Source organism: Chitinophaga sp. 9-1-y (assembly GCF_059511905.2).
In genome coordinates this window covers 517,682-575,352 of record NZ_CM197955.1, presented here as the reverse complement: position 1 = coordinate 575,352, position 57,671 = coordinate 517,682, and the positions used below count along the sequence as shown (strand labels likewise).

The window sequence follows — 57,671 nt, the reverse complement described above, 5'->3', positions numbered from 1 at the left end:
TGATATACTGTTGATGCTTTTTATGAATAAGGTCTATTTTAATCAGCGTATTATACTCGCCTGCCCAAAATCCGCCGGTTCTGTCTTCTGCAATCGTCAGCAGGTCAATCAGTTTATCATCAAATAATTCAAAGGTATTTTTTTGCCGGTTAAAGCGGTACAGACTACCAGGATCAAAGGTAGATGCCCATATTTGCTGTTGTTTATCTTTATACAACCGCCATACATTCCTTTCTTCTTTATTGGTAACGGGATTTAAACAGGCGAATTTTTCGAATGCCCCGGTGACCGGGTTAAAGCGATTAATACCGTTATTCCAGAACGACATCCACACCCGTCCATCTGTATCATTTATTACCGTGGTGACCAGGTCGCCGGAAGGTGTGCGTGGATTTCCTTTTTCATGCTGATAATTAATAAAACGGTTTGTTTCCCTGATCCAATAACTCAATCCACCGCCATCTGTGGCGATCCATAAGTTATGGCTACTATCCTCACTAAAACTGGAAGCGAAATTATCAACAAGGCTGTTTTTATTCAGCGGATCCTGCCGGATGATTTTAAAGCGGGCTTTCACAGGGTCTATCACGTTGATACCTCCTCTTAAGGTACCAATCCAGGTACGGTTATCTTTATCCTGGTAGATATCATATACTGCAGGGCTCGAGATCACCGGTTGTCCTTCCGTTCCATTGAATGGCGTTATTTTCCCGCTTGCTGCATGCAGGATGAATATACCTCCTCCATCGGTGGCTATCCACAGGTCCCTGTTTTTCAAAAAGGTGAAATGAACAACGTTATCTGCAGTAGGCAGAATGCTTAAAAGCGTATTTGTATTTTTTTGCAGTTCAAAAACGCCGTTGCCGGCGCCCACAAAAATATTCCCATTACCATCCGCTTTCAGGCAAAGCCCATTCCGAACCGTATTATTTACCATCTGGATGGTATTGGTAGCAAAGTCATACCGGCACAATCCTTCATTGCGGATAAACAGCCAGAGTTGCTGCTGTTCGTCAAACTCAAGCGCAGCAACATCATAGCGGGACAGCTTACCATAAGGTATTTGTGCAGCCGCAGTAGCACCTTTCCGATACACCAGCAATCCCAGGTTATTGGTGGCAACAAATATGTTTCCCTGTTTATCTGATTTAATGGCATTAATTCTTTCCCCCAGGTTGCTGGGTTGACTGCCGCCTACAGGTATATAACGCAAGGCAGTAAATTCGGAGGTAACCGCATTGTAAATGCTCAACCCACCCAATGTCCCGATCCATAAATTACATCGGGTATCTTCTTCGATAGACGTGATCCGGTTAAACAACAAAGAGTTTTTATTGCCCGGTTGCTTCCTGAATACAGTAAATTCATACCCATCATACCTGTTCAGCCCATCGTAAGTACCAAACCACATAAATCCTTTATGGTCCTGAAAAATGCAGGTAACGGAATTATTAGAAAGCCCTTGTTCAATGCCTAAATAAGATACTCCCGGAAAATCATTTGCTCTCGTGGAACTATTAAAAACAATCAGGGTAACAATCGTCCAAAAAATATTTTTGACTACCATCTACAACGATTGAAGTTAATGGTAATATACGTATTTAATTGGTTGCTAATACCCATGAGTCTGACTTTTCTCCTGCCGGAAAAATTGAACATACCCCACATAACAAAAGCAAATATTCATTTCCTAAAAAGAGAAAGGAATAGACTGGTATCTATTCCTCTCTCTCTTTTAAATATTCGCAATATCTGTATATTATATTTCTTCCTTCATTTCCACATGAGCAATATAGCGTCTGCCTTCTACGTCCCGTTCTCTGCCCCGCTCCGTTCTGACGTAGCTCGCCATCCGTAAACGTTTTGGGAAAGTAGCGGTGTGCGCGCAGGAAGTTGTTTTACCCGGATAATTTTCACCCGCGCGAGGCACAATTTCGAACGGTGTATTCTCCGGTGTTTGGGATTCCCTGGTAGGATAAAACCTGTATGCAGGATAAAGATGAATGTCTATCGCCATATTGTCTGCATACTCAATTTCATAGGTACCCTGGCGTGTAATATGCCGAACATATATGGTGCCATTCCGATTCGTATCTTTTACCGGTGCACCCAATACTCCTTTGATATATTCCGGCGACTGATGAAATAAAGAGGCCAATGGAATCTTATTTTTGGCGAAGGATGTGATAGGTTCGAACCAGGATTTACCTGCCGGAATCTTTAACAGGTAGGCGGCAAACATTTTACCTGCTTTTTCAGCAACGCTATATCCCCCACTACTTACATAATTGGTGCCTTCCTGTTCAACCGTATAGGTAAACTTACTAAGCTCTCTTCCACGCATATCTGTTATGATGGAATCCGGGATATCGAAGGCCAGTACAAATCCTTTGATGGTAGAAGATGGCTGCAATTTAGCACGCTGCAGGCGAACAAAGTCTTCGTCTAACCAGGAACCGCGGGCATTCTTACGGGAAATATCTATCTCCAGATCCACATAGTTGGCGGCTGAATCATCCAGGTAAGCCTTATAATTATTTGCCTGATGTGCATACAGGAGTATGTTTGTTTTTACACCTCCTTCCTGGCGAACCCCAAAAGCGATCAAAAGATCGTCGGCGCTGCTCTCCCGAAATGCAACAAAGGGCGTTGTTTGTGTGTAGCCGTTTCCCCGGATAGTGATGGGTGGCGTAGGTGTTTGGGCGTTTACAACGATGCTGGCGGTTGTTAATGCCAACACCGGAAGTACATACTTAAGCATAGTCAGAATATATATATAAATATGCAATGTATATATTCTATACTAATAAGACTATGAAGGTGGAACTTTCATTCAGGCAGATACACCTAAACTCTCCTCAGGGGCTTACCCCGGTGCCAATACACACCACTCGCCGCTAAATAAAATCCCGCACAGACTTTCCATGATATAAATATGGAACAAAATCCGGGGGATAACCATTCAATACATCAACAACAGCTATTATAAAAATGAGCATCGAAAATCAACGTATAATATTCCAATGACCTCCCTTATCTGGCCCAACACGTTCCAGTTTATTTTCCTGCTGCAGCTTTTGAAGATTTCTTTCTATAGATCTTTCAGATATATTGATTCTTGCTGCCAATTCCTGTATGGTAACGTGCGAGTTTGTTCTAACAATTGCCAGGATTTTCTCCGACACAATATTGGGTGCATTTTCCCTGTAAGGAACGGATGGGTGTTTACGAGTTAAACGTTCTACCGTCCAATGATCTGGCAACTGCCCGGAATTCCAGAAAATAATTTTATCCTCATACACACTTATTTGGACTGGTACTCCACTGTGCCTCCTTTGCGTTTGCAAAACCACATATCCATTGAAGGTACTCGTCACGCCAGGATTGCTTCCACTCTATATTTTGGCTCTCCCTGTTCATATATTACTGCTTATAAAATAAATCCTGACTGTACCCTAAGATTGGAAATTTTCAGCAGCAGGTAATCATTTCACTATATAAATCCAGCATTTTCTGATGATATAAAATATATCTCCCATCCTCCATTCTTCCAACTAAAAAAAATACACCGGTATAAGACTATACCGGTGAGTATTTAACCTACAACTGTTACACTGTAACACATAACTTCAGGAGCATGGCTTCTATCAAGCCTTTCATGCCTCATTCAATATCCAGATTATATTTATACAATAGCCCGGCAAGATTCATAGCAGAAAATTTTGCTTTCTTTATCTTGTTACCATCCGGATCTATCGAAAAGTTCAGCGCAGTTCTAAAATCTACCTTTTCCAGGTTGGTTTGTAAAAACCTGGTAGCCGTTAAATCACAATTGGTAAACACGGAAGCCGTCAGGTCAACTTCCGAGAAATCTACTTCTTTCAGGGAGCAATCCAGGAAGGTTGTCTTCCTTAACTTAGTACCAAAAAATGTGGAATAATCCAGCAGGCATTCATGAAAGGTAAAGGAGAACATGAACTGGTTACACCGGCTAAAATTAACCCCTAAAATTTTGCATCCGGTAAATTGCGCATCTCTAAAGCCAGCGCCATCTAATGTTACCATGGAGAAATTACATTGCCTGAAATGACAATCCACAAAATCATTCCCCCGGAGATCACTCCTGGAGAAATCACAACCTACAAACTCACACTTAATAAATTCTCTGTTGATCAAACGTTTTTCTGTGTAATCCACATCAGAAAACGTCTTATGCTCATGTACAACGGGGCCGTTTGAATGACTCATATACTACTATTGCTGGCGCAGGAAATACTAGGGTTTCAAATACTTCAATATCTGTTGCTTTCTTTTATCGTCTGCCACGGAGAAGCCAAAACCTTCCGAGTACCAGATACCATCCGCTACCAGCAAGGTGATCAGGCTTTGCGTACTCAATGCTTTACCATCCGGCGGCATAATATTTTCACGATACCAGTTTTCCCACATCTCCTTATACTGGGGATGCACCAGGATCGCTTTAATCACCACCCCCATCAGTTGCTTATACTTCGCATCATTACCTTTATCGATCACAAACTTCAGGTAAGCCAACGCTTTGTCTGTATTCCCAGGCTCCTTCATGTGCGTCTGCATCCATTCTGTTAACCCTCCCAAACTCTGTTTCATCAACTCATCCAGTAACTCTTCCTTGCTCCTGAAATGATGAATAATCCCACCTTTACTCAGGCCGGTTTTGTCAGCAATTGCCTGGAAGGTAACCTGGTGCCAGTCGCCCGCCGACCCTATTTCAGCCGCTGCATCCAAAATCAGCTGCTTATTCAGTTCCGGCTCCTTTTTCCTTTTATAAGCATTCTCCATCTTTCAAAGATACCGAATATACGGTTTGTTTCAAAAAAAAATTAAAGCTGATTCAAGATAAGCCAGGCGGCAGGCGTAACTCTTCGTTTACACCTGCCAGTTAGCTACCTCAAACCAGCTTTCTATCATTTCTTCTCCCCTTACTCCCTTGAAATAATACTCATTTACGGCAGGGTCATAGATGTAATCCTGCCGCCATTCCGCAGCATGGGCAATCGTCAGCTCAATAGCATCCATGATAAAATGAATAGCTGTATTTGTCATGGTAGGATGAACCGATAACCTCACCCATCCCGGCTTGCCCGATAAATCGCCGGCCAGCAACGCGGCTCTGATGGCATAAGAATGCTGTTTATCCACCCCCAACAACCAATGCCCGTAAGTACCGGCACAGGAACAACCACCTCTCATCTGAACACCGAATTTGTCATTAAGCAACTTTACAAATAACTGGTAAGGTACCTGATCCACGGTAAACGACACTACGCCGGCCCTCTGTATAACACCGGGTTCCAGTATGTGCAACGCCGGTATAGCAGCCATTCTCTTAAAAACAATCTCCAACAATTCCGCTTCCCGTTGCAGGATATTCATTACACCCATTTCCTCCTTTAAACGTATGCACATCGCCGCTTTGATACCCTGCAAAAACGGTGGTGTACCACCATCTTCCCGTTGTTCAATATCTGTTGTATACTCACGGCCACCCCAGGGATTACTGTAAACCACCGTGCCTCCGCCCGGATGATCCGGTATCACATTCGTATACATCTTCTTATTAAAAATTAAAATACCCGGGGTACCAGGCCCACCAAGAAATTTATGCGGAGAAAAATAAATCGCATCCAGCCAGGCATCTTTCGCTGCCGGATGCATATCGATGGTACAATAAGGTGCAGCGCAGGCAAAATCTACAAAGCAACGTCCTCCATACTGATGAATGAGCGCAGCTATTTCGTGATAAGGCGTGTAAATACCTGTCACATTGGAACAAGCCGTTACCGCCGCAATTTTATTCCTACGGTGCTTAAACTGCTCCAACAAAGAACGGAAATGATCCAGGCTCACCCGGCCGTTTTCATCTGCTGCTATAATTTCCACCGTAGCATTGGTTTCCAGCCAGCTCAAATGATTGCTATGATGCTCCATATGTGTAACAAAAACTACCGGCTTTTCTATTACTTCACCACCAGCACGCAGACCCAATATCCGCTGCAGTTTATTAACAGCGCTGGTCATGCCGCTACCACAAAAAAGCAGGACATCATTTTCACCGGCATTCACGTGCGATTTAATAATGCGCTTCGCCGCCTCATAAGCAACAGACATACGTGTACCCGTTACCGTAGTAGATGTATGTGTATTGCCCACGAAAGGTAAAATCTCCCGCTGTATATATTCCTCAATAGGCCCATAAGCACGACCACTGGCGGTCCAGTCGGCATACAGGATGGTTTGTTCCCCATAGGGTGAATAAAAACGTTGTTGGTTTCCGACGATATTTTTCCGGTAGACAGCAAAGTAATCTTCCAGGCTGCTGCCACAAGTAGGGGACAATGGCAACATACTTACCTGGATTTAACGGTTTTAAATAAATCATGCGGCGGCTTACTGAACGGCTTTTGTAACACACGTGGCGACAAAGCAACCAGCACTATAAATAAAAGCAACACCATACATTGTACCCATGAAATTTTTTGAACAGGCTGTCTAAACCGGGTATCACAGATCTCCCCCGGGCAGTACTGTACTTTACTTTTATAAAAAAGAGGGTATACCAAACAACCTAAACAGATACCAAACGCGGCTTCAAAAAACAGGAATACCAGGCATATCAGGCAACCGATACCTGTAATAAGACTATAGGCATTTACGATAACCAGGAAAGTAAACATCACCCCGGACAACACAATACCAATACTCCAGGCAAAGCGCTTTTGCCTGGCGCCTACATATTCCGGTGTTTGATTCCGTACCATGAACCGCCCGATGATCAAGGCAGGAGAATACCGGGGATTAATAAATACCCGTATCAATAAATCAAGAAAGAAGATGGGAATAAAATACTTTACCAGTATAAAATTGCCATCAAAAAGGATAAACATTAAAGAGGTATAGGTAAGGAAAAACAGGATGCCCGCTGCGGCCCTGATTTCTCTTTCATTCAGCACCGGGATATCATACCCGTCTACTATTTCGCCGAACTGTATTAGCTTGTTCATGTTTTATTAAATTTGGGTTGCTTTGGTTGTTTGCGATACAAGGTTAGTACATCAGCGGCACTGCCATAGCGCGTTGTCAACGAACAACGGATATGAGTAAACAAACAACAGGTTATCGTCTATTGTGGAGAGAGATTAGGAGGATGTGAAATATTTATCGACATTTATCCCAGCAAACATACACATGAAGAAGCTGTCGGACATCAGGCAATTTAAGTTATACGTATGGTTAATACCTGCTTTCCTGCTAATAAATTTGGTGGGAGATGCGATAGAAGATACCAGCGACTTTCCGCAAAAGGCAGTGAACGAAACATGGCTGGTCATCTATTTGTCGGTGGCTAACTACCAGTTATTTGAACATACGCTGTCGAAGCTCAGCTGGGAAAAATTTATCCGTTCCTTCTTTTCATTGTTACTATATGCCTTCATTTTTTCACTGGGATTCTTCCTATGGAGAACCCTGGGAGTTACCCTGCATATCTACACGCCCCTGGGAAAACCGATGTCCATAGAAGACAGAATTGGTGCGCTCACCGGGTATGGCATAGGTTCCGTGATATTTTTTGGGGTTATCCGGCACATTTATAATTACATAAGACTGAAGCAAACGGCCCAGCAACTACGCATCGAAAGTCAACAGGCCGAGCTGAACTATCTTAAATCCCAAACGAATCCACATTTTTTATTCAATACCCTGAACAATATTTATTCCCTGGCGAGAGATAAGTCGGATTTGGCGCCGGAGTCTATCCTGCGGTTATCCAAGATACTACGGTATATGCTATACGAAACCAGCGGCCCATACATTGCAGTGGAACAGGATCTCAAAATTATCGACGACTACATCGCCCTGGAAAAATTACGATACGATGATTCGCTGCGCATCAACTTCAACTACGACCTCGACGACCAGAAACAATCATTGCCTCCCCTGCTGTTGATGCCACTGGTAGAAAATGCCTTCAAGCATGGCGTATCGGAAACGAGGGAACATCCTTTTGTGGATATCCATCTCTCCATCAAAAACAAACAGTTGCTGTTCATCGTAAAAAATTCCACCGGCGACCCTGCGGGTGATCAACCCATCAAAGAGAATATTGGCCTCGCTAACCTGCGGCGACAGCTGCAGCTCATGTATACCAACTATCAACTCGACATTTTACCGGGTGACTTTATATTCACGGCTACGCTGAAAATAAATCTTGCTAATCATGCCTAAAATAAAGTGTATTATCATAGAAGACGAGCCGCTGGCAGCAAAAGTACTCTGCGACTATATCTCAGACGTACCCTTCCTGGAATTGCAAAAAGTATTTAAAGATGCGATTCTCGCGGCCGAATTTCTTTTACATCATACCACCGACCTCATTTTCTTAGATATCCATCTCCCTAAACTAAAGGGCATGGCTTTCCTGAAAACATTGGCCAATCCACCGGCGGTGATTGTCACCACCGCCTATCATCAATACGCCGTGGAAGGCTTTAACCTGAATGTCACCGACTACCTGTTGAAGCCGATTGAATTTGAGCGGTTTTTAACGGCCGTAAACAAAGTGAATACCATGCAGCCAAAAGCCCCCGACGAAGCCAGGGACTTTATTTTCGTGAATGTACAAAAGCGGAAAGTAAAGGTATTGTTCTCAGAAATATTATACATTGAAAGCCAGCGCGAATATGTAAAAATTGTTACCCTCAAAAATGAGTATCTCTCTAAAATGAGTACCCATGAAATTGAAGCGCTGTTACCCGCCCAGGCTTTCAAACGTATACACCGGTCTTTCATAGTGGCCATTCATAAAATTGACTCCTATACGGCAGAAATGGTAGAACTAAACGGTATCCAGATTCCGATAGGTCGGGGATATAAAGATGTGGTAGACAACCTTTAATCTGCCATCTTTCCAAAATACCGGTTAATCACCACCACCACTATCACCAGAACCGGTGCCCCCAGGAAAGTGCTGTACAACAGGGTAGCAGCTCCCCTCGCGCCAGCCAGGCCACCCGGCACCGTCATACCGCCGGCATTCGTAAGCAAGCCCGCCAATGCCGCCCCAAAGGTCATAGCAATCAACTGCACCGTAGTAATAGAAGCGGAGGTCAGCTCTACCTCTCCCGCAGGCGCCCAGGAAAATACATGTACTACCAGGTGCGGCCAACATATACCAATACCCGCGCCCACCAATAACAAGCTGATACACAGCAACACGAGGTGAACGAGATTATTGTCCTTTGTCGTCAGGTAAGTAAGGCCGAGTAATCCCATTATAATCAACACCGCACCAGACAGCGTTAATGCTCTCAGCCATCTAACGGGTATACCAGAAAAAATCAGGGAAGCAGAAGTCCAGCCCATCGCCACTAAAATAGTAACATAGCCCGCTTCCAATGGGGTAAATCCCTGAATCGTCTGCGCAAAATAAGGGATAAATATTTCTATCGCAGCTACGATAGAAAGGAAGATCATCACCACGTAGATGGCACCCAATGGTGAAAAGAAGCGATAGGCTCCTGTAGGCAATAAGCGGATATTGCCCCTGCGGTCCGTTAATACCAGTATCCCCATAAAAACCAAGGCGCCGGCCACTCCCGCCATATTTGCCCCAACACTTTCCATCACGCTGCCAACAGACACGGATAACACCGCCAGTAACAACCATACTAATTTCAGGTAGGGCACAGGTGCGGGTGTACTGCCCTCATGCTGCGCTGGCAACGCCGACTCGATGATCAGCAGCAAAATAATTCCAATGAGTAAGATAGCCGCAAAGGCCAGCCGCCAGTGACCATACTGTGCAAAGATGCCTCCAATCAAGGGTCCGGTAAAAGCGCCAATTCCCCACATGCCCGATACCAGGGCCATTCCCCTGACCCATAATGGCGGTTCAAAAACAATTCTTATCATGGCATAAGAAAGCGCAAATAGTAGCCCGCCACCTATTCCTTGTATAAATCGTCCTATTAGCATTACATACATGGTAGGAGAAAACAGGCAGATCAACGTGCCAATACCGAAGAAAATTATGGCCTGCCGATAGGATTTACGGGGCCCCAAACGCGCCAGGCCATGCGCCGAAATAACCGATCCGATAATAGAGGCCACTACAAACGCCGTGGTATTCCATGCGTAATACGCCAACCCGCCAATCTCGCTCACAATAGAGGGCATAATGGTGGCAGATAAATAAATGTTGGTAACGTGCAATACTACTCCCAGCGCCAATCCAATAGCTTTGTATTTATTACGTCCCGCAAACAATTCCGCCCAACCAGCCTTTTGAACAATGTCCGGTGCTATACTTGTATCCATATGTTGTAATTATTTGGATACAAAATTCGCAGGACCAGCCCGCAGCAGCAATTCCTATACTTCGGAAACAATCACCATTTTTACGGATTCTCCCGGTATTGACCAGGTGTAATGCCTGTTTTGGATTTAAAAAAACGACTGAAATGAGAAGGGCTGTCAAATTGAAGATTGTACCCGATTTCCTTTACCGACAAATCGGAATGTTTCAACAGGTATTGAATTTCCAGCAATAATCGTTCGTGGATAACTTCCAGTGCTGTTTTTCCCGTTTCTTCTTTTACCGTTTCGCTCAGGTGTTTTGAGGTAACGCCCAGCGAATCAGCATACGCGGTGATACCGCGTTTTTGCGTAAACTCCGTTTCCACCAGTTGCTTAAACTGGTAAGTAAGCTGATACTGCCGGTTCATATTTTTTGTAAACCGAAGCAAACATTTCTCGCAGGCTCGGTTGTAATCATACAACAGCTCCATCAAAATAAGCCGGATAATATTGAAATGAAAGGGGCCTTCTCTTTTCTTTTCTTTCGCTATAGCATTGAATTTCGACTGCATACACCGGAAGGCATCCGGCTCCAGGGGATATACCGGCGGAAAGTCGGGATTTAAATGCAGTAACTCGTCAATAATGTTTTCCCGGATATGTGTTTTGTATAAAAATCCTTTCGTAAAAACTATCTGTAACGCCTGGAAGTTTTTGGTAATCCGGTCTGCCGCGTAGATCACATGCGGAGAAATAATAGCTACATGCGAAGCAGATACCGTGAAATTATGATACCCAACCGTCATATCCGCCCGTCCGGACAATACAATCAGCATGGTAAAATAATCATTCATTACCGGGTGACCGGCTTGCAGGGTTTCATTTCCTTTAAAGAAAGCAAATTCTGTATCATTGGATCCCGGAATATTTCTAACGGGCAAGCGAGGATTTTTCATGCTGCATCAGATAAGCAAAGTATCCAAAAAAATACGGATTTTATCTTACCTCCGTCATTATCGTTGAGGTAACGATGTTTGCGTTACCTTTCTTTTTTCAGAAAAACGAGCGGCTTAACATTCCTGTAACATAGCCGGCTTATATTTATATCCGGATCATGTTACAACCTCGAACTATGTCTGATAGCCCGCCTAAAGCACTTTTTGAAAAAATTTTTGAGGAGAACAATGCAAAAGTTTACCGGTTTGCATTCAAGCTGACCAATGATCCTTCCAGAGCACAGGAAATCACCCAGTTATGTTTTGTTCGTTTGTGGGAAAACATAGACCAGGTGAAAAAAGACCAGGACATTTTTCCCTTATTGTTTGTGTATGTGAAACATTTGGTCATAGATGAAAGCCGCAAACTGTACAGGGAAAGAAAGGCGCTCTCACAGGCAGCGCAGGATCAGCAACACAGCACCGGTAGTGGTGAAAATGTATTTCTTCAAAAAGAATTCAGTTCTCAGTTGATTAAGCTGGTAGAAAAAATGCCGGAACAACGCCGTCATGTATATACCTTAAGTCGCGACTACGGCTATAGCCATAAACAAATAGGCGAGGAATTATCCATTTCTCCTGCTACGGTAAAAAATCACCTGACCGCTGCCCTCCAATATATCCGGAAAGAGTTAAGCCACCGTTTTTATTTGGATGTAGAAAGACGAAAATAGCCCTGCCACTATTGCCATTAAATTTTAAACATGAGATATCCTGCTGTATTGTTTGCATTTTGCCTGTCAATCCTGCTCGCCGCCTGCAGTAAAAAAGATGATTCCCCCGCCGTCCCTACCGGTCCTGTTACCCAATCGGAAATCAATCAATGGATATTGGATAGCATGCGCTTATTTTACCTGTGGAGCGATCAGCTCCCCCAGCAAGCGGATGCTACCCTGCCCACCCAATCCTTTTTCGATCGCATCAAAAGCCCGGAAGATAAATTTTCCCTTATCTATAATCCCGTAGAACCAGCTACCATCAAAAGTGACATGCTGTATAAATACGGGATAGACTTTAGTATCATCAACTGGCCATCAGCACCGGGTGGTGTAATGGGTGTGATTAAGCTGGTGATACCCGGCTCTCATGCTGCCGCAAACGGACTTAAAAGAGGCACCTGGTTTACGCGCATCAATGAAACAATATTGACAACCGCCAACAGTGCCACACTCAGCGAACAACTACGTACCGCTACTTCCGGTACGGTGACGCCTGCTGTCATCAATAACAATGTAATTACAGAAAGTCCCCTTGTACTGCTACAAGCTGGCAGGCAAACAGAGAACCCGGTATATACTTCTCTTGTTATTAACAACAATACCAAAAAAGTAGGGTACCTTTTTTACAATGCTTTTGTTGACGGCTACAACAACTACCTGCTGGCCGCCTTCCAGGATTTTAAAAACAAAGGCATTAACGAACTGGTAATTGACCTGCGTTATAATGTGGGCGGTAGTCTTACAGCCGCTGCTATGATCACTGCCATGACAGCCCCCAACATAACTGCGGCCAGCACCTTTGTGAAATACAGCGGTAATGGACGCATGGGTAGCCGTACACTCGATTTTGCTACCACCTTGTCAGTACCGGAAACTGGCGACCCTATTGCGTTTAACAGTCTTGCCAGCGCACAACTCCAGTTACCCCGTGTATTTATTCTCAGTGGTCATCAAACGGTATCTGCTGCGGAGCTACTCATTAACAACCTCAAACCTTATACACAAGTAATACAGATTGGAGAAACCACTGTGGGAAAAGACAAAGGCGCTGTGGTGGTATATGATATGCGTACCCCTAAACGCATTCCCTGGATCATGCATCCGCTTACTTACCGACTGAGTAATGCCAGTGGAAACGGCAACTATACCGCAGGCATTGCGCCACAATACGCGATAGATGAAATGAGCCGGCAACCCTTGCTCCCCTTGGGTAATACAGAGGATCCATTACTGGCAAAAGCGCTGGCGGTGATCAGCGGAAATGGCAGGGTAGCACCGGAAAGCCACTCCCCTGTACGTATCAACGTGCATGATGCGCGGCATCAGGCAGCCTTAAATAGTGTGATCATCTTACCAAAATAAAAAGGAAAAAAAGGGCTAACAACAACGGCGTATGCGTAAAGCGTAAATAGGGTTTCCGCATTACTTGTGTTTCTTAATGCAACCTGGCAGACTTCAATACCGGCTGCTTCACAGGTAAGGGTGTTAATGTAATATGTTCAACTGCTGTGCGGCTCCCGGTCCCCAGCAGCAATAAGCCACCAAGAAATCCGGTTCCGGCAATATGGTAGTAGTTAATATGCAGATGTTTGAGTATACCGGAGCTATCGTCCGGCTCTTTGCCACCATAGCCCAGGTGAGTGAGCGAGGGGGCATCGGGATTATCCAGTATCATATGTTTCTTTTCCATCGCCGCTTTTCCCAGCACAATGATGCCGGAAGCACCGTTGTGGGTCGTCTTCGCCACATTTACCTGGATGGGCTGGTCAGTGGTACCTGGCGCACAGATATGGGCGCCGCGGGTGATAATCAATCCACCGCTGCCACTGCCATCTTTCTTATTAATAGCTGAAGGCAATACATGTATAGTAGTTCCTGCTTCCACCCGCAAGGTGGCCTCATTGGTCACATACACCCAACCGTCAATATACCAGGGATGGTTGGCGGTAAGTAACGTATTGGTGGCAATTACATGCCGGAGGGTATCGGAAACAGGGATCATTTCCATTTTGATGTCGGGAGAAGAAGGAGGCTTGACGTCTTCGCTTTTTTTGCAGCCGGCCGCTATAACGGATAAGCTGCCCATTCCATACAGGAGGTACGGAAGTAAACGGGTTATATGTTTTTTAGCGGGGTGCATAGTGTTATCAGAGATCTATTTCGTTAACCGAGATGGTTCCTGTTGCATCGTCATTCACCGTTGTAATTCTTGTTTTCCCACCGGGATTGTCGGCTGTTATTGAAACAAAAAACATCGCATCATCCGGTTGTGGTACCACTTCACCGGTAGCAGGATCTCTCAGTTGGGCAATGTAGGTATAAGCAGCACCATTATCTGCGACTACTTTCATTCGCAATGCCGGAGATAATTGTTTCCGTCTCCAACCTTTCACCACCACATCAGATGGAACGATTCCGCCGGAAACAGGATCCAAATATAGAAAGGACAAATCGTATACCTCCAGAGGATAGAAGGTAGGATTCAAATTATTAAACCATCGTACATCTATTGAATCTGTTGGTACTGTAGCGCTGTTCCCTCCTGCTACAAACCCTTTTAACCCGAATAAGGTACTGTACGCAAATTTCAGTTGCTGTTTTCCATTAGGCTCAATTGCAATGATGGTATCCGCCAGCCACTCTTTGCTATGCGCGTCAAAAGCGGATAATTTCCCCTTTTCTCCGGCAGCAAGATCAAAAGACGTTCCTCCATTAGGATTGATAGTATCCAATTGTTTTCCATTGAAATACATCATTACAGTAGGGGTATTGGGAAGATTCATTAAATCAACATGTACCTTGCCTAAATAGTGTACTTCCGGTAAATCCCCCTTTCGACAGGAAATGGCTACTACCAAAACAAAAAAAACGAGCGTCAGATTTTTAATCGCAGCAAATGTCATTTTATTCACGTGTACGTTGTTTTACAAAATTTATTAGATATAATAACGTATAGGGGTATCCCCCTATACGTTATCAGGAAAAAAGATCTTACAACACTGTCCAACCATTAGCCCAGGTAGTAGCACCTACAGGAAATGCTCCGGATGCAGAAGCAGGAGAAAGTCCGTTAGGAACATAGTTGCTGAAAGCACGAGGAGAACCAAATGGATTTGCTAACTGAATGCTGGCATTAGGATTTGCATTCACATAAGCTTTATTGGTAGTACCCAATGGAGTGATACCGATGAATACGCCGGCACCTTCCTTAGCATATGCATTTGTATAAGCATGTACATAGTTGGTAGTCAGAGTAGAAACACCAGATAAGTATTTAGATAAAGTATTAGCCGCAGGCGCTGCTGGCAAAGTTGAATCCAGAACGATACCATTGTTGAAACCCAGGAAAATAGAGTTGTTAATGGCAAATTCAGCATTTCTTCTCAGGTGAGCAGCACGACCATATTTACCTGTACCGGAAGGCAGACCATTGGTGATGGAAGCTGCAGCTTGTGTAGGCTGACCAATGATAGTAATGAATTTGTAAGTAGGATGTGTGTATGGAGTCCATGCAGCACCGGTAGCGTTGTTATCGCTTTCGAAACCGTTAGACTGGCTCTTATCAGCACGGTTTGGATCAGATACACCTATAGCATAAGTGATAGAACCAGCAAAACCATTGTCTGTATCGAACATATCATCCAGTGCATCGATAGCTACCAGGTGTTTAGCAGCAACAGTACCACCAAAGAATTCAAATGCATCATCTTTAGATTTGTACACTTCGATGAAATCCAGTTCAGTACCGCTACCAACACCTGCCAGGGTTAAACCATTCAGTTCGTTGTCTGTAGACAGCTCATAACCAGCATACTCAATTCTTACATACACCAGCTTACCGGAGTTATCGCCAGGGATGTTGTTGGTTGGTCCGCCATAATAAGCACTGGCTGGAGTTGCACCACCAATACCTTCTACTAATACAGAATCAGGATGGTTGGTAGGTGCTTTACCTAACAATACGATACCACCCCAGTCACCTGATGCAGGTGCTACTTCGTTGGATGTAAAAATGATAGGATCAGTAGCAGTACCTACAGCGATTAATTTAGCGCCACGGGTAACGATTAATCCACCACCAGGAGTGCCGGTAGCACCTTTAATACCTTTGATCACAGTACCTGCTTCAACGGTTACAGTTGCACCGCTGGCTACATATACCAGACCACTTAATTTGTAAACTTTACAGCTTTTCAGCGTAATGTTGCTGGTGATTACACCAGTAATAGTACTGTCACCGCAAGTGCCGGATGCACCTGAAGGGCCACCAGCCAATACTGGACGATCATTTACTACGTTGTGTTCTTTCTTGCAGGAAGTACCTAACATCATGCCCAGCACAGTTGCTGCGGACAGGAGGGTTACCACCAAGGGCTTCTTGTTCATGGGATTTCGCTTTTTTTAAGTTTAAACAAATCAATAAATAATGAAGGATAACAATACCTGATCAGGATATATTTTTGATTACGCGTAAAAAATTTGATATGGCCATTTGGTTACGGCATGATTAAAATTCGTAACTAAAAGTGGCGCTATAAGTACGTCCGGGTGTTAGTTTATAACTCCTCAAATCTTTCCCTTCCTGGTAATTCAACTGAGATTTAGTAGGCGTTTTTGTTCCCTCTTTGAATGCTTTATATTCTTCTTCCGTAAAATCATTCTGATAAATGACAGAGAAATTATTCAGAATATTTGCCACATTCAATTTCACTAACGCTTTGTTCTTCAATAACCGCACACCAATCTGGGCATCCAATGCTTCCAGCGGCTTTTCCATAGTCGACAAATAATAAACTACATTCGGTATAAAAACACGGTTGGTTACTTTATTGTAAACAAGACTAAAAGTAACCGGCTTCATATCATAAAAGAACCCGGCATTTATCATATAATTACTGGCTCCCATTTGCGGACGTCTTACTTCATCCCCAACCGACTCTATTACTTTTACTTTAAAAGGATTAGCCGGATCACTCAACTTCGTGTCTACCGCCATTGGCTTTACTTTAGCATCCAGGTAAGTAAAATTTCCGTATAACGTAATGTTGCGGATAACCGGCACCTTCAAAAAAGCCAATGATTTTCTTACTTCCAGCTCAAAACCATAATTCTTTGCCTGCTTGCTATTTCTCAGTTGAAAAATATTATTATCCATCTTAAATATTTCCAGCGGGTAAGCAAGATCTTTATAGAATAAGGAAGCTGAAATAATTTCTCCAGGCCCGGGATACCACTCGTAACGGAAGTCATAGTGTTTAATAGTGGTAGACCTTATCAGCCCCCCTGTATACTGGCCACCTAATTCAAAATCATACTCTTTGAACTCCGATAACTCCCTCAAATCAGGACGTATAATACTTGTTGAATATGCGGCACGTATATTCATTGAAGGCGTCAACGAGTAAGTGATATTAGCTGAAGGGAAGAAACGCCAGTTGGGCTCCCGGTTCAACAATTCTGTATAGTCCAATTCCTGACCAGGTGGGCGGTTATAACTACGAAAATTAGAGTCCAATACATCATTCACCCGGTTGAGATTATAATACTCTGCTCTTACACCCCATACCAGTCTTAACTTGTTACCTATTTTATGATCGAACATCGCATACAAGGCATGTAAAGCAGCCGACTTCCGCTTAAAATTATCGCCGAACTGATTCACGGTCGACGCTACATTATTCTCTGCACTAAACGCAGTAGACAGCGGATAATAAGTCTCATTCTTGTTCTCAAACTTAGAGGCCGTATTCAGTACAAAAAATAATCTGTCTTTTACCCAACCGGCATACCCACCCTTAAATGTATTTTCAACAGCCACTTTACCGGCATTCCACTTAAACGGAACGGATACCGCCGCATCCCAGTTATAATTATTTTCCAGAGCCCGGCTCCACCAGCGTAAAACACCTTCAGAAAGATTGCTGACAGGATTTCTAATGTTATATTCATTTAACCCGGCGCCATCTACTTGCTTGTATTCCGCCAACAACTGATGGTTGTCTGGCTTCTGTCTGTCCAATTTCAAATAGCTACCCGTCCATTTCAGCTTTACGCCGTGACTGCCCAATGAATGCTCTCCCTTCAATAGATTCTGCCACAAACTGGTCTGCATGGTATTGTCGAAATACCCTAAAGTAGGCCGTCCCGGGAAATGCTCGTTAGTGGCCGCTGTTCCCACCACAAGCTGTTGATCAAGGGTACGCAGGTACAACGACTGAAAACCAACCCGGCTCTTTTCCGTACGGAAACCAATACCTAACATGCCTCCCAGGTTAGTGGTAAATCCATAGCGCTGACCCTTGAATATCCCGGTTCCCACACTATCCGTATTAATAAAGGAAAAGCCCTCCCTACCTAATATCGCATCCTGTGTAGCTATCGTATTCCGGTAGCTGACCGATGCCACTACTCCCCATTGCTGACCTCCACCACCACGAAATACATGTCCTATTGATCCCTGAAAATTTGGCGATACCGGCGCTTTGAATTTTGTAAGCCCCCAGTTATTACTCAACGGCAACGAGGTTTTTCCTGATTCCTGAAATTTCTTAATAATATCATCCCGGTCTTTCCAGTCAAGCGTACCTAATAACTTGCGACTATCATTTACGCTCCCACGGTACTCACTTCCACTCAATGGTAAAGACAAAAAATCCTTCCCCACCGTTTTGTCATTATAACTACCTCCTACCGATACATTCAAAAAATTAGTAGTGGGAATATCCAGTGTATTTACTTCTATCAATCCTCCTCCAAATTCCGCACTACGGTCAGGTGTAATCGTTTTCACCACCGTTACATTTTCCACAATATTGGAAGGAATAATATCAAAGCTGAAATTCTTCCTGTTCAACTCTGTGCTGGGCATTACCTGTCCATTCAGTACGGCCTGGTTATAGCGTTCGCTCAGTCCGCGTACTACTACATACTTGTTATCCATAGTAGCTAATCCGCTTACACGCTTCAACACCTCTCCAATGTTTTTATCCGGCGTACGGGCAATCTGCTCTGCACTGATCCCATCGGTGATCGCCGCATTGTTTTTCTGTATAGCATACAATCCCTCAATAGAAACCTTGCGGTAGTTACCGGTAACGGTCACCTCTTTCAGGCGCGAACCATTGCTTTTCAGTATGATATTCAGCGGGGTGGCACCGTTTTCTTTCACAGCGATTTCTGTTACCTTCCGCGTTTCAAAAGAAATATAGCTAAACGTAAGACTGTACACTCCGGCGGGCAATGCAATGTCATAGGTACCGTCTACATTCGTCACCGCACCTTGTCCGCCTTGCACGGCGACTGTTACGCCTGGCAGTGGCTCATTCTTATTATCCACTACCTTCCCGGTGATGCGGCCGCCATTTCTGTTGGCTGCTTTGTTACTGCTTCCTTTGCGAAGCGTAATGGCATTATCTTTCGTTAATTCAATATCGATCGGTGCATTATTGTCTATATAGTTCAATACTTCTCCCAGAGGTGTTCCGGAAAATCTAACGTCGTTTAATTCGCACTGCTGCAGGTATTCCGGATCATAGATAAAAGTATAATGGGTTTGTTGCTGTAACGATTTCACCACCTTGGCAGCATTCGTTCTGGCTAATTGTAATTGTACTTTGTCGGTAAGCGATTTATATGACTGCGCCACGCTTTTCAATGGCTGCAGGCTGGTAAATAAAACTAACAGAAAGATCACATGACAAGACACACTTCTTCCTGTACAAAATCCATTCGTAGATTTTTGCATAAGGCTGTACTTTATTTTTATGTTGATTTAAATGATGATCGCTACTTTTTGCTACGTGCGTGGAAGGTGCTATCATCTACCCGGACAAATGAAATGTTATGCACATACTCCAGGGTGGATAATATTCTTTCCAATGACATATCCCGGCTGAATTCACCAGAGATTTTCTTTTTAGCTAACTGTTTTTCTTCCAGTACAATGCTGCAACCATAGCGCTGTTGTAACTTCGCCAGCGCATCGGCTAACAGGGTATTATCGAAATAGATTTTTCCTTTCTTCCAATCCAATACTTCATTATCTGCAAATGTGAGCAGCTGCGGGTCTTTCCCATGCACATACTGTAACATTTGTCCGGGCAACAATATTTTATCCGTACTATCCGGCAGGCTAACAGCTACTTTTCCTTCCACTAAACTCACTTGTATGCTACCATCTGCTTTGTTGGCAGTAGCAATATTAAAAGAGGTACCAAGTACCCTGGTGGTAATATTACCGGTATGCACCAGGAAGGGACGATGGTCATCTTTCACTACTTTGAAATAAGCCTCCCCATTCAACCACAGCTCCCGCCGCGTTTTATTATATGACTGTTCACAAATAACAGCAGAGTGAGCATTCAGCCATATTTCGCTACCATCTGTCATGGTAAACAATTGTATGTTGTTGGTTTTATTACTGAGGGTATCCCATTTTACGGCAACCGGGCGAGGGGCCGCACGTTGCTGCCAGAAAAATGTAGCCAGGGCAATGGTTCCCAATACGGCAGCCGCCGCTGCTCCATACCAACGCCGGTATATCCTGGGCTTCATCACCACGGTGTCATTGGCAGCTTTCCATTGCTCCATCATAAACTCGTCCAGTAACGGAGTATCGCCTCCGCCCAGCCAGCCTTCTACCGTAGCGGCTTCCTGTTCGGTACAATCTCCTTTAAAATACTTTTCAAGTAACTGTTTGTCCATATCCCTGCTTTGGGTGTTTACAGAGAGAGTACGTTCATGAATTAAAATATTCCTAGTCGGTTTTACGGGTTAACAATTTGGTAATAATGGCCACCAGGACATATAAAAAAGAACGGCATTCCGCATAAAGGTTTTTATCTTCACAGGAACACCTAACACTTCGGCGATATGACAACAGCAAGCAGCACGATATATGATGTGATTATTATAGGAGGCGGTCAAACCGCGCTGTCGGCAGCTTATTACCTCCGTAGAACTTCTTTCAACTATCTCCTCCTCGACAATGAAACGCAGCCTGGTGGTGCGTGGCAACATTGCTGGGCCTCCCTGGCTTTATTTTCGCCAGCGCAATGGAGTTCCCTTCCCGGCGTGTTAATGCCCGGTGGACAACATTATTACCCCACCCGCGCAGAATTTCTGCAATACCTGCAATCGTATGAAACCCGCTACCAATTCCCGGTAGTCAGACCCGTAAAAGTAACAGCGGTACATAAAGATGCAGACATTTTTGTGCTGACGACTACCACAGGGAATTATTTTGCCAAAGCGGTGATCAGCGCAACCGGCATTTATACCAATCCCTATACGCCGGAGATACCGGGCATGGACATTTTCCAGGGTGCATTAATACATGCATCGCAATACCAGGAACCGGCGCCTTTCACCGGCTTACGGGTAGCCATTGTAGGCGAAGGCAATTCCGGTGCACAGATCCTGGCAGAAATTTCACAGGTAGCCCATACCGTATGGATAACCCGCAAACCACCTGAGTTCCTGCCGGATAATATCGATGGCAAAGACTTGTTTGATGCCGCCACCCAACAATACGAAGCCCAGAAACAGGGCAAAGATTATCAGCCACTCTCCATTGGTAAAATTGTAATGGTGCCCGCTGTAAAAGAAGCACGTGCAAGAGGAATATATGAAAATGCACTTCCTCCTTTCGATCATTTTTACGATGCCGGATTAGGCTGGAATACCGGCTGGCAGGAGGCGGTTGATGCGGTTATTTTTTGTACCGGCTATAAGCCCGCCCTCTCGCACCTGGCGCCATTGGGTATTACACAAACAGATGGAAAAATTCATACACAGGGTACCCGCGCTACTGCCATTAGTGGCCTGTGGCTAATGGGATACGGCTCCTGGACCGGCTTTGCTTCTGCCACTATTATCGGAGTAGGCCGTACCGCCCGTCAAACCATTACGGAAGTAACCGACTTCTTACAATAACTAAAAAAAATAACGGTTCCCTGTCCAGTTTTTAATAGTTCAGTCCTTATAAGGATGTAACAATTAAAAACACATACACAATGGATACCTTTCTGTCTCCCATAGAAAAGCCCGCAGGGCTGATGATGAAAATCGCTTATTTCTTTACCCGTAAGCAATTTGGTAAAGTACTGATGCCGCTGAAAGTACACTCAGCCAGGCTGCCCACCGCTTTTGGTATGTTTTACGGGAAAGTATCCCAGTTAGATAAAAAGCTGATATTACCCCGGGAAACGGTGATGCTGATACGGGAACAGGTAGCCCGCCTGAACATCTGCCTGTTTTGCATGGATGCCGCCAGGCTAAGCGTTATACAGGAGTCGATGAATGAAGCCAAATTTGATGCGTTGCAACACTATGCTACCAGCCCGCTTTTCTCTGCCGCCGAACGGGCTGTGCTGGATTATGTAACACTCCTTACCCGTGAGAAAAAAATGGATCCGGATACTTTTGCTCAACTGTCTGCATATTATTCAGAAAGGGAAATTTGTGAGATTGTATGGCTGGTAGGCAGTGAGCATCTATATAACCTGACCAACATTGCACTCAACATCCATTCAGATATGCTTTGCGATATCCGTAAAAAATAATCCAGTCCCCTGTTTTGCAGCCCCCACACTTTGCGGTGGGGGCTTTTCTTTGACCAGATAAAACGATACGGTTAATACATTCCCTCACTATGCACCCGTAACCGGATGATAATTCCGGATTAAGGTTTTATATTTAGCCTCCGAAAGTATAACGGGTACAATTATCAACCAGTTTTGAACTAATTTGTCGTTTTTCCTAAATTTATCAAAAACAGTTTCATAAAGATTGGCTATAACGTCTGTTCATAATGAATCAATATTGCTGGCGCAGGTAGCCGGGGGAGATGAAAAAGCATTTACCACGCTATTTAATGCTTACCATCAACCTTTGGGAACGTTTGTAATGACCCTGACGGAATCCACGGAAATGACGGCAGAGATAGTGCAGGATGTTTTTATCAAAATCTGGATGAACCGGCAGGAACTATCCGCAGTAGAAAAGTTTACCGCCTATCTTTTTATACTTACCCGCAATTATACGCTTAACTGTTTGCGTAAATCAGCCAACGACCGTAAAAAGCAGGTCCAGTATGGACAATACGTAAGCACGGCCACATCGCCTGTCACTGAAATCTCGCCTCCCGATACCGATTACTTTTCCCTGATCGACAGTGCGGTGGCACAACTACCTCCCCAGCAGCAGCAGGTATACCTGTTAAGCCGCAAGGAAGGGCTTAAACATGCCGAAATTGCCAGGCAAATGGGCATTTCAAAAGAAACGGTCAAGAAATATGTACAGCTCTCTGTAAAAGCAATTGCCAACTTCATTAAAATCAATGCTCCCCTGCTGGCACCCGTTTTTTTATGCTTCCATCATAAATTATAAAAAAAAATTTCGGGGCAATACCCCCTTTTTTTAATTCGCTGTGTCTTTAGATTAAACACGGCAGCTAATTCACGTAGCATGAACGACAAAAGGCTTATCGCATTATTTCATCGGTATATCGACAAAACGGCTACCCTGGCTGAAAAGCAGGAGCTGATGGAACTGATTGCGCAGCCGGAAAACGATGCCCTCGTAAAAGAGCTGATGAATGAAACCTGGGAAGAGTTACAGCCAGACACTCCTCACTTCAGCGAAGCGGAGAGTGCGGTCATGTTACAACAGGTATTGGCTACCAACGCCATAGAAGTGGCGATCCGGAAACGGCCGCGTCGTACCGGCCTGATGGTAGCGGCAATTACCACAGGAGTATTATTGCTGGCTGCCGGCACCTGGTGGTGGAAAACCAACCATACGCCCGCCCCCGCAAAATTTGCCGGCAAAAGCCAGGTAAAAAACGACATCGCCCCCGGCATTACCAAAGCCACCTTACAACTGGCGGATGGCTCCCGGATTACACTGGATAGCAGCCGTAGTGGCATGCTGGCCCAACAGGGAAATATCAAAATCATGCAAACAGACAGCGGACAGCTGGCTTACAGTGGCATCGCTGCTGCCAATGCTACCGTACAATATAATGTGCTAACTACCCCCCGTGGAGGTGAATACCAGGTAACCCTGCCTGATGGTACCAAAGCATGGCTAAACGCCGCCAGTTCCCTGAAATATCCTACGGCCTTCGTGGGTAACACCAGGACAGTGGAGCTTTCGGGAGAAGCCTACTTTGAAGTGGCTGCCAACGCTGCCAAACCGTTTACCGTACACACTAATAAGTCAACCATAGAAGTACTGGGTACTCATTTCAATATCAATGCTTATGCTGATGAGAAAGCGACCCTGACAACACTCCTGGAAGGAGCCGTAAAAGTGAGCAACAACAATGGACAAACTATTTTATCACCCGGCCAGCAAGCCAACATCAACGCCAGCAGCGGAGCCTTGCAGGTAAAAAACGTAGACACAGAAGAAACCATTGCCTGGAAAAATGACCAGTTCGCCTTCCGTGATATGGACCTGCCTACTATTATGCGCCAGATAGCCAGATGGTATGATGTGGAAATTGTATATGCCGGTACGCCCTCTGCAGATGAAATCAGCGGTAAAATTTCCCGCAATTACAACATCTCACAGGTATTAAAAATGCTGGAATATACCGCCGGCATCAAATATTCGGTGGATGGACATAAAGTAACTATTTATAACTAAGTATCAGGGTAACAAACGCGTTCAAAGCATTCCCCACCAGGAATCTTATATAATATCAGTCAACCAAAGATATACCTCCGTCAAACCCGGAGGGTCAACGATATGTACAACCAAAAGCTATTATTCATCCTTAAAAACATGTGCCGAATAAACAGTATCCAACAGTAACTTTTGCCGAATAAAAAAACCGGCGATGTTAGCGCATCTCCGGTTGTACAGGCAATTAAATATCGTCGCGAAACACATATTTCCTTACCTAAAATCAAATGTATGATTTTTACCGCTTGGTGCCAAAACAAGTGCGGCACCGCATTTTTACACTCTAAAACATGGATGGTTGTGAAATTGTCTGTAATACTTTTGCTGGTAGGCGCCATGCACGTGAGTGCAACCGCCTTTTCCCAAAAGGTTACTTTAACCGGTCAACGCCTCTCCCTGCAACAAGCCTTTAAAAAAATTGAACAGCAAACGGGCTACCTTTTCCTGTACAAAAAAAATGTCATTGCAGCCGGCAACCCGGTTAATGTCAACATGAAAGACGCATCGCTCAACGATGCGCTGACAACCCTGTTCCGGGACCAGCCGCTGGACTATGTTGTTATGGAAAAAAACATCCTGGTAAAATTGAAAACACCGGAAAGGTCTAACTTATTGGCGGTAGTGGATACTACTACCAAGTCTGTTTTTGGTAGTGTAAAAGACGCCAAGGGCCGCCCTATTCCCGGTGTGACGATCCGCGTAAAAGGTAAAAACACCGGCGCCATCTCAAGCCCGGAAGGTAATTTTACTATAAATAACGTAGCAGATGACGCCGTATTAATGTTTCGTGCATTGGGTTTTACCCCTTCGGAAACATCTACCAGGGGAAAAAATAGCCTGAATATAGTATTACAGGAAGATGAAGCCAAACTGGGTGAAGTAGTCATCACCGGTTTTGGAGAAGAACGTAAAAAACGCTCCCTGGGTTATGCTGTTACAGAAGTCAAAGGAGAAGATATCACCCGCGCCAACACCGTAAACCCAATAGCTGCTTTACAAGGCCTGGTACCAGGCTTACAGGTAACGCCGGGTAATGGCGGCCCTCAGGCTACTACCCGTTTCCTGATCAGGGGAAGTGCCTCCCTCGATCCCTTCAGAAATACGCCCCTCATCGTAGTAGACGGTATTGTATTGGACGACCAGGTAGTATTACCCAACAAAGGTGGAGAACAAGACTTTGGTAATATCCTGAAAAACCTTAACCCGGATGATATTGCGTCCCTTTCTGTACTGAAAGGAGGTGCGGTAACCGCGCTATATGGTAACCGTGCCGCTAATGGTGTAATCCTGATTACTACTAAAAAAGGATATTCTAAAAAAGGTCTCGGTGTATCGCTTAGCCATACCGAATCATACGAGAAACCTTATGCTACTATTGCTTATCAAAACCGTTTCGGATCAGGTACCAGCACAGAAGACTTTGTTAAAGGCAGTGATGGCATCAACGAAATAAATCCCAATACTTATGGCTACGGATTTGGCCCTGAAATGAACGGAGATATCGTACGCGATATCAACGGCAGGCTGATCAAAAACTCTCCGCAAAAGGTAGTAGACCTTTACCGTACCGGTAAATTTATTAATACCAACCTGGCGGTAGAAGGCGGTAATGAAGTTACTACCTTCCGCTTCTCCTATTCTAACAACAGCAGCGCCGGTACCACGCCAAGAAACGATTTCAAGCGCAACAGCTTTAACATGCGCGCTACGCATCGCTTATCCAAAAACGTAATGCTGGACGGTACGGTAGCCTATGTACGCAGCAATGCCTACAATCCAAATTACTCCGGCGGTGATAATAACATGATCTATAACCTGTCATTTGGTTTGCCAAGAAACTATGATGCAGCTTATTGGAGAACACATTACATCGACTCTGTAAAAGGTGGTATCAACCAGGACGATCCTACCGGTAACTCCAGCATCTGGTTCACGCTTAACAAAGATAACCAGCGCCAGATTGAAGATAACTTCCGTGGAAACCTGATCTCAAAAGTCACACTTACACCATGGTTAACTTTTGAAGGCAGCTCCAGCATAAATCTGTATGCTACTTCTTTAGAGAAAACAAAATTAGGACGCGATCCTGGCTTTACTGGTGGGGATGGCAGCTATTATAGCTCTTTAAAAAGAATACTGCAAACCCGCTTGAAAGGTAACTTTAACATCAATAAGCAAATCAATGCTTTTGATTTATTCCTGCAGGTAGGTGCGGAACTGAATAATTCAGAAACTAAAGGCAACATTGGCTATACCAGGAAAGGATTAAAAATCCCCGGCGTATATCGCTTAACGAATTCAGTAGATATTCCCTACGCAGAAGAATTATCGCCCAGCAAATACAGGACGGTATCAGGCTTTTTCCAGGGCAGCATTGGCTGGAAAGACATGCTGACACTGAACGTATATGGACGTAACGACTGGAACTCTACGCTTTTATATCCTGATGGACATGGAGATTATTCCTATTTCTATCCCGGAGCCGACCTGGCGTGGATATTTACAGAAACCTTTAAACTACCTTCTTATGTCACCTATGGTAAATTAAGGGCTTCTTATATTCTTGCAGGTAATGGTACCGCCGTTTATAAAACCAATATTGGTGCATTTCAAGCCGCATCAGATTACATCAATTCCACAGGAGGAAGTATACAGCGATACAATTTTGCATCCAGTACACTCGGTAACCTGAACCTGGTACCAGAAAAAAGTACCAAAATTGAATTCGGTACAGAGCTGAAATTTTTCAGTAACCGACTCGGTGCTGACCTGACTTATTACAAGCAGAATACCCGGAAACAAATTATTGAAATGGCCGCTCCTATGGAATCAGGTATAGAGAGAGCCCTGATCAACAGTGGAAACGTACAGAATTCCGGTATCGAACTGTCATTGTATGGCTCCCCGGTAAAAAATAAAAATTTCTCCTGGGATGTCTATTTCAACTATACCCGTAATCGTGGTAAAATCATAGACCTCGCTCCAGGCGTTACCAAAGTTAGTCTCGAAGGGGACGACGGTATTCGCACTGTAGCTGTGGTAGGAGGAGAATATGGCACCATGGTAGCAGCCTATGGCTATGCACGTTACCAGGCAAAAGATGCGAACGGCAAACCTGTTGCCAGCGCACTGAATGGTAAACCTGTGCTGCAGGCCAATGGCGTGTTCCTTCGTCAAACCAACGACCCTAACGCGGTTGATAAAGAAGCGGTGATCGGACCCACCGCCCCGAAATTCATGGGAAGCCTGAGAAACACTTTCAACTATAAAGCATTCTCCCTTTCCTTTTTGCTGGATGCCAAGTTTGGCGGTTATGTATACTCCAACAGTTACAACTACGGTTCCCAACTGGGGATGATGCAAAACACCCTGCCAGGCCGTACCAAAGACCTTGGTGGAATTGAATTCAAAGACGCTGCAGGCGTTACACGCACAGATGGCATCATCCCGGATGGTGTTTTTGCAGATGGTACCGTAAGATTAGGTATTGATGGTCAGAACCACAACGTAGGTGGTATGACTTACCAGGAAGCTTACGAAAAAGGTATTGTTCGCCCTGTACGCGCGTATGCTTACTACTATAATGCATTCAGTTGGTTTGCAGGTATCCGCGAAAGATCTGCCCACGAATCTTCCTGGGTAAGCTTACGTGATGCTTCTTTGAGCTATGACCTGCCGGCACGCTTTGCTTCCAAAATTAAATTCAATGGCCTGAGAGTAACAGTTGGTGGCAGAAACCTGATGTACCTGTACAACAGCCTCCCTGACAACCTGAATCCGGAAGATTATATCTCCAGTGGTTCCGGTGCAGCTTTCCTCGGTGGTGGTACACCGTTTTCACGTTCCATGTACTTTACTGTTAATGCCAGTTTCTAACCAAACGGCCATTTGAAGTTGATCAAAATTATTAAGTATGAAAATGAAAAAATACTTTTATCTCACCCGGCCTTATGCCATTGTTACATTGGCGCTGGGTATGCTTACCCTCTCCTGTAGCAGAGAAAAACTCGCAGAATTTAATACCGATCCGGATCTCATATTAAGTATAACGCCTAAACCGCTCATCACTGCCGCAATTGTTAAAATGCACGATAACAGCTTCGAAGCATTTTACGATAACACCCGCGCCATTTCTAACTGGACACAACAATTTGTGCGCAAAAATGGTAATGGCGTCAACTTCGCCAGCCAGGCCAATAGTACCAATGGCCGTTATTCCACCTTCTATGTTGGTGTTGGTCCGCTGCTGGTACAAGCCCAGGATCAGATAGACCTGATGGCCGCCGGCGAAAAAGAAAAGTACGCTTATATCCGCTCCATCGCCGGTATTCTGAAAGTGTATTATGCATGGTATGTGTCTGATCCCAATGGCAGCCTTGCTTATGTAGATGCTTTATCCGCCCGCAAAGGAGGTACTGTAACACCCGCCTATCAATCACAACAGGAATTATATAACATCTTTGATAAAGAATTAAAAGATGCAGTTGCTGTATTGAAGTCCACCCCTACTGCCATCCAGGAGTTAATGGGCGCCAACGATCTCTATTTCAACGGAGACCAGGCTTCCATCCAAAAATGGATCAAGGTAGGTAATACGCTGCGCTTAAAAATCGCCATGCGCCTCACCAAACGTGATCCGGAAAAAGTAAAGGCAATCGCTGCAGAAGTGCTGGCCGATAATGGGGGGGTGATCAACGCACTGGAAGAAGAATGGACATTTACCGGCGGATCCGGTTTCACTGCTGGCGGTAACTGGAACCCATATCCGGACAATGGTTTCTCCGGCGAAAAAAATGTGATCGACTACTTATGGAATACCCTGGATCCAAGACTACGCCTGTTTTTCCGCAAAAACAGCTGGACCAAAGCAAACTTTGATGCCGCTAAACTACAAGGAAAAATAGATGCTGCTGCTGTATGGAATCCACGCCAATACTACGGCCAATACGCCAGCCCCGATGCCAACAAAGACGACGACAAAAAACGCTTCTTTGCCAGCATCGTCATCAAAGACGGCACCAAAGATGTTACACTTGATACGATTTCTCCTATCCAGCAAAAGCTGTTTCAGTCGGAATACTCCAGTGGTACCGGGCTCACCACTTTTTACCTGATTTCCTATGCCGATGTATGCTTTATGCGCGCTGAATTAGCAGCCAGAGGCATCACCACCGAATCAGCTGAAACCTGGTATTACAAAGGAATAGAGGCATCTATCAAATCATACGACCGCATTGCCTCCGTTGCAAAAATAGACGACTATGCTGCGGTACTCTCTACCGAAATAGACACCTACAAACAACAGCCTAACATCGTTTTCAATCCGGCCAAAGCACTGGAACAAATTACGATACAACAGTACCTTAACTACTTCAAATTACCGAATGAAGCGTGGGCACTGATTAAAAGAACCGATATGCCTAATACCACTACCAGCCTCGCACTGGAAGCACTCAAAGGCGACGGACAACCACTCACCATGCCTCGTAGATACGTGATCAACTACCCACTAAGTGGTGATCTCAACTACGCTAACCGGACAAAAGCGATCGATGACATGCGCAAAGATCCTGACTTCGGTGTGCCTACCGATATCTTCGGCAGAATCTGGTGGGATAAAAAATAGTCACTGATACCCATTGTATACAGCAGGTTTGAGCAGATATTTTTTATCCCGCTCAAACCTGCTTCTTTAACAACCGTATGAAAAAAACAACGTTTGCCTTAGGATTCCTCCTGCTCTTCGCTTTCACCAGCTTCGCACAGCAGGTAACCTTCTACACCGATATCGCTCCTATCATCCATCGCAATTGTACCCCCTGCCACCGTCCCGGCGAATCAGGCCCCTTCCCACTCATTACCTATGATGATGTAGCCCGCCGCGCCAACTTCATCAAAAAGGTCACCGAAAGCCGGTATATGCCACCCTGGAAACCTGATGTGCACTATACTTCCTTTGCTAATGAAAGACGACTCAGTGAATCAGAAATCCAACTCATTGCTACCTGGGTAAATGATAAAGCGCCCAAAGGCAAGCCCACCGCAATAAATAATATCCCTCCCTTTACCACCGGTACCCAATACCATCGCCAGCCCGACCTCGTGCTGAAAATGTCCAAACCCTTCCTCGTCAAAGGTGATAACCTGGAACGATTTGTAGTATTCCGTATCCCCTTCGAACTGGCCGACTCTATGAATGTGGAAGCCATTGAATTTATCTCCGGAAATAAAAAATTAGTACACCACGCTAACTATGCTATCTGTACAGCCCCTCCCGGCATGGATTTGAACGCCGGCGATGACTTTATCAACGTAACAGAAGACGACCGCCGCAAAAGTGAACAATATCGCCCCCTGCAACAAAATATGATTTACTACGGTGGCTGGATTCCTGGTGCTTCTTATGAGTCCTACCCTAAAGACATGGGCTGGGTAATGCCCCGTAAAGGCGCCATCCTGCTCACCATGCACTATGCCCCGCAAGGCAAAGCAGCAGAAGATATCAGCGGACTCAATATCTTCTTTACCAAAACACCCGTCAAACGTAAAATAAACCTGATCAGCATTGGCTCCGGTGGCATAGGCGAAAAAGATATTGATCCCTATTTTTATATTCAACCCAACCGGGTGAAAACATTCACGGTGAAAGTAACCACACCGGCTATGGATCAGTCATTGCTATACGTGTGGCCACATATGCACCTGCTGGGAAAAAAATTCACGGCCTATGCCGTTACACCACAAGGCGATACCATTCGGTTAGTAAACATTGCTGACTGGGATTTTAAGTGGCAGGAACTCTATCGTTTTAAACAACTGGTAAAAATACCGCGGGGCTCTGTACTCACGGTGGAAGGCACCTACGACAATACCGCCGAAAATCCTAATAATCCGTTTAATCCACCGCAAACCATTTATTCAAGCGGAGACATGAAAAGTACAGATGAAATGCTCACCCTCGTAATGCTTACCCTGCCTTACGAACCAGGCGATGAAACATTACCACTGGAGCTACCTTAAAAATCATTCATTAAACATCCTACCGGCGGTGTATGGGACAATACTACCGGCTGCTGTTGCAAACTCTGTTTGATCGCAGCCTCCAGGTAATGTTCCGTAGCTGCTGGTCTTTTTTTACCGAGATTTACTGCCCAGTTATCAATGGCGCCCCGGTAAAGCGCGGTACCCGCCTCATTCAACAGCAATACTTCCGGCGTAACCGTCGCCTCCAGGTAAATACTTAGGGCTTTGTCACGGTCGGGATGAATAGCAAACGGAATAACATAATGCTTTCTGAAATACCGGATATCTTTACGTGAATATGCTTTGCCCGGTACAATTCCCACAAACCTCACCTGCCCTGTATACTGCTCACTCAATTGCTTCAGCACCACACTATAGTTTTTACACAACGGGCATTCCGGCGATAAAAAAACAAACACGGTAAAACGACCCGTTACTTCTCTTTTCAAGGCAGGCATTTTTGCAAGGAGCGTTGGCCGCTCATAGGTTTGCCCCAGGGCAGATAAACATCCGCCGGCACAGAGTAACCATAAACAAAGCCTTATTAACATGATATACCGGTTTAAAAAAGAGCTGCCTCAAAAATGAAACAGCTCTTTCTCTTTATAACTTATCAAATATACTCAATATAACACCCGGAAACTGATGGTATCCTGAATTTGTTTGAGGTCTTGCCATACTTTTTTATCATACTCCGCACTGATGTCGGTAATCACATAACCAATGCGCTCATTGGTCATCAGGAACTGCGATACTATATTTGTTCCGTGATCCGCCAGTACCTGGTTTACTTTTGCCATCATACCCGATACATTGCGGTGAATATGCACAAAACGATGGCCGTTCTTTACTTTAGGCAATTGAATATTCGGGAAATTACTGCTCTTAAATGCATCGCCGGCATTGATGAAATTAGCGATACTTTTTGCTACAGATTCCGGTTTCTTCATGTTGTCGAAAATAACAATCCCCATATCTGTACAGGTATCCTGCGAAATATATTTCCTGCTGTTACCCAGGTAGCCGATTACCTTCAAACGGGTAGCCTTAACCAGTTTTTCCGGAGCAATCGATTCTTTATGACCCAGCAAAATTATACCAGCTTCCTTCAGTTGCTTATCTTCCAGTTTGTCCGTTTGTTTCACGGTAAACCCTTCTTTTTTCAGGTACTTCACGGCAGCATCCGGCACTTCTCCTACTACCCAGCATTGAATACGATTTTTAGGATAAGAGATAGCAGCAGGCAGATTGTTCAGGTACAGGAACTCATCCAGGCTGGGCGTAATATGATCTGCTTTTTCCGTAACAGATTTACGTTCTATATTTTCCGTGAATGCATAAAACTTCTTGATCATACCGGATTCTTTCAGCTGAAAATCCGAGTAGCCGTCACCGATACCATGTATTTCTCCGGGCAACTGCAATTCCTTCAGCAGCTTCACTTTTCCACCCTCATTCGACAATGGGTTATTTTCATCATACCCCACTATTTTCCCATCTTCATTAAACACAAACGTGTTGGCGTAAATGTTTTCTTTTTTGATATGGAACGGCAGCACCACTGGCGTAATGAACTCTTTAAAACCACCGGATACAATCAACACCTCATCCGCATGATGTTTGAAAAAATGCTTATTTCTCGAAAAAGAAGTAGATACCAGCTTTTTTAAATGCTTTACCAGCTCTTTCAGATGGTCTTTATTGGCTTCCAGTAACTGTACCCTGGCTGCCAGGCTTTCCCGGAAAGACAATTTCCCTTCCATGGCCAGGTTGGTCAGGTCCTCTATTTTTTTATAGATCTGTTCCCGCTCCGGATGCTCCTGCAGTGAAATACGCGCCAGTTCATCCAGTGCTTCTACTTGGGTAAAGGTGCTGTCGAAATCAATAATATAATATTTTTTACTCACGGATCTGTTTTTAAATAGCCTGCTGTTGCACTTATCAGCGCACAAAATTATAAGTTTAAATAAACTTTAAAAGACAATCTTTCTTTTCCGGCTATAGGAGGTCTTGAAAATATTATTATAGGGAGATAATAACCTGGTGGGAAATACCTGTCGCTACAGCAGGCGCACGGCGGCATCCATCTCACAAAATACTTTGACAATAAAAAATATTATATTATTTTTTACGCAAATATGTATAAATGGAGCGCCATCAAACGCAATGCCCTAACTGTGGAAGTGCTGAATTTATTGCTCCCGTCATCAACAATGAAATGGCCTTTTTACTCGGGGATAATAATCCCGCTTGCCATGGCACGCAACTGCAAAAACGTATTATCAATATCCGGAAAAGACTAAATAATCAACAGTACGACCTATTTACAGCGCCTCTTCCCAGGCATCGTCCTCTTCTTCGGGCGCCTCTTCTATTTTAGTGATTTCAACAGGTCTTCTTTCCCCAATCTGTTGCCGCCACATGGCATAGTACAACCCTTTATGGGCTACCAATTCATCATGGGTACCGGTTTCCGCAATTTTACCTTTCTCCAGCACAATGATCCGGTCTGCATGCATAATAGTCGATAAGCGGTGCGCAATTAATACCGTGATCTGCTCCCGTCGCGCCGAAATACTTCTTACGGTATCTGTAATCGCTTCTTCTGTAATAGAATCCAGCGCGGACGTAGCTTCATCAAAAATCAGTAAGCGGGGCCGGCGTATCAACGCCCGCGCAATGGAAATACGTTGTTTTTCCCCACCAGATAATTTCACGCCCCCTTCTCCCAGTTTTGTATAAATGCCTTTCCCCGATCTGGCCAACAACGCTGTACAGGAAGCCTTTTCCAGCGCTTCCAATATTTCGGCATCGGTGGCATCCGACTTTACAAATAAAAGATTGTCTTTGATTGTACCGGCAAACAGTTGTGTATCCTGGGTAACAAAACCAATTTGCCGCCGCAACGCATTGAACCGGATATCCGCCGTAGGCACATCATTGTAATATATTTCGCCCGATACCGGTTTATATAACCCTACCAACAACTTCACCAGGGTAGACTTACCAGAACCGGACGGCCCCACAAACGCAATGGTATCACCGGTTTCCACGGCAAAAGAAATACCGTCCAAGGCATTGGAGTTGGCAGTTTTATGTTTAAAAACAACATCTTCAAATCGCAACTGCTGCAGTTCCCCTATCTCTATCGGTTCCAGCGGACGCTCCTCCACCGGGCGTTGCATCAGGTGATGAAACAAATTCAACGAGGCTTCTGCCTCACGGTATTGGATGATGATATTCCCCAAATCCTGCAACGGTACAAAGATGGCAGTGGTGATAAACTGCATGGTGATCAACTCACCGGTAGTTAAAATATTGCGGAAAATAAGCCAGAGCAAAATAAACAGGATCGATTGTTTCAGCACATTCAGTGTAGTGCCCTGCAAAAAAGATAAGGTTCTTACCTGCCTGGTCTTCTCCATTTCCAGGTCGTATATTTTCTGCGTAAACGTTTTTAAACGCCTGATTTCAGGGAAGGTCAGCCCCAGGCTTTTCACCAGTTCTATATTGCGTAAAGACTCCGTGATGGCGCCAGACAATTGCAGGGTTTCCCGGTTAATAGCCCGTTGTACCGTTTTCATTTTCTTGCTGAGCAAGCCGGTAAGCCCTCCTAAAAAAACAATGCCCACCACAAACACAGGTATCAATGCCCAATGTTTGGTAATGGCATACCAGATTAAAAATCCCATGCCTACAATAGAAGTAAACAGGATGTTGATAAATGCAGTGATGAAACGTTCCGTATCAGTTCTTACCTTCTGCAGTACTGCCAGGGTTTCTCCGCTCCGCTGTTCTTCATATTCTTCAAACGACAGGCGGAGCGTTTGTTTCAGGCCGTCGTTGAATACCTGCATGCCAAATTTCTGCACCACCAGCCGCAACACATAATCCTGGAAAGATTTCGCCAGCCGCGCCAGCAAAGCAATAGCGATGGCAATACCTAACCAGAATAATACACCTCGTACCAGCTCCGGTTGAGATTTTGTCGCCGTTTTACTCGCATAGTCATCGATGATTTTTCCGAATATCAACGGATCCGTCATGATTAAAATCTGGCTGGCCCCTGCCAGTAATAACGACAATACCACCAACCACCGGTGAGGCTTCAGGTAGTTCCAGAGAATTTTCATATCTGAAATATACGACAACGCCTGTTGCCGTCCACTTTATTGCTGTTAACAGCAACAACGCTGATTATGTTCTGCCGGATCTGCTACTTCGCATTTCTCACTTTCTGTACTTCCGCCACGGTTACCGCACTGGCCTTATTGCCAAAGTTATTACGTACATACGTCAGCACATCCGCTATTTCCTGGTCTTTCAGAAAATTATGCGGCGGCATATTATTGGAATAATATTCGTCATCGATCGGTTCGGATGACTGCATACCTTTCAATACAATTTGTACCAGTTTATTTTTGCTCCCCAACACAAAGGAAGTTTTTATCAGTGGCGGGTTTAAGTGTGGTACACCACTTCCGTCTACCTGGTGGCAGGTTAAGCAGTATTGTTCATACACTTTTTTGCCCCTGCTAACTGACTGGTTGCTACCAGGCTTTTTCGGCGTTTGGGCGGATAAAAAAGAAAGTGTTGCACAAAGTGCAACACCTATGGAGATCAATTTTTTCATATCGATTATTTACCGCTATAGCTGATTTTATAAACTGTTCCTTTTACATCATCTGTTACATACAGTGAGCCATCGGGGCCTTGCGCCAGTCCACAAGGACGGTGCTTCGCCTGTCCGGGCGATTGTATATTGGCAACGCCGGCGAAGTCGTCTGCAAATATTTCCCATGCACCGGAAGGTTTGCCATCTTTAAACGGCACAAATGCTACCAGGTAGCCTTTTTGTCCATTCTGACGATTCCAGGAGCCATGCAACGCTACGAAAGCGCCATTCTTATATTTTTCAGGAAACTGGTGGCCGGTATAAAACAACAAGCCATTAGGCGCCATGTGTGCCGGGAATGTTACCACCGGGTCAATTGCGCTCTCCCCACCAGTTTTAACGCCATCGCCACCATATTCCGGTGCCAACATTTTCTGATGTTTGAAGCCATCATAGTAAATGTACGGCCATCCCGCATCATCGCCTTTTTTCAAGGCATACATACATTCCGCCGGTAATTCATTGCCCTGCTCCAGGTTGTAATACTCAGGGAACATATCATACAAACCATCGCGACCATGCTGCATCACAAACAATTGATTCAGGGAAGTGTTCCAATCCAGTCCTACTACATTACGCAACCCGGTAGCATACCGTACCCCATCGCCATAAGTCTGGTTTAACTTATCCGCCTTAAACTGCCAGATACCGGCAGCAGAGTCCCTTATCGGGCATCCGGGAATACCTTTGGAACCTTTAGCCCTGTCCTGCACCTGGCAAGAGTTAGAGTAGGCACCTATGTTTACGTAGATGTTACCAGCATTGTCCAATGCCAACGACTTGGATTCATGCTGATGACGATTAATTAAACCCGTCACTATTTTTTCCGGATGTTCCGGGTTAATGATTTCGTATTGGTTGTTCAGCTTATAACGGTATATTTCTTCATCAGAAGAGGCATACAGGTAATTGTCCTTGATAACCATACCGGTGCCCCGGTAGGTACCAAAAGTTTTGGCAACGCCATTGTGTATCACCGCAATAGATTTACCAGGTTTGGACGACTGGATTTTTACATAAATATCGCCTGCTGGTGTTACGGCAATGTGACGGGCTGCACCCAGGTTTTCCGCCACTACCTGGGCTTTAAACCCTGCCGGCAGCTTCAACCCGGCATTGCCCGGCTCTACGGCGGTACGACGGTGCAGCGCGCTGCTATCGCCGGTATGTGCAAAACTCTGTACAGATAAGGTCATCACAGACAAGCATCCCAGCAAAACTATTTTTGTTTTCATGCTATTATGTTTTCAATGAAATAAGCGGGTTTTCTACTCTTATGTTGTAAAAATAACAAGGTTTTTATTTAATCCGTAAATATTGGATAAATGGCAGCGGGCCGGCGGGCTACCTATGGCTGCTGGCCGCTGACTGCAGCCGGTATCAGCCCCTGGCTATTTTGGACGCATAATACTTCATGCCGTAATGATACAATACCAGCTCCTGTAACCGGGCATTGGCGCTAAACATACGGTTGAGAAACATATGCAGGTAATGCGGCATCAACCTCGTTCCGGCCAATGGGTCAATAGCCGTAATTTGTGCTGCCAGTGCCTTCAGCGCTACCCGCCTGGTATGCAGAATTTCTGCAGCTCCTTCCGGCAACGTGTAATCATGGCCGTTATCATTCAATGTATTGGCTATCAGCCGTGCGTGTGCGCGGTATTTACTATTCAACTGAAATTGCAGCCGGTCATCACCATGATGCTCTGCAAAAAACTGTCCCTGTAATTCCCGGAATAGCTGCCACTTCATAGGTGGAGTATATCCAAATGCTGTTAACAGATCATCCGCCCCTTTCAGCGCCAGCATCCAGCGTTCATTGGTTTCAGCGGCACCAATCAACAGTAACAGCTGGCTCACTGCCATGCTATCGTGGAAAAAAAATTGCTCACTCAGTAATATCGTGTCTGTTCCATACCGCTCCAGCTCACGGGTATAGGTATCATACTGGATCTTTTGCACAATATCATTGTCCAGGTAGGGCAATAACGCATCCTGCAATTGCTGAATAATAACAGGGCTGCTTTTTTGATAATCAGGCAAATGAAAACGGATACGGAGGTGATGTTCCGGGTCCTGGTAACGGATAAAGAACCAATGGTCTGTTAACTGCAATGCCTGTAGCTGGTTCACCAGCGGCAGCAACGCTTTTAGTAGTAGTTTGTCTGTCCACCTGGTGCCACAATAAATTTTCGCATACAGCCATTCGCTCCCCGGTGCAAAATGCCGCCTGATAGCCGGCATAGCGTCAACAGCAGTGGGATACAATGGTTGCTGCCAGGCCTTATTAGCAAATGGTATAATGACTTCATTACAAAAAAAGCCGCTTTCATTAGCGAGTAGGCGGGTATCTTCATTAAACAGCTGCTCATGTAATAACACATCTCCTTTCTTCAATTTATCCGTCAGCAACATCACCGCAAATGCATCCTCCAGGTTAATTAACAGTTCATTATCCCCTTCAGACAACATCACCAGGTCCGGTATATGAAACTGTTTTTTTAACTGCTGTATGGCTGTTGCAGGCGTATATCCGGTCAATAATAATCCCCGGAAGGCCTGCTGTGTAATATACCACCTCGCTCTTTCCAATACGATCTGTTTGTATACTACCCTGGGCAAAAATGCCTGCGTAGACAGGTGGCCCCAGTTCCAGCCGATAGACAGCGATTCCTGTTGTTGCAGATCGCACAAAAATTTATAGGCTGCCAGTCCCCGGTTGAAATTATGTGCGCTGGTAAGTCTTGGCAATACTTCTTTGTTCAGCCGGGCAGAACGCAGTATCACCCTGTTATGACGTACTGATAGGTATAAGTCGCTCACGGGTAGCTGAAAGTCTTCGGCTACACCCGACTTTCCTAAAAAAGGTATTTCATAATCGTATAGGCGGGGTCGTAACAGAACGTTACCAGTACGGCCTTCCGGCAGGTGCACTACCTCGGCCAGGATACGATCTTTTTCCAATGCCTGTTCCCTGTTGGCGAATGCTTTCAGGTGGGCCTCCAGCGTTTCACTACCCGCCGCAAACCGTCCCATCAGGGCCAGGGCGTTGGGCCCGTGGCACGACCGGAGCTGTAGCTGAAAATCACCACGGTCGAGTGCGGCGGCATCCCTGGCAATCAGGGCGCCCAGCAAGGTCATAAAAGGAGGCAACACCACTGCAGGACTGTTAGCGGATAATGTATCCAGGTCTTTGTCAGTAAGGTGGATCACGGTACGTTGTTGTTGCTGCGCCAGCAGGAATTGCTCCAGTACAAATTTCAACGTTGCATTCCAGGGAAGCTGTTCCTGCTTGCTGCCAGCCGGCATTACCAGGTCGTCGATCAACGGCGTATAGCTGGACTTATCTCCTGAAATAATGCCATAGCCAATGCCGGATTCACTGTCTAATGCCTGCATTAATGGGATTTCCCGCTGATCGTACTGCTGGATAAATTGCTGTTTAAATGTTTCCAGGTCGGTGGGGGGACGCTGTGTGCCCAACACAGCCAGTCGTTCCAGCTGTTGTAGCAGTGTAGTGGTTACTTTTTCAGAAAGATCAGCCGTGGCGGGTTCAAAGAAAAGGTCTACCTGTACGGGGTCTTTCACGGAAATGTCCGGAAAATTGGCTGTTAACAGTGTTTTTATTTCCTGGTAATGTGATACACCGGTTGTTTGCAAACACAGCAGCTCACTAATGCGTTCCAAAGCGGGCAAACAGGCCAGTGCAGGAACTGCGGCAGACAGTTCCCGGATCAATTCCTGCAAACGATCCGGCCGGGTGATAGCAGGTGTTAAGCCGGTTACCAGGATCTGGTTGGCGATAAGTGATTCAATAAATGGCCGGGCTGTTGCTGTGGGAATATCCAGTTGTTCCAGTGTGGCCACCAGTTCGGAGATATTGGCGCCATGCTTCGCCGCGTTAAGTATAGCAGTAATATAATCATTCTGCGTAAAGGCGCTGAGAAAGTAGTGGCGTCTTTTATCGCGTAGCTGGTATTCAAAATAGCGGGCGGACTGCCCATGTGGATACAGGCTGTTATTCGGATAAAAGGGTAATTGTTCGCGGAGCTCCGGCCATTGTACCAGTGCGTTCACCAGGTCAGATAAATACTCCATATCCAGGCGGGTAACCTTATACCGGTTGGCAGCGGCCGGCGAAAAGCGGGAGGCTTCCGGTACGATGCGGCCGGTAACACAACCGGCAAATAATCCATAAGGCGTACAGCGGGCACTCATCCTGAGCAGGTAACGGTATAACGTCAACGGCATTTTGAGCGTCTGATCGGGCTGTTCCAGCCATTTCATCATCTCTGTGTGTAAGGCAGGACTAGCCAGGAACACGGCCTCCCGGAGCAGTGGACGGGAATACATTTCCCTGATGGCGGCAATAAAAGATGTTTCTTCGTTCTGACTCCTGCGATGCAGGTGAATCGCATCTTCACATGACAATAGCGGCATCCTAAGCAGGTAGAAGCCGCAGGTAGTTAGCACGGACATATCCTTTAAACATACTTCATTTTAGCGGGGAATAATTAGTTCCCGATCAGTATGCTTAAATAAAGATAAAAAAGGTTTTAATGATGTCAGGCGATCAATACAATTTCCTGTCAGGTGACGCCTATTTTTACACCGGGAATCATGCGTTCCATTTCTTCTACAAATTTCTTGTAGCTGGCGGGTTTACCCAGGTACCCCTGCTTTTCTTTCCAGCAAAGGGACTTTATTTCGTGGCTGGAATAAGCGGTCACAAGAATAAAAACGCAGTCCTTTTTAAGGAACTGCGCTATAATATCTCGTGTATTACCTCTTAGGTTAACATCCAGGAAAACAACGTCCACTTTTCTTTCGGCGATCAGGTGATCAATGGTAGATAACTCTGATGCCTTCTTTACGAGTTTCAGATAGGAAGTTCGTTGGATATAGCTTTCCAGTATGTCCAATGCCAGCGGTTCGTCATCTACTATGGCACATCTGTATTGCATTTTTACTAAGGGGTTAAACAATTAGGAATAGTAAACATCCATCACTTAAGGTCTTGTTGTTGTTGTTGTAAAAACGGTCGACCCAATTGTTGGTGGAATAGTGGGCAAACTAGTGTCCTGACTGGCCGACATATTATGGGCACTCATATTTTCAATAGAAGCAATGTCGGCTTTTGATATAATTTCCTTTTCTAATGTTAACATAGGGTGGCTGATCTTAATTATTCTTTGCATAAAATTCCGTTTAAGAAAAACTGACAATTGATTTCAGTCGTCTAAGCTCGCCCTTCAATATTAAATCGCATATTTTATTAGACGTAAATGCATTTATTTTCGACCAACGGCCCTTGTTACCCGGCAGGGGTTGCGACTCGTCATCATCGTTATAGTTAGCAATGCCAAGTAATCTTTTCAGGTCCTGCCGCGATGATTTTGAGATAATGACCGTTTGCCCGTTGACCACTTCTACGGTATTGCCCATAATGGATTTAATGGCCTGCAGGCGTATAATATACGATTTATGAATACGCATAAACTGGTCTGCCGGCAGCAGGTCTTCCATTACTTTCATGCGCATGTAAGTGATGATATTCTTATCTCTACAAACAATTTTAATATAATCTTTCATCCCTTCTACATAGTAAATATCGTCGAAAAGGATTTTAGTTAACTTATTATTATCCTTTACAAAAAGGTGATTAGTTGGGGTAGCTTTAGGCTTTACCGGCTCTGGAACAGCTATGGGTTGCTGCTGCCGTTGTCCCATATGATTGCGGGCTTTATTAACCGCCTTCAGGAATCTTTCAAAGGAAATGGGCTTTACCAAATAATCCACTGCATCCAGCTCAAAACCCGCGATGGCATGGTCTCTTGACGCTGTAGTAAAAATAACGAATGGCGGATTACTCAATGAACGGATCATTTCTATACCGTTGATATTAGGCATCTGTATATCGGAAAACAACAGGTCAACGGACTGCCGCTGTAGTTCGTTGATGGCATCAAAAGCATTCTCACAGAAGGCTACAGGTTGCAGATAAGGCACCCGTCCAATGTAATTCTCCATCAGGTCTCTCGCAAATGGCTCATCATCCACTACAAGGCAGGTAATTACTTGATCCATATTTTTTAGTTCAGCGTTAGTGTCAAGACAACTTTGTAATATTCGGGATTATTTTCTATAAATAAAGTATGCTCGTCCGGATACAGTAAAATAAGTCGTTTACGGGTATTGCTCAAACCAATTCCTCCCTGCCCTTTTCTGGCAGCTGGTTGTTCTCCCTTGCTATTGGAAATTTCAAATCTCAGTTGCCTTCCTGCTACTTCCAGTGATGAATGAATCCAGCATTTATCGGAATTAGTACTATGTGAATATTTAAAGGCATTTTCTACAAAAGGAAACATTAGCAATGGCGCTATCAGGAGATCACCCATCTGATTTGTATTACAATCGAAACGGATGCTGGCATTTTTGCCATAACGCACACTTTCCAGTTCCACGTAGTTTTTCAGGAATTCAGCTTCCATACCCAGCGGTACCTTGTCTGCATTGGAATCATACAGCGTGTAACGCATCATTTCCGACAGGTGCATGATCAGGTCAGAAGCCAGGGCATCATTCCTGATCGACAACGAATAAATATTATTTAATGTATTGAATAAAAAATGCGGATTTAACTGTGAACGGAGAAAATTTACTTCCAGGTTCAGGTTATCTCTTTCCAGTCGCAATGTACGGGTAGAAGCCCGGATCACATCCAATACCAGCTTCAGCGACAACACCGGACCTACCGTCATTAATACTGGCAGAAACATTTTCGCCATGTGGCTGAATGAAAACGTACCAGGCCACCCTCCGGCCACTATCCGTTTCAGGAACTCCCAGAGAGAGGTGTCTGCAACTGACATGTATTTCACCACATACACAGAACACAGATAATTAACCACCGACCAGAATACGAAAGGCACATAAAAACATAACAGTGCCATAAAAAAATATCCCTTCAACAATACCTTTGGTACGATAAAGTAAAAGGTGAAATAAAAGAAGAACATCGCGCCCAGCACATTCCGGATCATAAAAACGATACTCACACTAAATGATACCGTGAAACTGGAACTCAACATAAAGCCATACATCAAAGCCAGGCAAGCCCACATAATCACATGCGCCCATACCCGGATATTAGTGGCATAGTATCTATCAGACAAAAAGAATGAAAGCCACTCCATTAATTTCCTGCTGACGTCAGGTGGTTTTACGCCGGTTTTACTTCTGAAAAAAGCTAGCATTTGATCCCTTATATATAAATTTTACACTAATCAGCAGGCAAGTAATATAAAAATACATTATCAATTTGAATTTTCCCATTCATATAAAATATTTCAATTATACAAATATCACTTTTAGTCTATAACTTACACATTAACAGCTTATTCGAATAGCCCCTCCTGTTTACAATGTTGGATACAACTGTACTTTCATCGCGTTTATGAGTCACTTCATCTAATAAGTTTAAAAGGATCCTATATAATGCTGACTTTTGACCTGTTGCCAGATGTAACAGTGACGAGAAGATCTTTATTTGGAAAATCATAAAAAAACAAGGATGAAGTTGCGCAACAACTTGCGGTCATTATACTTTCATCCATTGTTGTTACCATTGTCACTTTATATAAAAAAATTTAATAATATTACACCAATCTGGTCAGAAAACCTAGCATATTTCATCCGCCGTTCACTCCAAAAAAGACTGATATTCAGAGCGAGGATACAACATATCTACCTGCTCATGTTATTCTATTCTATGTAAACACTATGAGAACCCCTGCAGCTCCTAAACTCCTGAAGAGATAGACACCCGTCTATCTCTTTCTATTATATCCCCTCTCCATCAACCGCCAAAGTAATACCTCCGCAATCAGCATGCCCACCAGGTAACCCACCGGCTTATGATGATATATACCCTGACAAAGCCTCATAAGTCCTATTCCCAGCATAAAAATAAGTAACCCTTTGAATGGAACATAGCTAACAGCGGGAGAATGGCACAAACGTGACACCAGCAACGTCAATACACTGCTCCCCACACAGCACGCATAAAAAGCTACAAACAAGGGCCCCCGTATCACAAATGGATACCATTGGCCAGTAACACTATACAAATACAAAAAAGGTAAAAAAGCGGCAATAATGGCGTAAATATAAACCCTAACGGGGGTTATGATGATCTTTTTCATATGATCTTACTTTTAAATTTCAGGAACCACATCCTCCGCAACCACCACCGCAGCCACTGCCGCAACTGCTTCCACAACTACTGCCACAGCTACTTCCGCCGCTGCTACAATTATTACCACTATCGGAACCCGTTTTATTGGTAGGCTTATCACTATTGACCATCCTGGCAATCACGATTCCTCCAAAAAAAATCATGAAGAGCACAGTGGCGGGCATACTGTCGTTACTACATCCGGGAAATAAGAAGAAAGAAAAGAGGAAGAAGAGGGAGATTAACCAAAACTTACGAAACAGCGAACCTTGCTTTACAGGAGGTGGCGCATTACAAGGCCAATAGGCAGCCGGTGGATCTTCTCCGAAATATTGCCGGTACTGTTGCCGGGTGTTTTCCTCCCAGGCCAGGTATTTTTGTTTTTCAGTGGACCCACCGGCAGAAGGATAATGGTGGATTTTTCGCCGGAGTGTTTTCTCACAAAATTCCTCCCAGTAATTTTGCGTATACAACAGGTGCTGATGCCATACCTTATCTACAATTGGCGAAGGAGAAGCACCGGTAGGAGAAATACAACAGAGGTAGATAAATCGCTTGTACTCCTGGATAGCCCTCTGGGTAAACCCTTTATCCCATTGATTTTCCCGGGCCAGTTTTTTGGAAAATGGAATCGCTGCATCAGGGTCATCCATCCGGAAATTTTCAATTTGCTGCCATAACAGCGCGCCCGGCGATAAGGCTACAAATTCATTGTTTTTAATCATATACGTTTGTTTTTTTGTTGATTTAAATGTCTGAAAAAACAACAAGACTGAAGTATTCTGCCTATCTTACAGCAACCTATTTCCGTATTATAATCGTATTATCATGAGTAAGGAAGAATTGCTTAACCTGGAGCGCCTGATGAACTACATGGCGTATCAATACCTTAAAAAAATAAGCTGGGAAGACGTTTCGAAAACAGAATGGAGCTTTATTGTCACAGAATTTAATACCGTTATTGAAAAGCAACAACGCCAAAAGAAAATCAGTAGCCCGCCATCATTATTTGGGGATAACTATTTTTATGAACACCTCATTATCCGGAAATTAAAAGCAGCCAAAAACAATACTGCACTGGCATCCATCAGCAGCCCCAATTTCTCCAAACTCAATATTATCGCGGTAGTGCTGGGCTTCAACAGCTATATCGACTTTATCAACAACGCCACCGAAGTATTCCCTTTTCATGAATTGAAAATCAATATTCCCCTGGGCGCTACCAACGAAGCATTACTCGACCACCTGGTAGGATACTGGTATTGCTATAACCGCAACCTGCCTATGAAGGCGGGAAAAAAAGAAACAGAAAGGATCTGGCGCTCATCACTGGAAATTTATAAATCTGGAGATGAATACCTCGTGGAGCGCACCGGCAGAGACAATCATATGTACTATGGCAAAATAACTTCTTATGCCAACTACATTTTTATTATTATGAACAGTACTACGTTTATCCGTCAACGTCATTTCATCGGACGAATAAAAGATGTGGAAGATAAATTGAAGAAAAACGGACCTGCTATTAATGAACTGAACTTTGTGAGTACCTGTGTGAGTTTTAATGAAGAACCGATTGCACTCTATGAAATATTTCACCGGGTAACAACAATAAAAGACTTCCAGAAAGCTTCCGTAGACCTGGCCTTCGACAGTCCTTTACTGCCTAAACATATCCTGCCACACCTGAAAGATATTGAGCTGAACAGGATCACCGTACACTAAAATAATTGTTCGGTATTGCTGAATGATAACACTTTCCAGGGACTATCCGGCGTGCCCAGCAAGTATTCCATGTTATTATACAAGGTTTCAAAACTGGCCATTTCGATGCCATTCCACACACAACGGGCAAACTGGTATGACAAAGAAAGATGCCTCCAGGAGCTATAGGTGCGTTTAATCAACGGAATGCCCCACATAATATACTCCAGGGCCTGTTCGTAACTGATATACCCCGCATCATAGCCGGCACGACTCAAATTAATGATACGGCCAAAATCCCATATCAACATATCCGGTTGTAAGTCCTTGTCGATTAATTTCCGTTCGCGGAATAATTCCAATGCATCGCGCGTATTCCGCAAACGCTCCATTACTACCGCTTCTTCCAGCTCACTAGTGGCAATATAGTCTCTTAAAAACGCCTTACTCTCTTTCATCGATACGGTATTAATGGCCTGCCATATAATATCATATTCAATCCGGTGTCCGCTCTCCTGTAGCCACACAATCATATCCTGTAACTCCTCGGTACTGTCTATATCCCACCACTCAGATAGTTGCTCCCGGCAACTATGCTTATCAAGTCCCGTAGTCACGTCATTCAGGTACTGCCGGTTTACAAAAGCAATATCCGCCCCACAGGCAATGGCCCATTGTTGCGCCATATCCAGGCGCGTAGCAGGATTCAGCATCACCTGCAATGGCTCTTCCTCCCCATCGCTCACATCCGCATCGTCACCGGAAAACATCTGGTTAAACTGCTTTATATTTTCAGCGAACATATTCATTTGCTCACTCCAGTCTTTATTATGGTTGATGGCCTGCTCCATCTGTTGCATGTACAACGCAATAGCTTCTTCCGTAAATCCTATATCACGCAGGTGCTGCCAGTACTGGTTCATAGAATGCTGTTGGTCCATAAGGATCGGTTTAGGGTAATGGCTAAATTGATTGGTCCTCCGTTATTTACGGATAAAATTACGGAAAAGTTTTTTCACAGTCTTTTACATATCAAATATAGATAATATATCGCAGTTTTCATCATATTATTAGTACCCCATCTGCCCCAATAAAAACAAAAAGGGCAGACTATAAAGTCTGCCCCGTTGCTCTCAACACGTATTTGTTCTATCAACCTTTATTGCATGTCCCACCATATCCTGCCTTTAGTATCGGCAGCACCAGCGCCATAAGCAGGATCTTTGGCAATCATCGCCTGCACCGCTGCATTGTAATTATCCTGGTTAAGCGTAGAGCTTACATCCAGGCTGTTACGACGCGCAATCAACAGGTTTTTGCCTCCATCCCACAGGTTTTCCAGGTAAGCAATAGAAGAACCATCTCCTATTTTACCGTTGTTACCTGGTCTTACATCAGTGAATTGCGGATAACCGGTACGTTTCCACATAGCCCATGCTTCATCCGGCTGCATCAGGAAATGCACCCAGGCCTGGGAATAAATGCTGGCTAATCCTTTGTAAGGGATACCTGCCGGCGTGGCAAAGTTACCAAGACTGGTATCCGCAGCATTAGGTACTTTGGTAGCCACCGCAAAAGCCTGGTACTGGTTAAAGGAAGCCTGCACCCCTTTGTAAAACCACTGGGAAGCAGTTTGACCTAATCCATTACCGCCCTTTTCAGCTATCTCCGCCATCATAAAACATGTTTCGGCATAGGTTACGAAGAAAGATTTCATTTTAATGGTAGCACCATCGGAATAGGCTTCATCCGTATGCATCAGGTTTTGCTTCGACCGCTGATCAAAACCACCAAAGCCGCCATTTTTCACAAACAAACGGGTTTGTATAGCTGACAAAAACAACAAATCCTGTGTAGTGTTATCTTTCAGCGTAAAAGTTTTGCTCCTGTCTAAACCAGTGGATCCATAGGTGGCATCTCCTGCTGAAGCCGGAGACGCATGCTTACCCCAATAACGCACCTGGTTTTCAGGTAATGCCAGCGCTGCCTGTGCAGCGGCATTGCCATTTACTTTCACGGTCAGGTATTGGTTACTGTTATTACCCATATCGTTTTGCCGGATCATAAAACCAATGCGCGGATCATTCGTAGACTTCAGGTACTCTACAAAAGAAAAAGACGCATCGTAGTTAAACAGGATCACGTTAATATCATCCACGTTATTGTTCCAGTCGCGGGTATGATTAATCGCAAAAGAGCCATCATTGGTAGGATCTGATAAAGATGGCGCTATCAGCTTACCGCCGAAGTTAGTTGCCACATCATTCAATACGGCGGTTAAATTAGCCGCATCACGTTTTTCATAACGCTGTGCAATTTTAATACGCAGGGTATTGGCTAATCCCAGCCATTCGCCATAATCACCACCGTAGAACAAATCCTGGTTACCCAATGCAAACTGGTTAGTGGTGTTGTTTTTTAACAGGGTAGCGGCATCTTTCAATTGCTGATCAAACACCTTGTACAGGTTGTAATCAAAATCATATTGTGGCAGCGGATATTTAGCATCATTGAATGCCTGGCTATAAGGCAGCGCACCAAAAATATCAGCTACTCTCCATGCATGATATACATCTACAATAGAACAGATGGCTTTTAATCCCTGGTAAGTAGCCTTGGTAGCGTCTGGCAGGGAATTAATCTTATCTATAATCCGGTGCATATCCCGACCGGTGGCATTAAAATAGTCGCTGTAATAAAAGAAATTCGGATTAGGCCCGGTAGTTTTAGCCGGATCCGCATACTTACCCGAAAGGCTACTCGTAGTAACTGCATCTGGTACTACATACTGCATATAAGTTAAGGTAGCACCATATTTCTGTGCAGTACGGTCACGGCCATTGATATCAATATCCGCAGTAGCACCGGTAAACAGGTACTCTGGATTTACATCCGGCAGCAGGTTGGGATTGGTGTTGATTTCTATCAGTTTCTTTTTGCATGATTGACTTACCAATGCGAGGGCAAGTAATCCGATTATATATTTATTAGTCTTTTTCATCGTCTATGTATTAGTTGTTTTACAGAGAAATGTGAAGGGTTGCAGCATAGTTGCGGGAAAACGGAACGCCACCGGTAATGAATGGTCTGAATGGATCATTACTTTGCAGCGATGCCGGGTTCTGGCCACCAGTCAGTGTTCTATATAAATAACCAATGTTGCGGGCGGTCAATGTTAAACGGGCACCTTTCAAATGAATAGTATTGGTGATGGCAGCAGGTAAGCGATAACCCAGGGTGATTTCACGTAGCATTACCCAGGAATTTTTGCTGATAGTACCGTTGTTATTCAGGTTGGTTTCCCATCCGTAAAAAGTATTGTAGTATAAAGACGCTTTAAAAGGTTCTACCAGGCCTTTATCATAGGCTTCCTTAAACGTCATACCGGCAATGCTTACACTTGGTTTCAACGGACTCATTTGTCCTTCGTCAAATACCGCATTTGGAATTACCCCATCATAAACAGGTTGCCCGTTATTCCAGTTCGGATCCGTACGGGCAACGCCGCCATGCGCCTGGTCGCGATATTGCAGGGAATTTTTAGGCGTACCCTGTCCCATGGCATATGCATAAGATTCAGAGTATACATATCCGCCCAGGCGACCATCTACCTGTGCAAACAAGCTAAAGTTTTTGTATCTCAGGGTGGTACTGATACCACCTGTTAAATCAGGTTCTACTTTACCCATTCTTGGAGCAGGAGCACCAGCAGGTAACGTGGTCAGGTTATAGTTCGCTACATCGTACTGACCTGCTGCACTTGTGATGCGGCCTCCATAGGTAATCAGCGGGAATCCTGTTTTAGGATCGTTTTTAGTGCTGGCCAGGTAGTCGCCTACGTTAGTAGTCAGCACACCGAAATCACCTCCTTCATAAGCATGTACACTTACGCCTTCGTAGTTATCACTCAGGTTCCAGTCTTTGATACCATTACCAAATTCAATGATCTTGCTCTTATTATGTCCCAGGTTCACGGCAAAGTCCAGTCCCCAGTCCTTACCACGGATCGGAGAGATATTTACCAACAATTCCCAACCTTTGTTCTGGATATTACCGGCATTAAAAAACACCTGGCTATAGCCTGTTTCCGGTACACCGGCCAGGTTAATCAACTGGTGGAAAGTATTGGTTTTATACCAGGCAAAGTCTACGTTGATCAGGTCTTTTACCAGGCCGAAGTTGGTACCAAATTCCCAGGTGCGGGATATCTGTGCCCGCAGGTCCAGGTTTGGTTTTACGTTAGCATTGTATTGTGTGGCGGTACCTACAGAGGCACCATTCTGGTTAAAGATAGTGCTGGGTGAATAACCCACTCCTGTTTGATAAGGACCGGCAATACCTGAGTTACCCACATAAGCCAGGGAAGCACGCAACCTGCCGGAAGAAATCCAGGACGGCATGCCCGATTCGAAATGATCGTAGAAAGAATAAGACAGGTTAGCAGAAGGATAGAAAATAGAATAATTATTTTTCGCACCAATGGCTGCCACCGGGTAAGTAAGGGTAGATCTCCAGTCGTTACGACCTGTGATTTCCAAATTCAGATACTCCTTATAATTCAGGTTGAGGATACCACCCACACCAATCGTCAGCTGCGAAGGATATTTTGGACCCGGAACATTATTGAATCCGTAGTAGTACTGGTTCTGAATATTCTGGGAGGAGTTGCCCAGGAAGAATACATTGGGTACACTTAATTGTCCGTTGATGGCAGCACCATAGTTTTCGCCCACTCTGTCGCCATAAATTTCGTTGTATAAGCGGAAGTCTACATTCAGGTCTTTCGTCACACTTTTAACGGCATGTGCCATGAACAACAGGGTGTAATCGCTGGTGTAGCTGCCTCCTGCGGAATAGTATCCACCTACATTATTGGTACCATTGCCGTAATCCTTTTCTTCCGTACGTATTTTATAGAAGTTAAAATTACCTCTGGCAGATAAGTCGAGCCACGGATTCACCTGTGCTTTCAGTTGCATGTATCCCAGAATGGAATTCTCATGTCTGTAGAAATTGTTTTTATCAAAGCGCGAAAATGCATTTACCGCGGCGGTCAGGTTCGCGTAGGTATTGGCAAAATCGGGTGTATTGTCCGGTGCGCGGTAGCTTTTGTACCAGTCGCCGAAGTCGATATTCCGGGGCAGGTAGTAGGTATTGAACGCCAGGTTTTGTCCGCCGCCATAATAGTACCGGCCTTGTGAGAAAAAGTTCTTCGCCAGTGTATTGGAGTAACTAACACCAAAATCAGTGGAAAATACTTTATTCAATTTAGCGCCGATTTTTAAATCAACGGAATTCCTTTGCATCCCGTTGTTGGGCAGTAAACCTTTGGTGTTGTTATTGGAATAAGAAAGGCGATAATTAAACTTGTCGGTAGCACTGCTGATGGCAATGTTATTGTTGATGTAATTACCATCCTGGTAGAACGTCTTCCAGTTGTTGGGCTGTGGTGAAAAAGGCACCATCTTATTGGGATTAAAGGCCGCAGGGTGCAAGCTGCCATCCATTAAGGGACCCCAGCTGGCGTCTGTTTTGGACTGTGTTCCGTCTGGTCTGAAGTTACCTTCTCTCGCCAGGTAATCGCCCTGACCGTATACGTTCTGAAAGTCCATCGGTGCGCGATACACTTTTTCTGTCTGATAAGTGGAATTGGCTTCAATCAGGAAACCATCGCCGGCTTTCGCCTTTTTGGTAGTAATAACGATGGCGCCGTTGATACCTCTTGAACCATAGATAGAAGTGGCAGCAGCACCTTTCAGTACGGTGATGGATTCATAGTCGTCCGGGTTCAGGTTCTTTAACTGAGAACCTGCATCGGCGTCATCTGCATTGGATACATTATTCGAGATCACGTTTCCATCTATCACGAAAATAGGCTGGTTTACGTTGTTACCGGGGGTACCTAATACTTTGGCGCCACGGATCTGGATAAAGGGAGATGTTTGTACACCGGAAGCCGTCATCACGTTGATGTTCACACCGGCTACTTTACCTTGCAGGGCGGTGATGGGGTTCACGGAATTGGTACGGGTGAGTTCTTCTCCTTTCACGGTGGTGAGGGCATACCCTACTGTTTTATCGTTTTTACCGATGCCCAGCGCGGTGACTACTACTTCTCCGAGCCCACTGCTACCGGGTTCCAGGCGGATCGACAGTTTGGTGTCAGTACCTATTTTTATTTCCTGTTTTTTGAATCCCACGAAAGTAATTTCCAGTACATCACCGGGTTCAGCGTGGAGGGTAAATTCACCATTGCTGTTACTGATAGTTCCTTTGTTGGTACCTTTTATTTTGATAGATACCCCAGGCAGCGGATGTTTATCCATGTCCGTAACAATGCCGGAGATCTCAGCTACCACGGGTACATCGTGTGTATTCTCTGGTACAGGTGCGTCTTTTTGTTTGATCACCACCGTGCTGCCCACAATACTCCAGGTGAGTGGTTGGTTCTTAAAACAGATGTCCAGTGCGGCTTCCAGGGGAACATCTTTCACATCAATGGTAACGGCGTCTGCCTGCCGCATCAAAGATTCATCAAAGAAAAAAGAGTAACCGGTTTGTTTTTTTATTGCGCGGAATACTTTCCCCAGCCGGACATTTTTTTCGGCGAGGGTAACTTTCTGCGAGTAGCTTTTTGCACTTATCTGCAGACAGGCGGCCATAGTCAAAATGGCTGTTAGCTTCATAGCGAGGAGCGTTTTGGGAAGTACACGACCGCCGAAATACCAGCCGGTACGTAGAATTTTTTTCATACTTTAGTAGTGGTTTTGGTTGTTAATGAGCAATTCGTCCCAACAAATTGTTATGATTAGTATTACCAGAACTTTCCGCCGCTCTGACTCTCACCTCAGAGCGGTTTTTTATTATGGCAATACGATGATCCTTCTTTCTTCTATTTTAAAGTGAACTTTGCTTTCCTCCAGTATTTTCAATACCTGCGACACATTGGAAGCACGTGAAATTTCGCCACCAAAGCGACGATCAGGCACAGGGCCATTGTATACAATGTCAACATTATACCAGCGGGCAATTTGCCGCATCACGCTGCTCAGGTCTGCCTGATCAAAAGAGAAGTAGCCGTTCTTCCAGGCGATTTCTCCCTCTGTGTCAACATCTTTATATAAAACGAGGTGATTAGCGGAATCCAGCTGAGCCTGTTCTCCCGGCTTCAGCAGTTGTTTGGCAGTGCCTTTGGAGATCATTACACTGCCTTCCAGTAAGGTGGTTTTGATAGTACGTTCGTCCGGATAGGCGTTCACGTTAAAATGGGTACCAAGTACCTGTACTTCCATGCCGCGGGCAGCCACTATAAAAGGGACTTTCTTTCCGTTACGGATCATGGGGGCTACTTCAAAATAAGCTTCACCGGTGATTTCTACTCTCCGCGCATCGCCGGAGAAGGCGGCCGGAAAACGAACAGAGGAAGCAGCATTTAGCCAAACACTGCTTCCATCAGCCAATACCAGCTGATACTGTTTGCTTCTTGGGGTTACTACCGTGTTAAATAGTTGTTCACTATTCGTGCCGGAGGCATTATAAATAATTTTTCCCTGCCGGTTAGTTACTTTGGCGCCGCCCTGCACAGCCAGCAATCCGTTGCCGGCGCTGTCCAAAGGAATCTGCTGACCATTGGCTAATACCAATATACCGCCCGTTGTACCAGGTGTAATATCTTTGCGTGTAGTCGTTGCCGTTATTGGCAGCGACGTCGCTGTTTTTTTAAAAAAGAAATAACCACTCAAAGCCATAAATGCAGCCACACTTGCTGCCACCGCTATTTTCATCCACTTGTTCACACGGCTGCGCACGGGTATCTCCGGCACTTCCGCCATCATGGTGGCAAACTTTGCATCCCAGTCGGTACTACTGTTATCAGTAGCCTCGTGGGAAGCCTCCCACTGCTCTTTCAGCACGATGGTGAGCATCTCCATATCTTCCTCCTCCCCTGCTTTACGCAGTAGTTCCGCTAGCTCGTCTTTCGAAATCTTATTGTCGAGATACTGCGACAATAAGTATTTCCATGTATGAACAGGACGCTTATCCATAATGCGATAATTGTGATAAAAAGCATTCTCCTGTTAGTAAGACGAGTAAAAAAAGAGCGGTAACTAATGAAGGATAAAAAAAAGTTAAAATTTTCCGATGATCAGGATCAGGATTGCAATATCTATCTCTTTCACCAGGTAGCTGCGGATAAAACGCTGGGCCAGCACAATATGATTATTCACGGTAGCCCTTGAAATCTGCAGCTGCGCAGCAATCTGATCATGTGACAATTCCTCTTCCCTGCTCAGGCTATATACCTTTTTACATTGAGGAGGTAACAACGAAATGGCCGTTCGCACTTTTTCTTCATACTCGTGTACCATGAGCATCGCATCTGCACCTTCGGTACCAGCCAAATCGGTGACTTCATACAACAGTTCCTGTAAACGCGGATCCCGCGCTGCGGAACGCAGGAAATCAATACTCTTGTTATGAGCGATCCGGAAAAGAAAAGCATCGAAATTATTGATCTGCGAAATGAGTTCCCTGCCAGTCCATATCTTCATAAATACGTCCAGTACCAGTTCTTCCGCCACTTGCTCCGATTTGATAAAACGGGAAATGTAGTAGAATAATCTCCCACGATATTGATCAAACAAAGCTTTAAATGCTTTCTCATTACCCGCAGCAATCTCCTGCAGATCAACCGGTTGATGATGTACTTGTTTCACTGTAAATGGAATTCAGGTAAAACGACAAGTGAACACTATTGCTATCGCGCGAAAAAAAATTATTTCATTACGTGTTGCTATTGGTTGATATTAAATGTAACAAGTGATGGCAATTCAATTTTATCCTGGTTGATATAGAGAAAATTTTTCTGTCTCTAAACCAAACCTAAAATAAAAAAGCCGATTTACCAAATCTTGCTTTTGCAATCGTTTACAATCAAAAGCAAGGAAAGACGTATCTTTTTATCCATATTACAAACAACACGTGTACCTTTTACGTTTGATGATTAATAATCTTCCATATGGCCATCATCTCCCCTAATCTGGGTAAAAAAATCAGGGACCAGGTACCCAGGACCTCCCAGGGCGACTTTACCCTATCGCACAAACGCCCCACTATTTTAGAAGCCATCAATGCTTCTAATCACGACCGTGTACCAGACCTGATTCCTATTCGATGCGGCCGGATGAGCGTTTCTCCTTTTGCCTTTTACAGGGGCACGGCAGATATTATGGCACGTGATCTTTCCTATTTGCCGCATACTTCATTGGAAGTACAGGCCATGGGCGATTGCCACCTCATGAACTTCGGCGGCTTTGCTACCCCCGAACGCAATCTCATCTTTGATGCCAACGACTTTGATGAAACCTTACCCGCTCCCTGGGAATGGGATATCAAAAGACTGGCCACCAGTTTTGTGCTGGCAGCCCGGCATAATAATATGCGGGAAACAGATGCGAAACAAATGGCCATAGATATGGCCCTCGCCTATAGAACGGCCATGGCGGAATATTCGCAGATGAATACACTGGACCTCTGGTACATGAAGTTTGAAATGCAGGACCTCCTCAACAAGGCGCGCAGCGAAAAGGTGAAAACCATGCTGAGAGAGGCCATGGACAAAGCAGAAAAAAGTACCCAGGAAAAAGTATTTTATAAAATTACCCAAAGCGTATTAGGTAACTTCGAAATACAGGACCAGCATCCACTTATCTATCACCCCATCGACCTGGTGAAACAAAAGGATATGGTACACTCCTTCCTCAACTTTTATATGAATACCCTGCAGGACGACCGCCGCTTCCTTTTCAGCCAGTACCGCGTCATCGACATTGCACTCAAAGTAGTAGGCGTAGGCAGCGTAGGTACCCGTTGCCTCGTAGCCCTGATGATGAATGCCAAAGACGAACCGTTGTTTATGCAGGTAAAAGAGGCCAGGAAAAGTGTGTTGGAAGGCTATACTGCCAAAAGTCAATACAAACACAATGGAGAACGCATTGTACAGGGACAACGCCTCGTACAGGCAGCCAGCGATATGTTCCTGGGTTGGAGTACCGGCCTGGAAAACAGGCATTACTATTTACGCCAGCTGAGGGACCGGAAAATAGCGCCCGATGTAGAGCATTTCGATAAAGAAGTGATGGCCGCCTACGCAGGCCTTTGTGGCAGAGTGCTGGCCAGGGCCCACGCTAAAACAGGATCGGGAGAAACCATCAGCGGCTACCTCGGAAAATCTGATGTGGCAGATGAGGCAATCGGCAAATTTGCTGTCGCCTATGCCGACCAGACCGAGAAAGACTATAATGAATTTGTGAAGGCTATTAAAGCAGGGAAACTCAAAGCAGAAGTGGTATAATTCAAGCTGAAAGCATAAAGCGAAAAGCAAAAAGCTATTGTGGCGAATGATCATTGCGGATTTTAATACGCTTTAATCATTCGCCACAATAGCTTTTTGCTTTTCGCTTTATGCTTTCAGCTTATTTAAAATGTTCTATCGCGCTTATCCACCTGCCCTCTCTTCTTGTTCCTTGGCTTAGGCCTTCTCGGCTCTGCTTTCGGCATGTCAGGGTTAATGGCGTTAGCTTCCATAATAGCAGCTTCCTCGAAAGGATGCGGCACCGATGGAATCACCTGCCGGGTAAGCTTATTGATACTATGCAGGAAAGGTCGTTCTTCGGTATCACAGAAAGAGAGCGCATAACCCGCTGCTCCTGCTCTACCGGTTCTGCCTATACGATGCACGTAAGTTTCGGAAACATTGGGTAAATCGTAGTTAATCACGTGTTCCAGTGAATCCACATCAATCCCCCTGGCAGCAATATCGGTAGCTACCAGTACGCGGAGACGCCCGTTTTTAAAGTTGTTCAGGGTATTTTGCCTGGAAGCCTGTGATTTATCCCCGTGCAGGGCATCGGCGTTGATATTGCGCTTCTTCAGGTTCTTGGCAATCCTGTCCGCACCGTGCTTGGTTTGTGTAAACACAATGGTACGCTCTATGCGCTTATCTTTCAAAAGATGATCCAACAACGACTGCTTATCTTTCTTCTTCACAAAATAAACCGATTGCTCTACCCTTTCCGCGGTAGTAGATACCGGCGTAATGGTCACTTTTTCTGGTTTATACAGTAAGGAATTCGCCAGCTGTGCAATGCTCGGTGGCATGGTAGCAGAGAAGAACAGGGTTTGACGCTGCTGCGGCAGTTCCCGGATTACCTTCTTGATATCGTTGATAAAACCCATGTCCAGCATACGATCGGCCTCGTCCAGCACGAACATTTCCAGGTGACTCAGGTAAA

Annotated in this window: 44 protein-coding genes (2 of these 44 running past the window's edge); 13 read left to right on the top strand and 31 right to left on the bottom strand. The window is 44.7% G+C overall.

Going from position 1 to position 57,671, the window contains the following annotated elements:
• The 7 genes from AC5ZC7_RS02455 to AC5ZC7_RS02425 all read right to left on the bottom strand — a co-directional run.
• Positions 1-1,567, bottom strand: the 5' end (the start) of a protein-coding gene (locus AC5ZC7_RS02455) for a two-component regulator propeller domain-containing protein (protein WP_496159747.1). 2,483 nt of this gene lie to the left of the window's left edge; the window shows 1,567 of its 4,050 coding nt (coding positions 1-1,567); the start codon lies at positions 1,565-1,567; the stop codon falls past the left edge of the window.
• Between the two features lie 192 nt (positions 1,568-1,759).
• Positions 1,760-2,761 carry a hypothetical protein gene (locus AC5ZC7_RS02450; RefSeq protein ID WP_496159748.1) on the bottom strand — a complete coding sequence of 334 codons (1,002 nt, stop codon included), beginning with the start codon at positions 2,759-2,761 and terminating at the stop codon, positions 1,760-1,762.
• 244 nt (positions 2,762-3,005) lie between these two features.
• On the bottom strand, positions 3,006-3,185 hold the full coding sequence (locus tag AC5ZC7_RS02445) for an HTH domain-containing protein (protein ID WP_511911615.1): 180 nt from the start codon (positions 3,183-3,185) through the stop codon (positions 3,006-3,008).
• A gap of 478 nt (positions 3,186-3,663) precedes the next feature.
• Positions 3,664-4,248, bottom strand: a complete 585-nt coding sequence (locus tag AC5ZC7_RS02440) for a pentapeptide repeat-containing protein (protein WP_496159750.1) — start codon at positions 4,246-4,248, stop codon at positions 3,664-3,666.
• A gap of 27 nt (positions 4,249-4,275) precedes the next feature.
• Entirely contained in the window at positions 4,276-4,821 is a 546-nt protein-coding gene (locus AC5ZC7_RS02435; protein WP_496159751.1) for a TetR family transcriptional regulator, read from the bottom strand.
• A gap of 87 nt (positions 4,822-4,908) precedes the next feature.
• Positions 4,909-6,387, bottom strand: a complete 1,479-nt coding sequence (locus AC5ZC7_RS02430; RefSeq protein ID WP_496159752.1) for an aminotransferase class V-fold PLP-dependent enzyme — start codon at positions 6,385-6,387, stop codon at positions 4,909-4,911.
• Positions 6,388-6,389: 2 nt separating this feature from the next.
• Positions 6,390-7,043 carry a DUF4395 family protein gene (locus AC5ZC7_RS02425; RefSeq protein ID WP_496159753.1) on the bottom strand — a complete coding sequence of 218 codons (654 nt, stop codon included), beginning with the start codon at positions 7,041-7,043 and terminating at the stop codon, positions 6,390-6,392.
• A gap of 184 nt (positions 7,044-7,227) precedes the next feature.
• On the opposite strand from AC5ZC7_RS02425, the gene AC5ZC7_RS02420 reads away from it, so the two are divergent.
• Positions 7,228-8,265 carry a histidine kinase gene (locus tag AC5ZC7_RS02420; protein ID WP_496159754.1) on the top strand — a complete coding sequence of 346 codons (1,038 nt, stop codon included), beginning with the start codon at positions 7,228-7,230 and terminating at the stop codon, positions 8,263-8,265.
• The gene (locus tag AC5ZC7_RS02415) at positions 8,258-8,935 is read left to right on the top strand and encodes a LytTR family transcriptional regulator DNA-binding domain-containing protein (RefSeq protein WP_496159755.1); all 678 of its coding nucleotides are present in this window, start codon (positions 8,258-8,260) and stop codon (positions 8,933-8,935) included. The genes AC5ZC7_RS02420 and AC5ZC7_RS02415 overlap by 8 nt, the downstream gene beginning before the upstream one ends.
• Here AC5ZC7_RS02415 and AC5ZC7_RS02410 read toward each other — a convergent pair.
• Positions 8,932-10,356 carry an MFS transporter gene (locus AC5ZC7_RS02410; protein ID WP_496159756.1) on the bottom strand — a complete coding sequence of 475 codons (1,425 nt, stop codon included), beginning with the start codon at positions 10,354-10,356 and terminating at the stop codon, positions 8,932-8,934. The genes AC5ZC7_RS02415 and AC5ZC7_RS02410 overlap by 4 nt on opposite strands.
• 80 nt (positions 10,357-10,436) lie before the next feature.
• Positions 10,437-11,291 carry a helix-turn-helix domain-containing protein gene (locus AC5ZC7_RS02405; protein ID WP_496159757.1) on the bottom strand — a complete coding sequence of 285 codons (855 nt, stop codon included), beginning with the start codon at positions 11,289-11,291 and terminating at the stop codon, positions 10,437-10,439.
• Between the two features lie 158 nt (positions 11,292-11,449).
• On the opposite strand from AC5ZC7_RS02405, the gene AC5ZC7_RS02400 reads away from it, so the two are divergent.
• Both AC5ZC7_RS02400 and AC5ZC7_RS02395 read left to right on the top strand, forming a co-directional pair.
• Positions 11,450-12,004 (top strand): sigma-70 family RNA polymerase sigma factor, encoded by a 555-nt coding sequence (locus tag AC5ZC7_RS02400; RefSeq protein ID WP_496159758.1) that lies wholly within the window; start codon positions 11,450-11,452, stop codon positions 12,002-12,004.
• Positions 12,005-12,034: 30 nt separating this feature from the next.
• Positions 12,035-13,411: a S41 family peptidase gene (locus AC5ZC7_RS02395; RefSeq protein WP_496159759.1), complete on the top strand. Its 1,377-nt coding sequence runs from the start codon at positions 12,035-12,037 to the stop codon at positions 13,409-13,411.
• Between the two features lie 73 nt (positions 13,412-13,484).
• Here the strand turns inward: AC5ZC7_RS02395 and AC5ZC7_RS02390 are convergent, their stop codons facing one another.
• The 5 genes from AC5ZC7_RS02390 to AC5ZC7_RS02370 all read right to left on the bottom strand — a co-directional run bounded on the left by AC5ZC7_RS02390 (position 13,485) and on the right by AC5ZC7_RS02370 (position 20,752).
• Complete coding sequence (locus AC5ZC7_RS02390) at positions 13,485-14,135, bottom strand: beta-helix domain-containing protein (RefSeq protein ID WP_511911351.1); 651 nt, start codon at positions 14,133-14,135, stop codon at positions 13,485-13,487.
• Positions 14,136-14,196: 61 nt separating this feature from the next.
• On the bottom strand, positions 14,197-14,961 hold the full coding sequence (locus tag AC5ZC7_RS02385) for a hypothetical protein (protein ID WP_496159761.1): 765 nt from the start codon (positions 14,959-14,961) through the stop codon (positions 14,197-14,199).
• 79 nt (positions 14,962-15,040) lie between these two features.
• Complete coding sequence (locus AC5ZC7_RS02380; protein WP_496159762.1) at positions 15,041-16,435, bottom strand: beta-helix domain-containing protein; 1,395 nt, start codon at positions 16,433-16,435, stop codon at positions 15,041-15,043.
• A 121-nt stretch (positions 16,436-16,556) separates the two neighbouring features.
• Positions 16,557-19,793: a TonB-dependent receptor domain-containing protein gene (locus AC5ZC7_RS02375; RefSeq protein ID WP_496159763.1), complete on the bottom strand. Its 3,237-nt coding sequence runs from the start codon at positions 19,791-19,793 to the stop codon at positions 16,557-16,559.
• 41 nt (positions 19,794-19,834) lie between these two features.
• Entirely contained in the window at positions 19,835-20,752 is a 918-nt protein-coding gene (locus AC5ZC7_RS02370) for a FecR domain-containing protein (protein WP_496159764.1), read from the bottom strand.
• A 168-nt stretch (positions 20,753-20,920) separates the two neighbouring features.
• On the opposite strand from AC5ZC7_RS02370, the gene AC5ZC7_RS02365 reads away from it, so the two are divergent.
• From AC5ZC7_RS02365 to AC5ZC7_RS02335, 7 genes are all read left to right on the top strand, one after another.
• Positions 20,921-21,982, top strand: a complete 1,062-nt coding sequence (locus AC5ZC7_RS02365; RefSeq protein WP_496159765.1) for an ArsO family NAD(P)H-dependent flavin-containing monooxygenase — start codon at positions 20,921-20,923, stop codon at positions 21,980-21,982.
• A gap of 80 nt (positions 21,983-22,062) precedes the next feature.
• The gene (locus tag AC5ZC7_RS02360) at positions 22,063-22,611 is read left to right on the top strand and encodes a carboxymuconolactone decarboxylase family protein (protein ID WP_496159766.1); all 549 of its coding nucleotides are present in this window, start codon (positions 22,063-22,065) and stop codon (positions 22,609-22,611) included.
• 226 nt (positions 22,612-22,837) lie between these two features.
• Positions 22,838-23,437, top strand: a complete 600-nt coding sequence (locus tag AC5ZC7_RS02355) for an RNA polymerase sigma-70 factor (protein ID WP_496159767.1) — start codon at positions 22,838-22,840, stop codon at positions 23,435-23,437.
• A gap of 78 nt (positions 23,438-23,515) precedes the next feature.
• Complete coding sequence (locus AC5ZC7_RS02350) at positions 23,516-24,700, top strand: FecR domain-containing protein (protein WP_496159768.1); 1,185 nt, start codon at positions 23,516-23,518, stop codon at positions 24,698-24,700.
• Positions 24,701-25,039: 339 nt separating this feature from the next.
• A complete protein-coding gene (locus AC5ZC7_RS02345) occupies positions 25,040-28,615 on the top strand; it encodes a SusC/RagA family TonB-linked outer membrane protein (protein WP_496159769.1) in 3,576 nt (1,191 codons plus the stop codon).
• Between the two features lie 37 nt (positions 28,616-28,652).
• Positions 28,653-30,365: a SusD/RagB family nutrient-binding outer membrane lipoprotein gene (locus tag AC5ZC7_RS02340; RefSeq protein ID WP_496159770.1), complete on the top strand. Its 1,713-nt coding sequence runs from the start codon at positions 28,653-28,655 to the stop codon at positions 30,363-30,365.
• A gap of 77 nt (positions 30,366-30,442) precedes the next feature.
• Entirely contained in the window at positions 30,443-31,759 is a 1,317-nt protein-coding gene (locus tag AC5ZC7_RS02335; RefSeq protein ID WP_496159771.1) for a monooxygenase, read from the top strand.
• On the opposite strand, the gene AC5ZC7_RS02330 is transcribed toward AC5ZC7_RS02335, so the two are convergent.
• The 11 genes from AC5ZC7_RS02330 to AC5ZC7_RS02280 all read right to left on the bottom strand — a co-directional run bounded on the left by AC5ZC7_RS02330 (position 31,756) and on the right by AC5ZC7_RS02280 (position 45,398).
• Positions 31,756-32,313, bottom strand: coding sequence for a thioredoxin domain-containing protein (locus AC5ZC7_RS02330; protein WP_496159772.1), 558 nt, complete (start codon positions 32,311-32,313; stop codon positions 31,756-31,758). The genes AC5ZC7_RS02335 and AC5ZC7_RS02330 overlap by 4 nt on opposite strands.
• Positions 32,314-32,385: 72 nt before the next feature.
• The gene (locus tag AC5ZC7_RS02325; RefSeq protein ID WP_496159773.1) at positions 32,386-33,669 is read right to left on the bottom strand and encodes an HAD-IB family phosphatase; all 1,284 of its coding nucleotides are present in this window, start codon (positions 33,667-33,669) and stop codon (positions 32,386-32,388) included.
• A 417-nt stretch (positions 33,670-34,086) separates the two neighbouring features.
• Entirely contained in the window at positions 34,087-35,895 is a 1,809-nt protein-coding gene (locus tag AC5ZC7_RS02320) for an ATP-binding cassette domain-containing protein (RefSeq protein WP_496159774.1), read from the bottom strand.
• Between the two features lie 83 nt (positions 35,896-35,978).
• A complete protein-coding gene (locus tag AC5ZC7_RS02315) occupies positions 35,979-36,395 on the bottom strand; it encodes a c-type cytochrome (RefSeq protein ID WP_496159775.1) in 417 nt (138 codons plus the stop codon).
• A gap of 5 nt (positions 36,396-36,400) precedes the next feature.
• A complete protein-coding gene (locus AC5ZC7_RS02310) occupies positions 36,401-37,672 on the bottom strand; it encodes a PQQ-dependent sugar dehydrogenase (protein ID WP_496159776.1) in 1,272 nt (423 codons plus the stop codon).
• A gap of 145 nt (positions 37,673-37,817) precedes the next feature.
• Positions 37,818-40,916, bottom strand: a complete 3,099-nt coding sequence (locus tag AC5ZC7_RS02305) for a lantibiotic dehydratase (protein WP_511911350.1) — start codon at positions 40,914-40,916, stop codon at positions 37,818-37,820.
• Between the two features lie 110 nt (positions 40,917-41,026).
• On the bottom strand, positions 41,027-41,401 hold the full coding sequence (locus AC5ZC7_RS02300; RefSeq protein ID WP_496159778.1) for a response regulator: 375 nt from the start codon (positions 41,399-41,401) through the stop codon (positions 41,027-41,029).
• A gap of 45 nt (positions 41,402-41,446) precedes the next feature.
• Entirely contained in the window at positions 41,447-41,635 is a 189-nt protein-coding gene (locus AC5ZC7_RS02295; RefSeq protein ID WP_511911349.1) for a hypothetical protein, read from the bottom strand.
• 10 nt (positions 41,636-41,645) lie between these two features.
• Positions 41,646-42,524, bottom strand: a complete 879-nt coding sequence (locus AC5ZC7_RS02290) for a LytR/AlgR family response regulator transcription factor (RefSeq protein WP_511911348.1) — start codon at positions 42,522-42,524, stop codon at positions 41,646-41,648.
• 5 nt (positions 42,525-42,529) lie between these two features.
• A complete protein-coding gene (locus AC5ZC7_RS02285) occupies positions 42,530-43,693 on the bottom strand; it encodes a histidine kinase (RefSeq protein ID WP_496159780.1) in 1,164 nt (387 codons plus the stop codon).
• Positions 43,694-44,660: 967 nt separating this feature from the next.
• On the bottom strand, positions 44,661-45,398 hold the full coding sequence (locus AC5ZC7_RS02280; protein WP_496159781.1) for a UCP032817 domain-containing protein: 738 nt from the start codon (positions 45,396-45,398) through the stop codon (positions 44,661-44,663).
• A 103-nt stretch (positions 45,399-45,501) separates the two neighbouring features.
• Here AC5ZC7_RS02280 and AC5ZC7_RS02275 point away from each other — a divergent pair, with 103 nt between their 5' ends.
• Positions 45,502-46,398 carry a hypothetical protein gene (locus tag AC5ZC7_RS02275; protein ID WP_496159782.1) on the top strand — a complete coding sequence of 299 codons (897 nt, stop codon included), beginning with the start codon at positions 45,502-45,504 and terminating at the stop codon, positions 46,396-46,398.
• Here AC5ZC7_RS02275 and AC5ZC7_RS02270 read toward each other — a convergent pair.
• The 5 genes from AC5ZC7_RS02270 to AC5ZC7_RS02250 form a co-directional block, all read right to left on the bottom strand.
• The gene (locus AC5ZC7_RS02270) at positions 46,395-47,318 is read right to left on the bottom strand and encodes a DUF1266 domain-containing protein (protein WP_496159783.1); all 924 of its coding nucleotides are present in this window, start codon (positions 47,316-47,318) and stop codon (positions 46,395-46,397) included. The genes AC5ZC7_RS02275 and AC5ZC7_RS02270 overlap by 4 nt on opposite strands.
• A gap of 218 nt (positions 47,319-47,536) precedes the next feature.
• Positions 47,537-49,378, bottom strand: coding sequence for a SusD/RagB family nutrient-binding outer membrane lipoprotein (locus AC5ZC7_RS02265; protein WP_496159784.1), 1,842 nt, complete (start codon positions 49,376-49,378; stop codon positions 47,537-47,539).
• Between the two features lie 19 nt (positions 49,379-49,397).
• Entirely contained in the window at positions 49,398-53,129 is a 3,732-nt protein-coding gene (locus AC5ZC7_RS02260; protein WP_496159785.1) for a SusC/RagA family TonB-linked outer membrane protein, read from the bottom strand.
• Between the two features lie 111 nt (positions 53,130-53,240).
• Complete coding sequence (locus AC5ZC7_RS02255) at positions 53,241-54,422, bottom strand: FecR domain-containing protein (protein WP_496159786.1); 1,182 nt, start codon at positions 54,420-54,422, stop codon at positions 53,241-53,243.
• Between the two features lie 84 nt (positions 54,423-54,506).
• Positions 54,507-55,094, bottom strand: a complete 588-nt coding sequence (locus tag AC5ZC7_RS02250; RefSeq protein WP_496159787.1) for an RNA polymerase sigma-70 factor — start codon at positions 55,092-55,094, stop codon at positions 54,507-54,509.
• A gap of 302 nt (positions 55,095-55,396) precedes the next feature.
• Here AC5ZC7_RS02250 and AC5ZC7_RS02245 point away from each other — a divergent pair, with 302 nt between their 5' ends.
• Complete coding sequence (locus AC5ZC7_RS02245) at positions 55,397-56,731, top strand: DUF2252 family protein (RefSeq protein WP_496159788.1); 1,335 nt, start codon at positions 55,397-55,399, stop codon at positions 56,729-56,731.
• Positions 56,732-56,856: 125 nt separating this feature from the next.
• On the opposite strand, the gene AC5ZC7_RS02240 is transcribed toward AC5ZC7_RS02245, so the two are convergent.
• Positions 56,857-57,671, bottom strand: partial view of a DEAD/DEAH box helicase gene (locus AC5ZC7_RS02240; protein ID WP_496159789.1) — the 3' portion only. The gene runs 433 nt beyond the window's last position; only the last 815 of its 1,248 coding nucleotides appear in the window; its start codon lies off the right edge, out of view; its stop codon occupies positions 56,857-56,859.

Coding starts and splice junctions, on each gene's coding strand:
- AC5ZC7_RS02450 (WP_496159748.1), bottom strand. CDS start 2,761: ATGCTTAAGTATGTACTTCCGGTGTTGGCATTAACAACCGCCAGCATC.
- AC5ZC7_RS02440 (WP_496159750.1), bottom strand. CDS start 4,248: ATGAGTCATTCAAACGGCCCCGTTGTACATGAGCATAAGACGTTTTCT.
- AC5ZC7_RS02435 (WP_496159751.1), bottom strand. CDS start 4,821: ATGGAGAATGCTTATAAAAGGAAAAAGGAGCCGGAACTGAATAAGCAG.
- AC5ZC7_RS02430 (WP_496159752.1), bottom strand. CDS start 6,387: ATGTTGCCATTGTCCCCTACTTGTGGCAGCAGCCTGGAAGATTACTTT.
- AC5ZC7_RS02425 (WP_496159753.1), bottom strand. CDS start 7,043: ATGAACAAGCTAATACAGTTCGGCGAAATAGTAGACGGGTATGATATC.
- AC5ZC7_RS02420 (WP_496159754.1), top strand. CDS start 7,228: ATGAAGAAGCTGTCGGACATCAGGCAATTTAAGTTATACGTATGGTTA.
- AC5ZC7_RS02415 (WP_496159755.1), top strand. CDS start 8,258: ATGCCTAAAATAAAGTGTATTATCATAGAAGACGAGCCGCTGGCAGCA.
- AC5ZC7_RS02410 (WP_496159756.1), bottom strand. CDS start 10,356: ATGGATACAAGTATAGCACCGGACATTGTTCAAAAGGCTGGTTGGGCG.
- AC5ZC7_RS02405 (WP_496159757.1), bottom strand. CDS start 11,291: ATGAAAAATCCTCGCTTGCCCGTTAGAAATATTCCGGGATCCAATGAT.
- AC5ZC7_RS02400 (WP_496159758.1), top strand. CDS start 11,450: ATGTTACAACCTCGAACTATGTCTGATAGCCCGCCTAAAGCACTTTTT.
- AC5ZC7_RS02395 (WP_496159759.1), top strand. CDS start 12,035: ATGAGATATCCTGCTGTATTGTTTGCATTTTGCCTGTCAATCCTGCTC.
- AC5ZC7_RS02390 (WP_511911351.1), bottom strand. CDS start 14,135: ATGGGCAGCTTATCCGTTATAGCGGCCGGCTGCAAAAAAAGCGAAGAC.
- AC5ZC7_RS02380 (WP_496159762.1), bottom strand. CDS start 16,435: ATGAACAAGAAGCCCTTGGTGGTAACCCTCCTGTCCGCAGCAACTGTG.
- AC5ZC7_RS02375 (WP_496159763.1), bottom strand. CDS start 19,793: ATGCAAAAATCTACGAATGGATTTTGTACAGGAAGAAGTGTGTCTTGT.
- AC5ZC7_RS02370 (WP_496159764.1), bottom strand. CDS start 20,752: ATGGACAAACAGTTACTTGAAAAGTATTTTAAAGGAGATTGTACCGAA.
- AC5ZC7_RS02365 (WP_496159765.1), top strand. CDS start 20,921: ATGACAACAGCAAGCAGCACGATATATGATGTGATTATTATAGGAGGC.
- AC5ZC7_RS02360 (WP_496159766.1), top strand. CDS start 22,063: ATGGATACCTTTCTGTCTCCCATAGAAAAGCCCGCAGGGCTGATGATG.
- AC5ZC7_RS02350 (WP_496159768.1), top strand. CDS start 23,516: ATGAACGACAAAAGGCTTATCGCATTATTTCATCGGTATATCGACAAA.
- AC5ZC7_RS02340 (WP_496159770.1), top strand. CDS start 28,653: ATGAAAATGAAAAAATACTTTTATCTCACCCGGCCTTATGCCATTGTT.
- AC5ZC7_RS02335 (WP_496159771.1), top strand. CDS start 30,443: ATGAAAAAAACAACGTTTGCCTTAGGATTCCTCCTGCTCTTCGCTTTC.
- AC5ZC7_RS02330 (WP_496159772.1), bottom strand. CDS start 32,313: ATGTTAATAAGGCTTTGTTTATGGTTACTCTGTGCCGGCGGATGTTTA.
- AC5ZC7_RS02320 (WP_496159774.1), bottom strand. CDS start 35,895: ATGAAAATTCTCTGGAACTACCTGAAGCCTCACCGGTGGTTGGTGGTA.
- AC5ZC7_RS02315 (WP_496159775.1), bottom strand. CDS start 36,395: ATGAAAAAATTGATCTCCATAGGTGTTGCACTTTGTGCAACACTTTCT.
- AC5ZC7_RS02310 (WP_496159776.1), bottom strand. CDS start 37,672: ATGAAAACAAAAATAGTTTTGCTGGGATGCTTGTCTGTGATGACCTTA.
- AC5ZC7_RS02305 (WP_511911350.1), bottom strand. CDS start 40,916: ATGTCCGTGCTAACTACCTGCGGCTTCTACCTGCTTAGGATGCCGCTA.
- AC5ZC7_RS02300 (WP_496159778.1), bottom strand. CDS start 41,401: ATGCAATACAGATGTGCCATAGTAGATGACGAACCGCTGGCATTGGAC.
- AC5ZC7_RS02295 (WP_511911349.1), bottom strand. CDS start 41,635: ATGCAAAGAATAATTAAGATCAGCCACCCTATGTTAACATTAGAAAAG.
- AC5ZC7_RS02290 (WP_511911348.1), bottom strand. CDS start 42,524: ATGGATCAAGTAATTACCTGCCTTGTAGTGGATGATGAGCCATTTGCG.
- AC5ZC7_RS02285 (WP_496159780.1), bottom strand. CDS start 43,693: ATGCTAGCTTTTTTCAGAAGTAAAACCGGCGTAAAACCACCTGACGTC.
- AC5ZC7_RS02280 (WP_496159781.1), bottom strand. CDS start 45,398: ATGATTAAAAACAATGAATTTGTAGCCTTATCGCCGGGCGCGCTGTTA.
- AC5ZC7_RS02275 (WP_496159782.1), top strand. CDS start 45,502: ATGAGTAAGGAAGAATTGCTTAACCTGGAGCGCCTGATGAACTACATG.
- AC5ZC7_RS02270 (WP_496159783.1), bottom strand. CDS start 47,318: ATGGACCAACAGCATTCTATGAACCAGTACTGGCAGCACCTGCGTGAT.
- AC5ZC7_RS02265 (WP_496159784.1), bottom strand. CDS start 49,378: ATGAAAAAGACTAATAAATATATAATCGGATTACTTGCCCTCGCATTG.
- AC5ZC7_RS02260 (WP_496159785.1), bottom strand. CDS start 53,129: ATGAAAAAAATTCTACGTACCGGCTGGTATTTCGGCGGTCGTGTACTT.
- AC5ZC7_RS02255 (WP_496159786.1), bottom strand. CDS start 54,422: ATGGATAAGCGTCCTGTTCATACATGGAAATACTTATTGTCGCAGTAT.
- AC5ZC7_RS02245 (WP_496159788.1), top strand. CDS start 55,397: ATGGCCATCATCTCCCCTAATCTGGGTAAAAAAATCAGGGACCAGGTA.